Source organism: Priestia sp. JV24 (assembly GCF_025910025.1).
Classification (GTDB): domain Bacteria; phylum Bacillota; class Bacilli; order Bacillales; family Bacillaceae_H; genus Priestia; species Priestia megaterium.
Genome location: NZ_JAPCIN010000009.1, coordinates 1 through 57,671, shown reverse-complemented (window position 1 = coordinate 57,671; position 57,671 = coordinate 1). Strand labels below are relative to the sequence as shown.

Sequence of the window (57,671 nt, the reverse complement as noted above, 5' to 3'; positions counted from 1 at the left end):
GGATTTAAGTGTGCCCCACTCATATTACCAACCGCATATGCTGCCATTGCTACTGCCATTCCCCATCCCATTGTGATAACGATCCATCCTGAATTAGCAGCAAACGATTTTTTTAAATTGACGCCCGCACATACACCAGCGCCAAGAATAATTAAAATCATTGTTCCAATTATTTCTCCTAAGAATGCTTGCATATTAATAACCTCCCCTTTGTATGAAAACGATTAAAATGACAAGAAAATAAGAAAATCCACAATACATCCCCCTAATAAAATCATTAAAAGGCTATACCGTGGATCTCCTATTCTCCCTCACGTCTATTAACTTATCTAGAAGTTTACTAGATGATGAAAGCGTTGTCAAACAGTTTTTTTAAGTTGAAATACTCCACAGTTCTCTATTTGATGTTGTAACAGCAGAAGCCCCGGCTCCTAAAGCATTACGAACTTCTTCTTCGGTTCGTATCAAACCTCCAGCTAACACTGGAATGCCTGTTTCAGCTTTGACTTCTTGAATTAAAGTGGGCACAATTCCAGGAAGAAGCTCAATATAATCGGGTTTTACTTTCTTCATTAACTCGTAGCTTTTCTTCAAAGCCGTGCTGTCTAATAAAAAGACCCGTTGAATGGCATAGATCCCTCTTTGTTTAGCTTTTAAAATGACGTTTGTTCTTGTCGAAATAATTCCTGCAGGCTTAAACTCCTGACACAAAAAATCAACCGCATACTCATCGTGCTTTAAGCCATGAATTAAATCTAAATGAATAATTAGCTTCTTTTCATGCTTATGGACCTCTTTCATAATTCCTTTTAGCATGCCTACTTGATTGTCTAAAAGAACTCCGTACTCATAATTACTTACTAAAAACTTTTCCAATTGCTTCATATCTCGAACAGCGGGTAATACCGATTGTCCATGAAAACTCATGTTTTCCCCTCTTTTCCATGGTTAGTCCACAAAATTCATTATAATAGTTTTTATTATGGCAAAAGTTGAAATAAAAAACACCATGCATTTGCATGATGTTTTTAGAAAATACGTTATTTTTTATATTTAATATTGTAAACGTCATGGCGTCGGTCTTTTAATTGACGAACCGTTCCTGATTGACGCTGGCGGCGAAGAATTTCTAAATCTACGTCTCCAATAACTACCATTTCAATATTAGGATTACATTCTCCTACAATGCCGTCTCGTGCAAATTCAAAGTCAGAAGGTGCAAAAATAGCAGACTGAGCATACTGAATGTCCATGTTTTCTGTTTCAGGCAGGTTTCCAACTGTACCTGCGATAACCGTATAAATTTGGTTTTCGATTGCGCGCGCCTGAGAGCAGTATCTTACGCGGAGATAGCCTTGACGGTCTTCCGTACAGAATGGTGTAAAAATGATATTTGCACCTTTATCTGTAGCAATACGAGCAAGCTCCGGAAATTCAATATCATAGCAAATTTGGATCGCAATTTTACCGCAATCTGTATCAAACACTTCAACTTTATCTCCTGGACTAATTCCCCACCATTTTCTTTCATTAGGTGTAATATGCACTTTATACTGTTTTTCAATTGTTCCATCTCGGCGGAATAGGTACGCAATATTAAAAATATCTCCATTATCTTCTTCGACGAAGTGGGATCCTCCAATAATATTTACGTTATATTTAACCGCTAAGTTAGTGAATAGCTCAATGTACTCTTCCGTATATTCTGCTACGCGCTGAACCGCTTTGCTTGGAATCTTTTCATTCAAGAAAGACATTAGCTGAGTGGTGAAAATTTCTGGGAAGACGCAGAAATCCGCTTTTGCGTCATAAGCAACATCTGTATAATATTCTACCTGTGTTGCAAACTCTTCAAATGAATTGATCTGTTTCATCATATACTGAACAACACAAATACGCACTGGGAATGATGTTTTAAAATGGCGTTTTGAGCGGCGAACGTAATCTACGTTGTTCCATTCCATCAAAGTTGCATACTTATTAGAAGCTAAGTCATCAGGAAGATAACCAGGGTTTATACGCATAAGCGTAAATCCGTTCATTAGCTGAAAAGATAGCACTGGATCATAAATTTTATGATGAATAACTTGCTCTACATATTCTCTAGGCGACATTTCAGCTGAATGCTTATGGTAATTAGGAATTCTTCCTCCGATGATGATACTTTTCAGGTTCAATTCACGTGCTAAATCTTTACGCGCTTCATATAAGCGGCGTCCTATTTTCATGCCGCGATACTTTGGATGAACCATTACTTCAATTCCATACAGATTGTAGCCTTCCGGGTTATGATTTGTAATGTATCCTTCGTCTGTAATATCGTCCCACGTATGCTGATCATCGTACTCATCAAAGTTCACAATCAAGCTTGAACAAGATCCGATAATTTCCCCGTCGTACTCTGCACATATTTGTCCTTCTGGAAAAATGGCCAGATGACTTTCAAGCTGTTCTTTTTTCCACGGATCCATTCCGGGGAATGATAGCTTTTGAAGTGCTAAAATTTCATCTATATCGTCCGATTTGATGTTACGAATAATCATTTTTTTCTCAAATTTTGATAAATCTATTGTAGACATACGCTAACACAACCCTTTCTCTCTCTTCATTAGGCAATTAGTTTCCCTATTTTTTATTATAATAAACATTATTAAAAATTCAAAAAATGAGGTTGAGACATAAAGAAATAAATACAATCTAAAGACGAACAAATGGATGCATTAGCTCGTATGAATAGCTTGTGACACCGCTGTTGATTTCCGTGCAACTGCTAGAAGGAACAAAACGGATGAAATCTACGTTCACCATAATAAAAAAACGAACCATGAATCAAACATGTTGATCAATGGTTCGTTTTTCACTTAGGCTAAAATACTTTTGTCTCAGCCTCATTTTCTATTTGCAAATATCTAATTTTATGGATGTTTTTTTATTGGGATAATTTTCAATAAATCCTGGCCCTAAAGAGACTTTAATGCCATTTATTTTATATACATTATAGCGTTCCCCGCGATTTAACGTACGAATCTTTATCCATTTTCCTTTTTCTTCTTTTAACAAAACCATCGGTGATTGAATCGTTACAAAACCAATTTGGCCTTTTGAGAGCTTTTTCGTTTTACAAAGATTCTGGGCCACTGGAGCACTGCTTACTTTGTATTTGTTTTTAACAGCGATTGAATCAAAACTTTGAGAATGAAATTGACCAATAACCACTTTTGTACCGGTTTGAACGCGGTCAAACAGCCAGCGTACCTCTTCATCATACATACGAATGCACCCTGAACTTGCGTAAGTCCCGATAGAACTTGGATTATTATTTCCATGAATAGCATACGTCGTTCCATATGTTCCGCGCGCATTTAATCCTAGCCAGCGATCACCTAGCGGATTCCTAGGATCTCCTCCCCGAATGTTGTCTTTATAATAAGGCCGGTTTTTAATTTTATTCACAATGCTAAAGGTACCCTCTGGTGTATAACTCATCTGCCTCCCTGTCGCAACTTTGAACGTCCTGACTAATTTTCCTCCATCATAAAAAGCAAGGGTGTTAGTAGATTTGTTAATAATAATAAGTTGATTTGACGCCGCAGACGCATTGCCTGTCAGACCCATCCCCGCGAGTAAAAAAACAAGCCCAACAAAAAAAACAGCCACCTTTTTCATTTATCGACTCCCCCAATTTCTCTTGTATCTATATAAGAAGAGTATAGGATGAAAGGCAAACCATCAGAACACTTTTTATCTTATAAGTCAAAATACAATAAAATCTTTCACGCACCCCTTTTTACTGACAAGAAGCAATAAATGTACATAACAAAAAAACGGCCCTTTAAAGGGCCGTTTCATTTGTATTTAAAGCTTCACTTCAACTTTTGCATTTTTCTTAAGTTCTTCAACTTTTTTCTCCAATGCTTCTTGTTTCTTTTGTTGTTCAAGCTGCTGCTTAATTTGTGGCTTTACGTCTTCAAGCTTTGGCATTTGAGATTGTTCTTTACCGCCGCTTGCTTGACTTTGGCTTTGTTTTGCAAATTGATCGTAATAATCTTGAATTTCTTTATCTGTTACTTCTGGTGTTTGAATGTCTTTATCTACGTACTGCTGATATTTAATGCTGTCAGCCAGCTCAGACTTTAATTGTGATTGAGTTAGTCCTGCATCTTTTAAAGCCGCTTTAAACTGTTTATCTGTTTTGAACTGCTTTTTCGTTTCTTTTAACTTTTTATTTACTTCTTCATCAGTTGCTTTATAGCCTTTGTTTTCAGCTTCTTGCAATAGCAGCGTTTGCCCTACTAAATTGTCAATTGTTTGCTGCTTTACTTGTTTAGCTGCTTCTTTAGATGTTGGGTCTTGTCCCATTTGTTGATATTGGGCTTGTGATGAAGATAATGCCGCATTATATTCTTCACCAGAAACTTTTTTACCGTTTACAACCGCTACGGTTTTCTTCTCATCTACTTTTTGTTTATCTAATTTCTTCTGCATTTCTTTTGCTTGCTTTTCCTGCTTTTCCTGAGCCTCTTTTTGCTTCTCAGTTTGTGCAGTTTTCTGATCATCACTTTTTGATTGCTTTGCATCATCGTTTGAACCGCATGCTGTTAAAGCTGCAGCAATTACCCCAATGAGCAATGTATACATCAGTTTTTTCATGATTAATCTCCTTTCATAATCCCAAACGATTATTAGCTATTCGAAAAAATCATCTAGGGGGCATTGTATATGATATAGGCGTAAAAAGAAACCATTTAGGCTAATTTTAAACATATGTAATAAGATTGAAACGTTCTGTAATCTTATGAAAGGTAAATGCTCTTCTTTATACGGCCTGTCTAATCATAACATTATTTAGTATGATTTACATAATTTACAGTACGTTATACATCTGTATTATTTCAATTTATTTGTTATATGAAAAGCAATAGTATTTGATTTCATGTTTCTCTAAGAACTTTATACGAATTTAACGATATCACAAGTTCTTTTTTTATCCAATTGAAAGCCAAAATTCATTAAAAAAAGAAAAAAGCATGGGATAATCATGCTTTTTTCTTTTCAATTTATGTATGAATTATAAAACGATTCATACGAATACGTAATCAAATTGTTTTCTTTTGCAAAACACTCAATGGAAACAGGAAATAAGAACCCGTATTTTTTTAAAATTGCAATATTTTTTTCGAATTGCTCGCAGTCGCTTTCTTCAATCGGCCGATGCTGGATCGCTTCAATCACGGCAATTATTGTCTGAAGGCTACTAATGACTTGCAATGCTTCATCGAGTAAGCCATTATATAAATGGTCTGTACAATAATCTGGGTTCAATAATTCATCAGGATTAAGCTTATCTACAGATACATACCGAGGTAACAAGTCATAGCGAAGCTGTTCAGTCAACTCTTCTATGTAATTCTCCATTTCTGGCGGAGCTGCTTGGGCAATTTTCATGGTTACCCCCCCTTTTTTCTCTTAACTTATGTCTCTTTATTTAGCATAACATAAACATAAAACGAGAACTTCAGGTAGTTATTTCCTCCTAATTATTTACAAGTTCTTTTAAAAGATTAAAGGATATTTACTAGTATGTAAGGAAGGGATTAAATATGAGTATACACGGCCAATGGCTAGAAGATAAAATCGCAAAAAATGATGCAGGGCAAACAATTGAAGATTATTTAAAAACGAAATGGCGTATTCCTAAAAAAACGCTGCATCAGTTTCGGATGAAGAAAAATGTGCTTATAAACGGCGAGCCTTTACCATGGAGAAACACTCTTAAGGAACATGATAAAATGTCACTTCCTTTTTTTGAAGCAGAGCCTAATGAAATAACACCTTACAATGTTGATATAGAGATTTTGTTTGAAGATGAGCACGTACTAATCGTAAACAAACCAATCAACCTAGATACTCACCCTTCATCAGAACAAGACCAAAAAACTCTTTTAAATGCTGTAGCTGCTTATTTTCAAAAAATAGGCCTCAAAACAAAGCCTAGACACGTTCACCGTTTGGACAGCGATACATCAGGTGCTATCTTATTCACGAAGCATTTTGTAGCAAGCTCTGTGTTTGATCAGCTGCTGGCTGAACGTAAAATTAATCGGACTTATATTGCCATCGTCCAAGGAATCATAAAAAAAGAGGACGGAATCATCAATGAACCCATTGGACGCGATCGTCATCACGCTACAAGAAGAAGAGTATCTAGAACGGGACAAGCTGCCAAAACACGTTATCGGGTGTTAAAACGCAATACGGCGAAAAACGAAACGCTTATTGAACTTTCGCTCGAAACCGGACGCACTCACCAAATTCGTGTTCATATGAGTCACATCGGCTATCCATTACTTGGTGATACTCTTTATGGAGGAAAGAGATTAAAAGAACAGCAGCAAGCTTTACATGCCACTAAGCTTTCTTTTATACACCCGTTTACACGTCAGCGCGTATCAGCTGTTGCACCTCTAACTCAGCAAGTCTTTTCGCCTTACAGCAAGTTGTTTTCTTATTAAATATAAAAGAGAGGTTAAGACACAACCAGCTAAGGGCAAACAAATAGAAGAAGTGCGCTGAACCGCTTGAGATACCTACATGAAACCTGCGTTCACCATATCAATAAAAAAATCCGAACGAGTTGAATTCTTTATCAAGAATCTCAATTCATCGTTCGGATTTTCCTTTAACTAAAATACTTTTGTCCTAGCCTCTTTTTTTCTATTGAATTTTAAATTGACGAATCAAGTTCGCCAATTCTTCACTAATCTCTTGCAGATGTTCCGCTGATTGAGAAACAGTAGAAATAGCTCTAATTTGTTCTTCTGTGGAAGCGGTAATCTCTTCAGTTCCTGCTGCTGATTGCTGTGCAATGGCTGCTATGCTTTGAATTGCCGCTACCACGTCTTCCTTATGCTCATCGATACTGTCCATGCTGCTTGTCACATGTTCGACAGCCGCCGCCACTTGTTCAATCGTAGTTGCAATTTCGTGAAAAGCTCGTTCTGTATCTCCTACCACAAAGTCTTGAGACTTTGAAAGCTCTTCTGTACGGTTGCATTCTTCACGCGCAGCAGCGACTTCACCTTGAATCGCTGCAATCGTATGACGAACTTGTTCAGTGGCCTGAGAGGACTGTTCAGCAAGTTTTCGCACTTCTTCAGCTACTACCGCAAATCCTTTGCCATGTTCTCCTGCACGAGCTGCTTCAATACTAGCATTTAATGCAAGTAAATTTGTCTGATCTGAAATACTATTAATCGTGAAAATAATAGATTCAATTTTTTTCATCTTATTTGTTAACTCTTCCATTACAGCTTGAACAGCGTGAATCGTTTGAGACGATTCAGTGGTTTGGCTGCGAAGGAGCTGCATCTGTTTTAAACCTTTTTCATTGATGCTTACAGCTTCAATCGTCATTTTATTAATCTGTGCATTTTGTTCAATGACTTCTTCAATTTGCGAAGATAAACTCATCGTTTTATGATTAGTAGAGTCAGCGTCAGAAGCTTGCTGCGTGGCACCGCTGGCAATCTCATGGATAGCCCGGCCGATTTCCTCACTGGATGCAGTTGCTTCTTCAGATACGGCACTCAAGTCTTCAACAGACGTTTTTACTGTCTCAACAGATGTCTGAACCGTGCCAATCAATGTTTTCATTTTGGCTACCATATCATTAAATAAATGAGTAAGCTCACCAATTTCATCTTTTGACTTCGTCTTCACCTGAACCGTTAAATCGCCAGCTGTTACTTTGGCTACTTCATTTTTCAAGCGGCGAATCGGATTAGTAATAATTCTTGAGAAAAAGATGGTTAACACCACTGATAATAAGATGCCAATTAACGCAATCCAGACAATAACAGTCAGTAAATGATGAGCGCTTGAGAGCATTTCATTATAAATAAAGGCATTTCCTATCTTCCAATTCGTCCCTTCGAGAGTATCATATGCCATCACTCTCTCTTCACCTTGAAAGGTATACTTCATGAAATCTCTATTCCGGTCTGCTTCGTACATTTTTTTCATAAATGGCTGATTCATCATATTTTTCCCAGCTTCTGTTGGATGAACGAGCGCTGTGCCATTTTGATCAAATAAAAATGCATACCCACCGTGATTTACTTCTGCTTTACCTACAATGTTTTTTAATGCATCTAAGTCTAAATCAGTAGCTATAACGCCCAGCACATTTTTAGTATCTGGATCTAAAATAGCCTTTGCAATTGTCACGACCGTCTTTTTTGTTGCTGCATCTTCATATGGATCCGTATAAATAACCTCATTAGGTGATTCTACTGCTTGTTTGTACCATACCCTTGAAGTCGGATCATAGTTTGAACCAAACTCTTGTTTAGGAACAGAATACATTCCTTTATTTTTAGTGCCTATGTATTCAAGTGCTAGGTTTGGATACTTTTCTTTAAACTGCGTAAACTCTTTTTGAACTGTGTTCCATGTAAAATACGGATTTTTCTCTTGGTTTGTTTGATCTCCTTCCTGCTTAACAAAATTAACAATTACATCGTTTTCACTATACGTTAGCAAAGAACGACTATACATGTCTAAGTACGTATGAATGGTTTCTTTTAACTCTTTCACTTGACTTTGAGACTGAATTTCTACATCTTTTTCTATTTGCGTTTTGGTAAATTGATAAACAGCCCCTGAAACAACTAATAATAAAATAGCTATAAAAATACTAAAAAATACTACGAGCTTTGCACTTAACCTCTTCATTCCCTCACCCTTCTACAAAAATCTTTATATTACTAATAACGGCTTTTCATTTTCATTTTTGAAGAAGTTTTTGTGATTTATTTCAAATTCCCGCAAAATAAAACCAGCGCATCCTTTCATAACGAAAGAACGTGCTGGTCTTATTTTTGTTTTTCGTATGCATCAGGTTCAATATGAACAAGCGTATCTTTAATTTGATGCTCATCGTTCATCATATGTTCAATTTGATCAGCAATTTCATGGCTTTTGATAACATTTAAATGGGGATCTACTTTAACAGTTACATCAATCACGACTTGATTACCAAGCTTGCGCGCTTTCACATCTTCTACTTCTTTTACACCTTCTACAAGCTCGATGCTTTCTTTGTAGTGCCCTAACTTTTCTTCATCAAATCCGTCCGTTAAAGAATGAGCCGCTTCTTTAAAAATCTCAATGGCTGTTTTACAAATAATAATTCCCACAGCAAAAGCAGCTACCACGTCCAGCCAGGGCAGGCCGAATTGTGAGCCGAAAATTCCCACGACAGCCCCTATACTCACAAGTGCATCAGACAAATTATCTTTAGCAACCGCATATAAAGACTGGCTATCAAGTTTTTTAGCAAGCTTAATATTATATCGGTAGACACCACCCATAACAGCAGCCGCTCCAAGACCTACCCAAGCAGCCAGTAAATTAGGCGCTTCAGATTTGTCCATAAATAATGACTGACCCGCATCGACCAATACTTCTAGTCCGATTACCATCATGATAAAAGAAGCAATAAGTGAAGAGATATGTTCCGCTCTGGAATGTCCATAGGGATGATCATTATCGCGAGGTTTTTTAGAGATTTTTAAGCCGACTAAGACGGCAATTGATGCAATAATATCTGTAACATTATTAAGACCGTCGGCTTTTAATGCAGAGGAAGCGGTGACACCCGCAATGATAAGTTTACATGTCGATAAAAAGATATATGATAAGATACTAACCCAAGCGCCTTTTTGGGCTTGCTCATAGTAGTTCTCCATCCCTTCCACTCCTTTATTCAAAATAAGCAAACTTAGTGTAACAAATGGATTTCGTGTGGGTCTATAGAAACATTATTGGCTGCTAACATACAAATAGAGAATGTTAAACTCTTTAGCTTTCTGCAAAACAAGTTGCCTTTACTCAACACTTTAAACGTTTAAGATCTTTCTAAATGTGGCACTTCATGTAGAAGGACATTTTTTTAAATCGCCCTGTAAAATTGTTTACTATTTTTTAAAGGGTGTGATTTTTATCACAGCTGAAGCAATTTATTCTTGTTACACTAACATTGTGAAAAACATCACAAAATAAAATTCAAAGGATGATACAAATGAAAACACAATTTACACCAAAAACACGAAAAGTTGCCGTTATCGGAACTGGTTTTGTGGGCTCAAGCTACGCTTTTTCAATGGTGAATCAAGGTATTGCCAATGAATTAGTGTTAATCGATATGAACAAAGAAAAAGCAGAAGGTGAAGCACGTGATATCAATCATGGAATGCCATTTGCCACACCGATGAAAATCTGGGCTGGAGATTATAAAGACTGTGCTGACGCTGATTTAGTAGTTATTACAGCGGGCGCTAATCAAGCTCCAGGGGAAACACGCTTAGATCTAGTTGAAAAAAACGTTAAAATTTTTGAATGCATTGTAAAAGATATTATGAACAGCGGATTTGACGGCATCATTTTAGTGGCAACAAATCCAGTTGATATTCTCGCACACGTTACACAAAAAGTATCAGGATTACCAAACGAACGGGTAATTGGTTCAGGAACGATTCTTGACACAGCTCGCTTCCGCTACTTGTTAAGCGACTATTTCGAAGTAGATTCTCGCAACGTCCACGCTTATATTATGGGGGAACATGGAGATACGGAATTTCCTGTTTGGAGCCACGCGCAAATTGGCGGTGTGAAGCTCGAACATTTTATCAATACTGCCGCTATTGAAAAAGAACCCGATATGCAGCATCTATTCGAACAAACCCGCGATGCGGCTTACCATATTATTAATCGAAAAGGAGCGACTTATTACGGAATTGCAATGGGGCTTGTACGCATTACCAAGGCTATTTTAGATGATGAAAATTCTATTTTAACAGTATCTGCTTTATTAGAAGGACAATACGGTATTTCTGATGTGTATATCGGCGTACCAGCTATCATTAATAAAAACGGCGTGCGTCAAATTATTGAATTGAATTTAACCCCTCACGAACAGCAGCAGCTCGAGCACTCTGCTAGCATTCTTAAGCAAACTCGCGACAGAGCTTTTGTGTAACATCTAAAGATTTTTGCGGGGGACTCCCCCGCTCCCTTGTTTTAAATATGTAGTAGAGGTGTATGAATATGACGTGGACTCAGGTATATAATCCGTTAGATAATATTTGGCTTTCTGCACTAATTGCACTCATCCCCATTATCTTTTTCTTTATTGCTTTAACTCTTTTGAAATTAAAAGGACATATTGCTGCTGGTATTACAGTGCTTCTTGCTATGATTATTGCTATTTATTTTTATGATATGCCTGCCTCAATGATCTTAGGAGCCACAGGCTATGGGTTTCTGTATGCACTTTGGCCCATCAGCTATATTATTATCGGAGCGGTGTTCTTATACAAGCTAACTGTCAAAAGCGGACAGTTTACTACCATCAGACAATCTATTATTTCAATAACCGACGACCCCCGCTTGCAAATGCTGCTTGTTGCTTTTTCCTTTAATGCTTTTTTAGAAGGGGCAGCGGGATTTGGAGCTCCAATTGCCATTACAGCAGCGCTTCTAGTTGGACTTGGGTTCAAACCGTTAAAAGCAGCGGCGCTATGTTTAATTGCTAATACAGCTTCAGGAGCGTTTGGCGCCATGGGGATTCCTGTTATTGTCGCAGGACAAGTATCTGGCATAGATCCAAAAGAAATTGCTCATTTTCTTGGCACGCAGCTTCCGATTATTTCTTTTCTTATCCCTTTTTTACTTGTCTTTATTATGGATGGGATAAAAGGATTAAAAGACGTATGGAAAGCAACGAGCATCACAGCCGTTTCCTATGCACTGACACAGTATTTAACTGTTACATACATCGGCCCTGAACTTCCAAATATCACATCTTCTATTGTGAGTTTACTTGCTCTTGCTTTTTATATTAAACGAACAAGCCCGGCAGCGGCTAAAAGCTTCAGCCTGTCACCAAAACAGATTTTAAAGGCTTGGTCTCCTTTTATTCTATTAACGATACTCGTTACGGCTTGGAGCATTTCTTTTGTCAAAACAATGCTTGAACATATGAACCTGCTTATTAACGTCCCATTTTTACACAATCACGTAATTAAAGCAGCGCCTTTAGTAAAAGATCCTACGCCTTACGCTGCTATCTTAAAAATAGACGTATTTGCAGCAACAGGTACAGCAATTCTTATTGCTTGTATCCTTTCAGTTTTCTTGCTTAACATATCGCCAAAAGTGGCATGGACCACTCTTTTAGAAACCGTAAAAGAATTATCAAGGCCTATTATTACTATTATGATGGTCATTGCTTTTGCTTTTATTTCAAATTACTCAGGACAGTCTTCTACACTTGGATTGGCGCTCGCTACATCAGCTGCTTATTTTCCATTTTTATCCCCATTTCTTGGCTGGATCGGCGTATTTCTAACGGGGTCTGTCGTATCAAATAATGCGCTGTTCGGCAACTTGCAGCTAACTACAGCTCAGCAAATTAATGTCTTGCCGGTTATTCTCGTAGCGGCCAATACTGCCGGCGGCGTGATGGCTAAAATGCTTTCTCCTCAATCAATTGCTGTCGCTGCCGGAGCAGTGGGACTGGCTGGAAAAGAAGGTGAACTGTTTAAATACACGCTCAAATACAGCATGGGATTTTTGATAATAGGAGGATTTGTTACCTTTTTATTGGCGTGGTGGTTATGATAAAAAAGCGCTAAAAAACTGTTATTACCGTGTTTCTTTCATTTAAACAAACGTTTGATTATATAAAAAAGTCCCCAGTTAGCACTGGGGGTTTTTTTATTCTGAAATAAGTAAACCTATATTGCCGAATTGTTTTCCTTTATCTAATCGTTCGCAAGCTGCAACTGCCTCTGACAGCGGATAGAATCGATCGACGATTGGTTTAATTTGATGTTTCTCTATAAAATCCATCATGTCCACGAATTCTTCCTGACTTCCCATAGACGTACCAAGTATGTTGAATTGAGGATAAAAAATGGTTCTTAGAGGTAATTCAACTTCATTTCCAGAACTTGCACCAAAATTAACAATTCTTCCATTTGGCTTTAATATTTCAAAATAAGTAGGAAATAAAGCTGCCCCCACACTATCAAGTATGATATCTACTTTTCTATTGTTGGTTTCTTCTTTTAAGTTGCTTCCGCTATCTAATGCATAATTCGCTCCATGCTTTAGAGCTTGCTTTCTTTTTTCACCACTTCTAGAAGTGACTGTTACGTTAGCTCCGATAGCTTTTGCGAATAACAATCCATAGGTCGCGACTCCGCTTCCTATACCGGGAATAAGGAGGTGCTCTCCTTTTTTTAATTGGCCTTTTGTAAATAGAGCTCTATAAGCAGTTAAAGCGGATAGTGAAAGAACCCCCGCCTGTTTCCAAGATAGATAAGATGGCTTTTGTACAACGTTATTTGCTTGTATGATTACATACTCTGCAAATGTTCCATGTGATGGACCGCCTAAAATTTTAGGTGTAAGTGGAACGTGTTCTACACAATCCCACTCTAGACTCGGATTAACAATTACTTCCATTCCTTTTTTTAAACCTTTTATGCCTTCTCCCAATTCTTCTATAATGCCTGCACCGTCTGAACCGGGAATAATCGGCTTATCTCCTTTACCTCGATTTTTCATAACGAACAAGTCTCTCCGGTTTAAACCTGCTGTTTTTAACCTTATTTTTATTTCTCCCCTTTGAGGGTGCATCTCCTGAAGGTCTCTGTACTTCATGCCTGCTATTCCACTTTTTTCACTATGTATAATGCCTTTCATCCTTTCGCCTCCTCTTAATCTACCCTACTAAAAAGCTGTAAATGGCAAAAGAAATATGCCTAAAAAAAGGAAAAAAACAGTTTTCACATTCACTTTTTCACCGTTTTATCTTTATTTTTCTGTATCGTAAAGGTATTAAGCTTCTTTTATTACATTTTCGTTACAAACAATATTTTTGTAATAAAAAGATTAAAAAGTAGAAAGAAACGCCTGAAAATGTTAATAAATCAACCTTTAACTGGTAATTATCTTACTATACCTAGTTTAGAAACTAGTAAAAAACTAAAAAAAATTAAGAAAAAAAGCCAAAACACTTTCTTTTGTTACAGATTTATTGTAATATAAATGTAACAAAAGAAATATAAAACACATAATTGTTACATAAATAAGGTTAATTAATTAGGAGTGAGTTAGAAATGAAAAAAATTGGACTAGTTTTATCATCAATCGCTATTTTCTTTACACTAAGCACTGGAGTTACAGCACAAACAACATCTACAACATTAACGGATGCAAATGCTGTCAAAACTGCAGCTAGTGCCAGCAATCATTTCTGGAGTGCTCTGCACGGTTATAAAAACAAACCATGTACAGAACGTACATTTGAATATAAAGGAACTGAGTACGTGTATCTTTGCCCTGAATTTGATACAAAAGCTGAGCTATCAAGCTACTTATCTGAGACATTTACAAATAGTGCAGTAGAAAAAGGATTAACAAATTACGGCTATATCACATATAACGGCAAACTTGCACACCCAATCGGCGACGGATTCAGCATGTTAGAGTGGTCAAAAGCAAAAACAAAGCTTGTGTATCAAACAGCAACAGTTCGCTCTTATGAATTCACAGTTCCAACTGTAGATGGCGGCAGCGTAAAACGAACTGTCACATTCTATAAATCTAATTCTCAGTGGAAAGTAAATAAATTTGACGCTGTTCAATAATAAAAAAAGCAGGCCTGCTTGAGCAGACCTGCTTTTTTCTTTTTGATCGATAACATAAATAAAACTTCTACTTACAGCGCTCTAATAGCTGTAAATAGAAGTTGAGATCACAAGTTTAAGTAAATCAAATTTTGTCGAATCCTGTAGAAACAGTGATAAGTTACGTTTTATATTACAGGCTAAATTGCTTATTGTCAACATAATTCAGCAAAAAGATAGGGCAATATATTCAGAGCATAATAAAGACATTAACTTGGATTTTGTTCATGTTCCTCTGGGTTATCATGTACAGGATGAGCGCCTGGAAATAATCTCTGCGCTTTTTCATGAAGATTTTTGTTTTCATAATTAAATGCGCTATACGTTCGCTGCCCTTCTTCCCATGAAGTAGATTTCCCCAGTTTTTGATTAACAGGAGAGCCGAAAGGCCCGTCTGGAAATTCTTCAGCGGTTATATACTCATGGCTTTTTTCTACTGTAGAGAAATCATCATACGATGGTTGTTTGTCTTCTTTCAATGATTTCACCCCTTCTTTCTAGAAGATTTTCTACTAGTATGCACACTTCTTTGTAAAAAACCCTCTTAAATTAGTCTAAATCAGGGTATGATAACTATACATTTATTTTTAAAAGGAGTTGAACAGCTTGGAACCTAGACCTCAGAAAGGAACTTTTTTCCGAGAAAAAATCTTAAATAATAAATTTGTTGTATATACAATTATTATTTTTATTCTCAGCATGACTATTTTTTCGTTATCAAAAATCGGATTTATTTTAATTCCTATCTCTATTTTTATTAAAACAATCGCATTGCCAATTATCCTAGCAGGAATTTGCTTTTATTTATTTAATCCGCTTGTTGACTTTTTAGAACGAAAAGGTGTAAAACGAATTATTTCCATTCTTGTTTTATATATAGTGATTATCGGCGCATTAGCCATTATTATTTCATCGGTTATCCCGCCTCTAAAAAATCAAGTTGACCGTCTTATTGATAATATCCCAGAGCTGACGCATGACGTTCAGCATGCGGTGACTAATCTTTCGAATAACCGATATGTCGAACAGGGTCTTCAGTCGGCTAACACGGACCTAGATAAGATTTCAAAAGATGCATCAAAACACTTGAGTAAATATGTTTCTGGATTTTCAAGCGGTATTGTGAACTTTGTCGGCACCATTACAGAAATTATATTATCGGTTGCCGTTTTACCCTTTATTCTTTTCTACTTATTAAAAGATGGGAAAAACTTGCCTAATTACATTGTAAAACTGCTTCCAAACCGCTCTCGTTCTGAAGCTAAATTCATTTTAGCCGACATGAACCACGCATTAAGCGCATATATTCGCGGGCAAATTTTTGTTGCGATTTGTATAGGTGTACTGCTTTTCATTGGCTATCTGATTATTGGGTTAGATTATGCATTACTTCTAGCGATTATCGCCATGGTAACCAATGTTGTCCCATACCTTGGTCCTATTATCGCCATTATTCCAGCCATTATTATTGCATTTATTACGTCTCCTTTCATGCTTGTAAAACTAGCCATTGTCTGGGCAGTTGTTCAATTGCTTGAAGGTAAAGTAATATCTCCGCAAATTATGGGAAGAAGCCTAGACATTCACCCGATTACGGTCATTTTTGTCATTCTAACCGCCGGAAACTTATTCGGAATCATCGGTATTATTTTAGCCGTTCCTGGATATGCCGTTTTAAAAGTTATTATTACGCATATTTATCAATTCATCCGTTTGAATTCTACTATGTATCCAGATAAAAAAGCATAATAAAAAGCCCATCGATTTTCAATGGGCTTAACTTTTTACTTTTGTTCTTCTTCGTCTTCACGATCAAACCAAAGGAGCTCTTGATCATCTTCATCTCCATTATAGTTGATGAGAATTTCTTCCCCTGCTTGGATATCCGTATATGCATAAAAATCAAAGGTATGATTGTCAAAATTAATTTCATACGTAGCATTTGGTGTATACGAGTGATTAAACAGCATACCGTATCCCAAAAGAATAGCCGTATGATTCACTCCATATTCAAAAGCATAATCCGCTAGTGTTGTTTTCTCAATAAAATCATGCTCTTTATTAGGATAAGCGATTACGGGAGCTTCGTGAATAAGCGTTCCTTTTTTAATATCTTGCTTAGCAAATACACCTCTATTAAATTCTCCGTCGCTTATCGTAGACTTTTTTATTTCGATCATATTCGTCACCTATATATTCTTTCCTCTAAGATTTTCTTCTTCCCTAAGCTTGACAGTTTCTAATGGGGAAATCAACTGTTTTTCATAACCACTTGAATATAAACTGAAGGAACGCATATCATGCGCGCTTGTGTAAGCACTTACCTTAGTAGGAACATGCGATGTGGTTTTATTTTAGACATGGAGTCGCAATGATTTGGTTAGCTCTTGTTATTTATACGTTTTCATCTATTACTAAATGGGGGAACAAAAAAACAAATAAGAAATAAAGTGGAGGTCTAACAGAAGCATACGTTTTCTTACCTATTATTTTTAAACAAAATGGGCTGGGAGGAGCAGTATTTATGAAACGAATCATTGACTCGCATATTCACCTCGATCAATATGAACCGAAAAGATGGAAAGACATAATAGAGAAGGATCGTTCGTTACAAGCGCTTATTTCTGTATCTTCTACATTACACTCTTGCCAACTTAATCAAAAAATCAGCAAGTTATATTCCTGCGTGAAACCCGCCTACGGATTTCACCCTGAACAAATGCTGCCTTCTCCAAATGAATTAGCGGAGCTGTTTGCTTGGATCGATCAAAACAATGAAGAAATGATCGCTGTTGGTGAGGTTGGTCTACCTTATTACTTAAGGCAGACATACCCTCTTTCTCTAGAGCCCTATTTGGAGCTGCTTGAAGCTTTTATTATTCATTCAAAAAAGTGGAGAAAGCCGTTAATTCTGCATGCTGTATATGAAGATGCTGAAATTGTGTGTGACTTACTAGAAAAACATTCCGTGTCTAAAGCTCACTTCCACTGGTTCAAAGGAGCTAAACAAACCGTTGAACGAATGAAAAACAACGGTTACTATATTTCAGTTACACCCGATATTGTATATAAGCCTAAAATCCAAGCGCTTGCCATGGAATACCCTCTTGACTACTTGATGGTCGAAACAGATGGTCCGTGGCCATTTGAAGGACCTTTTCAAAACCAGACAACGGTTCCATCAATGATACATCAGTCCGTTGAGGAAATAGCACGTCTCAAAGGAGTTTCTGGAACGGAAGCATATGATTTTTTATATCAAAATACGTCTTGTTTTTATAATCTCTCCACATAAAAGGCCTTTCCCTAAGGAAAGGCCTTTTATATCTAAATTCGTTTCACAAGTTTTACGATCAGCACAATCACTGCAATGACAAGAAGAATGTGAATGATGCCGCCGCCAATATGAAAAACTAATCCTAATAACCAAAAAATAAATAAAAGTCCAATAATCGTCCACAACATAATTTTTTCTCCTTTTTTTATATGTAGTATTTGTTATAATTTTATATTTCCCTAAATGTGCATAAATAAACGCATTTCATATACATCTTTTCACTAAAGAAGGTTCACATAATGTACAAAAAGTACTCATGTTCTCTGTGGTAAAATAAGTATGTAATCTTATTTCATTTAAACTATAGCGGAGATGATTAACTATGACGTGGATTGTACTACTTTCCATTATTCTTGTAAGTGCGCTCAAAATATTAGTAACGTGTCTTCCAACTCCAGTGGTCAAATGGCTTATGACTAAATTTCAATTACATCCAACACTTGATGACCAAAGCGTTACTGTCACAGTTGATGGGAAACATTTAGAAGGCAAAAATAAAATGCAAGTGATTGATTATTTTAATAAAGCAACATTTTTAAAACAATATTATGTCCATGAAGGAAATAAGGACTATTATAAGCACCTAGAAGACAGTGAAACTCCACTGGTTATCGATACGAAAAAAGGAAAAAAAGATGTTCGATTATGCGTATACAGTTATGATGATCATGTCGATGTCGTAAAACAGTATAAAAACAAAATTATTGCTTACAGCCTGCTGTCTGATCACCTTCAAAAGCAGTCCATAACAGCTGACCTAGCTTAAACCAGTCGCCTATAAGGCGGCTTTTTTAGTTTTAGTTTTAGTTTGAAGCTATCTTATTTAAAAATACCAAACTTTAACATTAAATCTAGTGCTATAATATAAATTAATATAATTTTCTAACTTTTTAAGAGGTGATGGATAATGCTTTCTTTGTTAGGGTTTGGAATGATTGCGACTTTTCTATTTCTTGTCATTAGTAAACGCTTGTCCGTGGTTGTTGCTTTTATTTTTGTCGCTATCCTCTTTGGTATAATTGGAGGTTTTAGTGCCGATATGGGCGATATGATGATGAAGGGTATTTTAAAAGTAGCTCCTACGGCCATTATGATCGTTTTTGCTATTTTATATTTTGGACTAATGATTGACGTCGGTTTATTTGATCCTATGATTTCTCGTATCCTAAACATTGTGAAAGGCGATCCTTTAAAAGTCGTAATGGCAACTGCCGTTATTACAATGCTTGTTGGCTTGGACGGAGACGGCTCTTCTACATTTTTAATTACAGTTTCCGCCTTGCTTCCTTTGTACACAAAACTGGGAATGAACCGACTAATACTGGCTTGTGTTATTAGTTTAAGCGCAGGTGTTATGAATATGATTCCTTGGGGAGGTCCTCTCGTAAGAGCCGCAGCAAGTTTGCAATTAGAAGTATCAGATCTATTTAACCCTCTTATTCCAGCTATGGCAGCGGGATTGATGTGGACTTTATTTTCAGCATACTTACTCGGAAAGAGAGAGAAAGCGCGCTTAGGCACCATTCATTTAAAAGGTTCATCAATGGCTTTTGCTGAACAGCTTTCAGTTCATGAAACCCCTGGGAAGCCACCTAGACTCTTTTGGTTTAATGCCTTATTGACACTGTGCTTAATGACTCTCTTGGTCGTAGACATACTCCCTATTCCTATTTTATTTGCTATTGCTTTTGCCATTGCTTTATTTGTTAATTTTCCTCACCCAAAAGAACAGCAGGAAAGAATCTTAAGTCATGCAAACAGCTTTGTAATGGTTAGTACGTTGGTTTTTGCAGCCGGAATCTTTACAGGCGTTTTTACAGAAACAAAAATGATGGATGCCATGGCTAATACCATTGTCAGCCTCACTCCTGAATGGCTGGGATCTCACCTTCCCTTAGTTGTAGCAATAACGAGCCTTCCTCTCAGCTTTGTATTTTCACCTGATGCTTATTACTTTGGCATTTTACCTGTTATTAGCCATACAGCAGCTAATTTTGGTGTAGACCCTGTAGAAATAGGACGAGCAGCTTTATTGGGACATTCCACAACTGGGTTTCCCCTATCTCCTTTAGTACCCGCTACTTTCATTCTGATTGGGCTGGTTGAAGTAGATTTCGGGGAGCATCAAAAGTTTCTTTTCAAGTGGGCCTTTGGGACAACTATTGTGATGACAATTACAGCCATTTTAACGAATGCTATTTCCCTTTAGACTCTATCATAAAAAAGGAAGCCGACTACCATAAGGCAATCGGCTCACACATGTAGGATATTGATTTAACACTAACAAAGTACAACACAACACTAGTAATTATATAATATATTTCATTATTTTGAAAGCGATTTCATAGATATTTTTAAAAATATTTTGTTATTTGTTTTTCATAGAAAAAAACCACGTTTCAGCCAATTCGAAACGTGGTTTTTTTCTGTAAGGACTTGCCCTACAGGCTATAAATGTAAGTACGCTCATTATAGCATGAGCTCTTATCTAGATTCTATGGTAATTACTGTATAATATCGTTACATTACGACCGGTTGTATTTTTCTGTCCATGTGCAGCGTATTCCATGGCTCATCCTGTTCAGCAAGCCTTTCGATAAAATCTTGTGAAGTCCAGAATGGAATAGCCCCCGGTAAAAAAGGATGAGTATGCAGATACAACGTGTCATAAAAATGACTTTGAGCAAATTGTTCCACTGCTTTTAACAGCTGCTGTCCAATGCCTAGACGCCGGTATGCTGGATCGACATAGCATTTTACAATCTCGGCTGCAGTTTTATGTTCATATCGCTTTTTTAATGCATGAAACCTTCCATCGTAAGCGTATAAACCCATTGTTCCAATTACTTGTTGATTTTCCGTGACAGCTGCAAAAAAAGCAGCGCCTTTCGCTTGAACATAATATTCATTAAAATGAAGCAAATCCACAGGAAGCTGATTTTTTTCCATCATAGGAAATAGCTCATTCCGCATATTCATGACAAACTGACTCACTTCAGCATCCTTTTCTGTTACTTCTTTAATTTGATACATTTGTACTTCTTGCACGTTTACTGTCACATCCTTTTATCTATCATTGTATACTTTCTCTTTTTCCTATAGGAACAACACAATATTGACTATAGCGTTACGTCTAAATGCTGAGTCAGCATATAATACTCGCTTGGATTTGTGGTCCAGTTTTTCACTTTTTGATTATAAGCAACAACAATGTTTGGATGTACAATCGATGATGTCAGCATTTCCTCATTAATCAAAGCGGTTGCTTGCTTAGCTAACTGATCTCGCTTTGCGTCATCTATGGTTAAATTTAACTGATGAATCATTTTTGTTAGCTTATCATTATCAATCCGGCTGGCATTTAAACCACCGCCCGGCAAATAGTTCGTACTTAAATAATAGCTTGCATCTCCTCTAGGTGCAGTGATAAGACTGTACAGTGCTAAATCCCAATCGTCTTTTGCCATTACATATTCATCGCTGTCCTCAACGAGATGAATCTTAATAGTAATTCCTAACTCTTTCGCATTAGACTGTATAAGCTGAGCAATCAAAGGAAGTTCCGGCAGAGAGCTGTATGTGACAAGAGAGAGCGATAATGGCTTTCCATTTTTGATTGTTTTGCCATTTTTAATTTGATAGCCTGCTTTCTCTAAATATTTTTTAGCAGATGGCATACCTCTTTGCTCATTAGCATTATTATCAGCAAAAGGAAATTGGGGTAAAAATGGACCTCGAGCTGCTGCCGCTTGATTGTTCATGATGCTGCTGACAATTTCTTTTCGGTTCAGTAAGGTATCGATAGCTTTTCTTACATTTTCGTCTTTTAATGCGTCATTGGTTTGATTATAAAGTAATAAATGTGTACGCACACTAGGTACTCCACTTACCTTAAAAGACGGATCTGTTTGTAAAGTGCCCAAACTTTCTAAAGGCGGGCGATAAATAATATCGGCTGTTCCGGACTGAAGAGCCGCAACTCGCGCATTAGCATCTTCGTTAAATGCAAAGATCGCATTTTTCAATTTTACTTTCCCATTCCAATAATGTTCATATCTTTCTAACTTCACTTGATTTCCTTGATCGAAAGTCAAAACTTGAAATGGACCTGTGCCAATAGGCTTCTTAGCTATATTAGAAACATCAATATCTATAATAGCTGTGTTTGGATGCACTAACTCAGAAGGAAATTTAGGCATTGGTTCTTTTAATGTAATTGTCAGCGCATGACCGTTCGCTTTCATTTCTTTAATATTTAAAGCGTTTTTCATCGCATAACTTTGATCTATCGTTCTTTGAAGAGAAGACTTAACGGCACTTGCATCTAGCGCTTTACCATTTTGAAACGTAATATTCTTTCTTATCGTAAATGTCCACGTAAGACCGTTATCTTCCGTTTTCCACTTTTCAGCAAGCCAGGGCTTTATTTTTAAATCATTGCTGATTTTAACAAGCGTCTCCCCTACTCCCGCACGAACTGCTGTATAATTATCATCCGTATGAGGATCAAGCGTTGCAGATGTAAAATTAAATAAAAACGTCACACTTTTATCCGTTTTCTTTCTTTCTTTTATACTTATGCTCTCTTCATTAGGAGCGCAAGCAGTGAGGCAAAGTAACACAAGAAATATCATAGATACGAGTTTTTTATTATTTATCATTGCTTTTTCCACCTTCTATTTTAATACACAAAAAAGCACTTCTAAAAAGAAGTGCTTGTCTTCACAACAAATTCAGATAAACGTATTCCTTGTTTATCCTATTTTTGGTTCTGCCAAAACACCTCCCTATCCTCGTAGGTTATTGTGTGCTGCGATTTATGGCAGGTCTCCTGGCTTCAAGTCATTGCCTTATACCGCCTTCCCGTCTCTAAATAGACAGTGGCTTTTTGGCATAAGGCTCCTTGTTACAGTGGCGGGACCGCTCCGGATTTGCACCGGATTCCCTTTTAAGGCAATTGAAAAACAATTGCCACCATAAAAGCTGGTTATTTAATTTAGTAGCGTGCTCTTGAAACTCTAGAAGTAGAAGCTGATGGTGAAACATCTTCATCATCAAATCCAGTGGCAATAACGGTTACCATCATTTCGTCCTTTAAATCTTCATTAATCACGGATCCAAAAATCATATTTAAGTCCTGATCAGAAGCCGACGTGACAATATCTGCTGCTTCCTGTACTTCGTAAAGACTCAGGCTGCTGCCGCTTGTAATGTTCAACAGCACGCCTCTTGCTCCATCAATCGATGCGTCTAGCAGCGGACTAGAAATCGCTTTTTTCGCTGCTTCAATTGCCCGGTCTGATCCGGAAGCTCGTCCGATACCCATAAGCGCAAATCCTTGATTAGACATGATTGTTTTTACATCAGCAAAATCAAGGTTAATCAGCCCCGGAACAGCGATTAAATCTGAAATACCTTGAATACCTTGGCGAAGAACATTATCTGCTTCACGGAATGCTTCAAGCATAGGCGTCTTTTTATCGACAATTTCAAGCAAGCGGTCGTTTGGAATCACAATAAGGGTATCTACCGATTCATTCATCGCAGTAATACCACCTACTGCTTGCTTCGTACGTTTATTTCCTTCAAACTTGAACGGGCGAGTGACTACTCCAATTGTTAAAGCATTTAGTTCACGGGCAATTTGGGCAATAACCGGAGCTGCTCCAGTACCGGTTCCTCCGCCCATGCCAGCTGTTACGAATACCATATCTGCGCCTTGCAGTACTTCTTGAATTTGTTCTCTGCTTTCTTCGGCTGCTTCTCTTCCCACTTCTGGATTAGCTCCTGCACCTAATCCTCGCGTTAAGGCCGCACCAATCTGCATTTTCACATCTGCTTTAGATAAGTTAAGCGCCTGAGCATCTGTATTAACGGCGATAAATTCTACCCCTTGTACACCATGTTCAATCATACGGTTAACGGTGTTATTTCCTCCACCGCCGACTCCAATTACTTTAATTCGCACTAATGGCGATACATCTGCATCAAATCCAAACATTCTAAGTTCCTCCTCAATGATCAAAATTACTTTCTCTTATTATCCGAAAAAACACGTGAAGAACCTTTTACTACTATATTTAAGGCGTAACTGTTCTTTTGTTTTACAGATTTTATACATTTCTCTTTTAACCTTTAAATCTTTACATCTTTATGTAAAATTATTGTTGTTCTGCAGTTAGTACGCCGAACTCTTTTTTGGTTTTTCTACTCAAAACGGCATATAAGCTTATTGTATCATTCATTTGACAGATGTCTGTATTTAATTTTGAGTAAGATGTGACTAAGAGAATAATATTTTTATAGACAAAATGAGAAAAAGCCCTTAGAAATAAGGGCTTCTCTAGATAATAAACCGTTTTATAATTTCCCAGTTAAGAATTGAGCTTCTCCCATGCCAAAGCTCCAGTCAGCATTACCGTTCTCAACAATTGAAATCATAATGTCGTTTGGCTGAATACCGCAGCTTTCTCCCAGCTCTTTTACAATTAATTTGTAAAGAGCTTGTTTTTGCTCTTCTGTTCGCTGTTTACTCGTTACACTTATAATAACCAAATCCTTGCTTCTCTCAAAGCCAAGACCTGTATCTTCAATAATCATTTCATGAGCAGGATGCTGATGTACAATTTGATAACGGTCGCGTTCTGGGACGCCAAAGGCTTCTAGTATCGCTCGGTGAGTAGCGTCTAGTAATGCTTTTAACTCTTTTTCATCTCTTCCTTCTATTACATCAAATCTAAGTAATGGCATACTAAGTAACCTCCAGCTTTTTGTCTAATATATTATTGCTTTATCATATCACAACTATCATTTGTAAAAAAAGATATGCTATTCCAAATGTGCTCTCTAGTGAAAGAGCGCTCAAACTCTTCAATGAAAGCTGAACCGAATAAAAAGAAATGAGCAGCATAACGGCTCATTTCATTAGTACAAAAATATTTATAATAAGAGCTAAAATACATACAGATACAATGGCAATGAGTACGTTCATCACAAGGTTTTGCGAGGATGTTTTAGCTTGTTTTTTCATATCAGCCCGACTCATCTGTTGCTTTTCATGATCACTTTTAGACATCACGTAGCCTCTCCTATTCATCAAAATGTCAGCAGTGTGTAAATGATTTTTGAGAAACCTTGATCCAGTTTTTTTGTATAAACAGCAGCACATGCAGGTTATCACCAGTTATTTTAGCATGTTTTGTCAAATAAGTGGACTATGTAGCGCTTCAATTTAGTATTCACGGCCAAATATATTTAAATTCGTTGCTTTTCTCTTCTTTTCTCGCTATTGTTTGAGAAGAAGGATAATTAGATACGATAAAGGATGATACGATATTGAATAACCATACGCAGCTGCCTCAGTATATCTACACATACGCATGCAGCGAAGAGGAACTCTCACTATGTCAATTAGAGAGACGCTCTCTTTTTGAAATTGAAACTGAGAAACCTATCATAAAAAGTGCCGTTAAACTTGATCCAAGCAGAAGCCCTTTTATCAAAGAGCGATTAGATATTATGTATGAATCAGATGACCTTGCGGATATTTGCAAACAAGTAGAAGATATTGACCTTGGAGATCAAACATTCAAACTCATTTTTATGAAAATTAATGACTTGGAAAAAGATCAAAAAATAAGTTATAAAGGTCAGCGTGCTGTTGAACGTGATGTGGGTTGGCATTTTGTAGCAGAAGCAGACTTGCATAACCCTGACCATTTGTTTGGCATTGTTCCATTTGAAGGACGCTGGTATTTTGGAAAATATCAAAAAAGTGAAGCTGTATGGCTGCATCATTTGAAGAAACCGCGTGAATACTCTACGGCACTCAGTACCCGCCTTGCAAGAGCTGTAGCTAACATTGCCGTTCCAAATCCTGAAGGAATCAAAGCGATTGATCCATGCTGTGGTATTGGTACAGTTCTGGTAGAAGCTCTTTCAATGGGCATTGATATTGTAGGACGGGATATCAATCCACTTGTGACCGACGGATCTCGTGAAAATATTGCGTATTTCGGCTTAAACGGTGATGTCAAAACGGGACCGATTTCGGATGTTACAACTCACTATGATGTAGCTATCATCGACATGCCTTACAATCTCTACACCCACGCGACGCCTGAAGATCAGCTTTCTATTTTGAAACACGCTCGCCGCTTTGCGGATAAAGTAGTCGTGATTACAGTAGATACGATTGACCATATGATTCATGAAGCTGGCTTTTCTATTTCAGATCGCTGCGTAGCGCGCAAAAGCGTATTTTCTAGACAAGTAGTTGTATGCGAATAAAAAAGACACCAGTCTAACAGGCTGGTGTCTTTTGATTTACCACTCTTTAGGTTCATAGTCTAATTCTTTGAATAGCTGCGTACGCTCTTTTTTCGTTAAATCTCTCCATTGCCCAACAGGTAAGTTATTTAAATGGATATTCATAATACGAGTGCGCTGAAGGCGGTACACTTCATATCCGAGCACTTCACACATACGGCGAATTTGACGATTTAAACCCTGTGTTAAAATAATTTGAAACTCATACTTAGACAGCTGTGTCACTTCACAAGGAAGCGTTTTTGTGCCTAAAATTTTCACTCCCTCAGACATGTTTTTGATAAACTCTGGTGTAATTGGCTTATCTACTGCAACAATATATTCTTTTTCATGCTTGTTTTCTGCACGTAAAATTTCATTAATAATATCGCCGTCATTTGTAAGTAAAATTAAGCCGTCTGAATCCTTATCAAGTCGTCCAACGTGGTGAATACGCAAAGGGTGATTGACTAAATCAATGATGTTTCCCTTTACTTTTTTTTCACTCGTACTTGTAATGCCGACTGGTTTATTAAGCGCAATATATACATTATTTCGAGCAATCCGAAGCTGTTGGCCGCTTACTCGAATATCATCGCCAGGCTTAACTTGATCTCCGACTTTTGCAACCTTTCCATTAACGGTTACTCTTCCTTCACTAATTAACTTATCTGCCCCTCGTCTTGACGCTTTGCCAGATTCGCTAATAAATTTATTCAGTCTCAGGTGAATCACAACCTTACATTTAAAAATTTTAAAATTTGTCTCTTCTATTAGAAACAGATATGTGTCAATTTCTATACCGTCCCTATCGTAACATGCTATACGCTTCTCGTCTTCTTTTAATTTCATTACTGGATCATATTTTTTTAACAGTAATAGAAGTATAGATCCAAAATACTTTGTAATCTTATTCTTAACATTTCAAGCAATGCTTACACCTGTCAAACTAACGTCAATCTCCACTCCTATACAAGACCTAAACGTCTAGATTGACTGATCCGTATAGGGTTGCTACCATTATACTGACCGATCAATTAGTAATTATATCAGGGAGCTGTTTTCATGGAATCAACCAATGGCGTAGGTTTAAACATCGGTCCCGTGATGACGCTTGCTTTAAATCAAGTGCCAAAACCGCTTCATGCTCACGGTTTAGCCATTTCAAATACGATTAACCAAGTTTCAGGCGCGATTGGACCCGCTTTGTATACAAGTATTATGACCATGGCTTCTCAGCACTTTATTCAACAATCAAATGAAACGAATAAAACGCTGTTACAAATAAAAAGTATGACAAGCGGGGTACATACCGTCTATTATGTAGCCATCGCTTTCGCCGTCGTTTCGTTCCTGCTCGCTCTTACGTTAAAGAAAAAAGACCAGCAGCTGGAGACGCAATAAATAAGAAACTAACAAGAGCTGCTCATGATTTGAGCAGCTCTTGTTACATGCAGAATTTATATTATAAATGTAAGAGCAATCATAGATACTATTAAAACAAGGATAACAATACTATTCTTTCTTTTTACCTTCCATGCTTCAATAGCGCCAACAATACCACCCATTGCTAAAATAAAAGTACCTATAACCTGGAGAGGCAGCAGAGATAACAACCTCCCTAAACTCGCTATCACTCCTCCGGTCAATATAAAACCTGTTGTTACAATAGATTTTAAAGATATTAAGTCTCGTATCGCTTTATTTTTTTCAGTTTTACTCAGTTTAAAGTACTCTACTATACTAAAAACAGCGGGTGTTCCCCATAAAATAAAGAAGCTAATCAATCTATCCGTGTCTACACTCACTGTTCATTCACCGCCTTTATCAATCCCTTACGCTCAGTTCCACCATTTAACAAATAGTTATATATTATTCTTGCTTCAAGGATCCTCCAAAAGAAAATTGATGGTAATCATCAAGCTTATTCCAATACCCTATGCACTTTACGTCAGGCTCATCAATACCTAACGCTTCTTTATTAGTTCCTTTGTAAGGAAGAAATGCCGTTAACTTCACCTTTTGTTTTGGCTTGATATTTAATTTATTTCCTTCTGCTAACACCTTAAATTTATTATCAGAATAACCGTTTTTCATTTTTAAAGGATAGGATAAAAATACATTATTTTGTTTGATGGTCAAATCGCTCTTGTTTACTAATTCCATTTCATATGAAATTCCTTGCTTCATTTTTTGTTCTTTGATTACGTTAATACTTATCTTTTCTAGTTCTCTTAAAGGAACGTTGTCTTCTTCTTTTGAACACCCGGCAAATAAGATGGCTAAAGCTAATAAAACAAGAATTCCTAACTTTCTATTCAAAAAAGAATCCTCTCTCTAGTAACAAAGGTTATTTTACAATTATAACCAAAAAGTTATTTAATGGTAAAATATAATTAAAAAAGCAAACCGTCATCGGTCTGCTTTTTTAATTGCTACGCATAGGTAATGTGTTGTTGTGCGAAAAAATTTTCGATAAGGAGTTTGCCAACTATATGTATATCGTAACAAAAGAAAAAAGAATGCGCTGTGAGATTTGTCACTCCTTCTTTCAAAATAATCTAACCGAATACTTCCTATTGCCTTACGCAAAAAGAGCAGATCGCAAACGCGACCTGCTCTTTTCACATGCTAGATATGGGTAATTTGTCCATGCGTGAAAAGCTCTTCAATAATAAGGGGTTTATTTATCACTACACTTATAGAATAACAAAGAAAAAAAGATGGGGCTGTGAGATTTATCACAGCCCCATCTTTTTTATCCAACTAGCTTATTAAATTGTACGCGTTTATTAATTGCAGCCATAATTGGTGCTCCAACAAGCATGACAATGAACTCACCAACAGCCGTTGTTAACCATGTAAAGAAAAATGGTAAATCAAATGCTAAGTGCAGTTCAAACGCAATAATAAACATCGTGAACGTAAATACAAGTGTATTAACAAGCATACGAGCCCACATATTTTTAATGTAGCGCATAGAAAAAATGGTAATGAGTAATGATAGCACGGATTGTCCTACCCCAAACACCAGATCATAAGCGACCATTGGTGAAAAAAACAAATTCGTCAGAAATACTCCTAGCACAATGCCATACACGTACTTTTTATTAAACACAATTAAGTGATTGAACATTTCCGATATACGAAATTGGATATTGGTGAAGCCAAACGGCTGGATTAACATACTGACAGCAATATACATAGCAGCTAAAAGACCGTTAACGCAAAGTGTTCTTATATTCATCTTACTATTCTCTCCTTAGTTTTTTAACGTGGGATGGTTACGAACCACGTAAACACTCAAAGAATCATACAGCAAGCTTAAGCTTTCGTCAATCTAGCTGTTTACAAACTACTGCGGGTTTCTATATCTTACATATTGACGGCTCTTTTTTCTTACTTTTCTTTAGTATAAAATAGAAGACGTATCAGTATACATAGGTGACATCAAGTAGTTAACCCTTTTGATTTGAAATACGAAAGGATTTGTAGCGATGTTAGATAATACAGATAAACGCATACTAGAAGAGCTATCAAAAAATGGACGTATAAAGATGAAAGAATTAGGAGAAAAAGTGCATTTAACCGGACAAGCCGCTTCTGCTAGAGTATTAAAGTTAGAAGATGAAGGCATGATCAAAGGCTATACAATTAACATTGATGAACGAAAACTCGGCTACATCATCCATGCATTTTTAAATATCTATACGCAGAGCATTCATCACCACCCCTACCTTACATTTTTAGAAAGTCAGCAGGAGCACGTTATCAACAACTTTAAAATCAGCGGCGATGGCTGCTACTTATTAGAATGCAAATTTCATTCAAATGAAGAACTAAATGATTTTTTGACAGAGCTAAATCAGCATGTGAATTACAAACTTTCAATCGTCATTAACAAATAAATTTTTTTGAAAAATTAAGGTATATTAATTTATGAAAATGGTAATCCTAATAACGTATTCCCCCTATTCCAATAAATTTGAAAATCCTTTGCACCATCGCAAAGGATTCTTTTTTTTTATGTAGGAAACCGCCTTCTATTTTTTGAAAAGTTGAACATCTCTCACAGCGTTGACATAGCGGTCAGAGGTTTATATAATCGGTGACATCGAAGCATAGAAAAGCCGGATTAAGACCTATACACGTATCGTAATTCTTCGTCTTAGAAGTTGATCAGTTTTATAACTAGACAATTTCTAAGACGTTTTTTATTTTATCATTTATGAAACACTAGTAAAAACAAGATTCCACATGAAAATATCCTAATAATCAAGGAGGTTTGCATATTGAAAACAATCTATAAAGACATTATCTTAATTATTGTTGGCGCACTTTTAGTTGCTGCATCCATTGATTTTTTCGTCATTCCAAATAAATTAGGTGACGGAAGTACGGTTGGTATTGCCCTTGTTTTATATTATTTATTTCATATCCCTACAAGTATCAGCACATTTCTTGTAAACCTTATATTTATTGCCTTAGCCTATAAATTTCTAACCAAAAAAACGATTCTTTATACGATTCTAGGAGCCGTCATGACATCCGTTTTCCTCGGTCTAGTCAGCTATATTCCTTTTCACGTTCATGACATGATTTTAGGAATTGTATTCGGCGCCTTACTAATGGGAACAGGACTGGCTCTCATTTTTATAGCGGATGGATCGACTGGTGGAACAACTCTTTTGGCTTATTTATTAAACTACACAAAAGGCTATAATATCTCTAAAAGCATGTTCTACATGGACAGTGTAATTATTTTAGCATCGGTTTTCGCTATTGGCGTCAATAACATGCTCTATACTTTTATATTCGTCTATCTTTGTGCCAAAATCGTAGATGTCGTTATCGAAGGTTTCCACAACAAAAAAGCAATGACGATTATGTCCGATCAATACAAAGACATAGCGCAAGTCATCACCAGTGAATTTGGAAATGCAGCCACCATCTTTTACGGATACGGCTACTACGCCAACAAAGATAAACGTATTATTTACGTTGTTATTAAAAAGAACGAGCTATTAAAAATTAAAAAGAAAATCCAGCAAATTGACCCGAATTCTTTTATTGTCATCCACGAAGTAAAAGAAGTTGTCGGCGGGAAATTTGGATTTATCGGCAATTCGCCTCATGAAACAAAAGCCGCTGCTAAATAAAAAATCCACCTCTTGGTGGATTTTTTTATGAAAAAACCGTTAAGAAAAATGAAAAGATACCTGCTAAAAAGTAAACCGACCCTAACGCAATTGCTCCTGTAACGACCGTAAATACACTTAATCCGATAACCACCTTCATTTTCATCCACATCCCTTTTTAGATTAGTAGTATAAGTATGTCCAAGAATAGAAGATTTATAACTATGCCATCCTATTTATTTCATATATCGATGCAACAATTGTCTATTCAATGTGTTCTAAAACCACCCCTGGCGACATAATGTATAGGAAGGATTTCATATACACATCTTTGTATCACACATATCATATGAAATTAGGTGAGATAAAATGGTGGCTGTCCACTTTTTTGAAAACAGAAAGCTTCTATTAAGCCAGCTGAGGGAAAACATTCCTTCTAAAGGTGATGATTTAAAGATTAAAGGACGAAAAGGAACTGTCGTGCTTGTGAATGACATCGATGAAAAAAATGTTCACGTGGAAGTTGCTTTAGAAAAAGTAGTGAAAAAGAACTTAGCATTAGATAACGCTAAAAAGAAAAGGAGATAAGCGGCTTACGCTTATCTCCTTTTCTTTTTAATTTATATACGAATCGTCTGTATCTTTTGCTTCAGTTTCCCCAAAAAAAGAGACTCCTAAAAAGGAATCTGCAGCAAAGAGCGATATCATCGCCTGAATATTAATACAAACTATATTTTAACATATAAAAACATATTTTACAAAAATAAACTATTATTTTACGCATAATTATTTTTCATTCGAGGTTTTTCAACATCAGCAACCCATTTCGTATAGAGATCTTTATTTATTTTTCAGGCCAAATTTTTGCATCTGGCTCTAATAACCACTTATGCTCTTCTTCCATAATACGGTCTGTCCACGGATTATTGTCGAGATGGCGAATCATCCAGCAGAAGTACATCGCATAGCCGGGAGCCGTTGCTTGAGGATGATCCAATTCACCAGGAATTGTAATAAAACTATTATCAACTACACGATACGCATCTTCTCCAACCATTGCGCAGCCAAATCCTTGTGGCTTGTCAAAACGATAGTAATACACTTCGGGCTGGTCATGATGATGAGGCGGATAACTCGACCATCTTCCTGGATAAGAAATAACTTCTCCAATAACAAGGTTAGAGTAAGGAGCGCTATTGTAGTCAAAAATTGTTCGGATTACACGCTGAGCAGTACCTTCCCATACTCCTTCACCAGCCACTGTGTTTTGACAATCTTCGGGGGTATATAATTTTGATGAAAACTTTTTTTCATTATCCGTTTTTTGAACTAGTACTTCACTATCGGCAAGCCCGGTAATTTTGACCTCCACATTTTTTGAAACGTGCAAACACCAAGGCTCTTCTTCAAATAGGGACTGGCGCTGAATTTCTTTCGAATGGCCTTCCCACTCTAGCTTTACCTTTCCTTCTAGTAAAAGAATAGCCGTTTCACTACTGCTGTCTAGTAAAGTTTCCTCTTTTCCTTGAAACATTTTATAAATCCCAATATCCATCAGCATATCTTTGTGCTGACCGGTCATTTCTGTAAGTACGTTGTATCCTTTATTTAATTCACCTAATTTACCTAACATGCTTGAATTCCTCCTTTATGTAGTAGCGCAATAAGAATTTACTAATTGCTCATTTTTTCTTCATAGACTCTCTAAATTCTTTTGAATATGTGACTATGAGGATTTTTTATTAACGGCAATATTCTTGATTGTGTTCAATTATTTGTAGATGCTGTGGCGCCCCTTTTTAACGGAGCCGTTGATTTACGAATAATCAATTTTGGCTCAAGAAGCAAATGTTCTTTATGAATCGCTGGATATTTCATTTCTCTAACCAGCAAATCCACTACGTTTACAGCCATTTCTTTTGTCGGCTGTGCTACCGTTGTCAACATGGGCGTGATGGTAGTAGAAAGAACCGTATTATCAAAGCCAATCACTGATAAGTCTCGCGGCACATCAATTTTGAATTCTTTTGCAGCTTGCATAACGCCGATAGCCAATAAATCGTTACAAGCAAAAATAGCCGTCACTTTTTCCTTCATTGAAAAAATTTGCTTAGCACTTTCATATCCTTTTTGAATACTTGCTTCGGTCGTAATAACGTGCTGAGGCGGCACGATGATTCCATTTTCTTGCATAGCGTCTTGAAAAGCATCTAAACGGGCGTGATTACTTTTTGCATTTTCTGTAATAATCGCAATTTTTTTATGATGCAAAGACAATAAATAATCAGCCGCTAAATAGCTCCCTTTGTAATCATCCACTGTCACTGTATTAACGGATATGTGAGGAATTTCTGAAGCAATAACGCTAATCGGTATATCTTGCTTAAGCATATTTTTTAAAAGATTAGCATTGCGAAAAGCAGATGCTACAATTAAACCGTCGATTCTCTGACGTATTAACAGCGACAGATACTTTTTCTCTTTTTCCGCATCGTTATCGGTATTGCACATTACAACATGGAAACCTCGCTCATGACTTCGGTCTTCTATGCTTCTTGCCAAATCGGCAAAAAAAGGGTTGGAGATGTCAGGTACGAGAAGCCCAATCGTTTTAGTGGGTTTTCCTGTTAAAGCAGATGCTACGACGCTTGGATGGTAATTCAACTGCGCCATAACCTCAATTACTTTTTGTCTTGTTCTTTCACTAATATGACCGGTTTGATTGATGACTTTTGATACGGTAGAAATTGATACACCTGCTTCTTCAGCCACACTATAAATGGTTGGCTTCATTTCCTCTCCTCCTTTCCTTTCATAAATACATAAAAGGCGTAAAATCTTTTACAATGGAAATTAAAGACCGCTTTTTTCTTTAATAAAGTTTCTTGCTTTTAACGCATATTCAAAAGGATTAGCAAGGGCTGGATCCTGTTCTGCTTCTACGACAAACCATCCGTTATAATCCGAAGTGGCAAGCGTAGTAAATACTTCATCAAATTCAATAGCTCCGTCACCTGGAACAGTAAAGGCTCCTTCTTTTACCGCTTGCAAGAAGCTTAAGTCCTGTTCTTTGACTTGATCAACTACTTCTTGACGAATATCCTTTAAATGAACATGCTTAATACGGTGCAGATATTTTTTTAGGATATAAAGAGGTTCTTCTCCTGAAAAGACAAGATGACCGGTATCAAATAGCAGCGAAACAAGCTCCGGATTGGTAAGCTCCATTAGCTGCTCAATTTCTTCTGTTGTTTGTACACCTGTTCCCATATGGTGATGATAGACAATATGCATATCTTTTTCTTGTGCCAGTTTCCCAAGATGGTGCAGGCCTTCTGCAAGTCTGCTCCACTCTGTTGGCGTGAACACAGGCTTTTCTTTAAATAAAGGAACATCCATCAGCCCTTGAATGCTGTGCCCTTGTTCAGACACAACAATTACTTTTGCTCCCATTTCGTATAAAAAATCGCGATGTTCAATAAATGGCGTTACCGTTTCTTCCAGCGGCTTTGTTGTTAAAAATGTACTAAACCAGGCGCTTGCAATTTCCAAATTCCGAAGCGATAATGCCTTTTTTAAGATTGAAACATTTCGCGGATATTTGTTTCCAACCTCACTTCCTCTAAAACCGGTTAAAGCCATCTCACTGATACACTGTTCGAATGTATTTTCAGCTCCCAGTTCAGGCATATCATCATTTGTCCAAGCAATTGGAGCAATCCCCAGTTTGACCGTATTTTCCTTGAACATCTCTTCCTCTCCCTTATATGAAATTAAAACCTCTTTTATATTTATCGAATGTTTCTCTTCAACAACCTCATTTTCTCCTGCTCCTTAATAAACTCTTGCCATTTCAAGGTTTTTCACCTTATCTTCATAAGCTTCCTGTACATGCTGATTTTTAGATACCTCTGCTACTCCTACATGCCACCATGATTCATAACCGTTCGTCATAGTTTTTGGCAGCACTTTAATATCAATTAGCGTAGAAACCTCTTGTTTTTGTGCATCTTCTATCGCCGTTTTTAATTCTTCAAGAGAACTCACGCGATACGTTTTTACACCGTAGCCTGCGGCGCTGGCTGCAAAATCAATTTTCATCACGTTTCCGTTTAGTTTTCCTGTTTCATCGTTTCGATAACGAAACTCTGTTCCAAAGCTCCCCATACCATTTGACATTTGCAGGTTATTAATGCACCCGAAGCCCGAGTTATCAAACAGTAAAATGTTTATTTTTTTTCTTTCTTGAAGGCTTGTAATAAGCTCTGAATGAAGCATTTGATAGCTTCCATCTCCAACCATCGCATACACTTCTTTAGCTGGTTCTGCCAGCTTAACTCCAAGTGCGCCTGATACTTCATATCCCATACATGAATATCCATATTCCATATGATAGGTATTAGGTTTAGTAGACTTCCACATTCTCTGTAAGTCGCCTGGAAGACTTCCTGCTGCACCAATAATGACGGAGTTGTCATCAAGGAGCTTATTTACCTCTCCAATTACTTCGGTTTGCGTTAATTGAGTACCAAGTGATTCTACATATTCAGCTAAGCTTTCATCTAAATGACCTTGTATTTCTGGAACAAAATCTGCACCAGTAAAACGTATGCTATGCAGACGCTCTAATTCTGTTTCCCATGCGTCTTTAGCATTTGCAATTTCTGTGGTATAACCAGACTGATAGCCAATTGATTTTAGCTCTTTCATAAGAGCAAGCAACCCTTCTTTTGCATCAGCTACAAGTTTCACAGCATCAAGTTTATTTGCATGAAATTCAGACGTGTTAATGGTAAGAAATTGCACGTTGGGATGTTGAAAAAGCTGTTTAGATGCTGTTGTAAAATCAGTAAATCGTGTGCCTACTCCAATTACTAAATCTGCTTCTTTAGCGATTGTATTAGCAGCTGAGTTCCCTGTTACACCTATTCCGCCCAGATTATAGCGATAGTCACTTTCAACGGCACTTTTCCCTGCTTGAGTTTCTCCAAATGGAATATGGAACTCACTAGCAAATTGTTTTAACTCTTTTGCAGCTTCTGAATACCGAACGCCTCCTCCACAAATGATGATTGGCTTTTTCTTTGTTTTCATTAATTGAATTGCATCTGCTAGACTGTCCCTAGTCGGAAGGCGGCGCTCAATGCGGTGAACGCGCTTTTGGAAGAAATAAGCTGGAAAATCCCATGCTTCTCCCTGCACATCTTGAGGCAAACAAATAGTTACAGCTCCCGTATCTGCTGGATTCGTTAATACACGTATCGCATTAATCATAGCTGTCATCAATTGTTCAGGGCGGCTTACGCGATCCCAGTACTTACTCACTGGTCGAAAAGCATCGTTTGTAGAAATAGATAAATCATATGACTGTTCAATTTGCTGCAAAACGGGATCTGGCTGTCTAGTTGCAAATACATCACCAGGAAGCAGCAAAACTGGAATATTATTAGCTGAAGCAGTGGCTGCCGTTGTAACCATATTTGCTGAACCTGGCCCCACTGAAGATGTGCAAGCCATAATCTGCTTTCGATGTTTTTGTTTTGCAAAAGCCATCGCTGCATTGGCCATTCCTTGTTCATTACGTCCTTGATATACATCTAGATGTCCTGGGTCTTCTTCCAAAGCTTGCCCAAGACCTACCACATTTCCGTGCCCGAAAATTGTAAAAATCCCTTTGATAAACTGATGCTGCTTTCCATCAAATTCAACATACTGCTGATTTAAAAACTTCACTAATGCTTGTGCCGTCGTCATTCTAACTGTTTCCATGCTTCTTTCTCCCTTCTAGTACTAGATTGCAATTTTAAAAAAGGAAGCATAAGGAATATCTTTAATTCCTGATACTTCCTTTTTAAATGAGATGCGATTTTTAATGAATCACTTACCAGCGCGTTGTTACCATTTTCTTTCTTGTATAAAACTCCACGCCGTCCGTGCCATTTGCATGAAGATCACCATAAAAAGAGTCTTTCCAGCCAGAGAATGGGAAGAATGCCATAGGTGCCGGCACCCCTACATTTACTCCTAACATACCAGATTCAATATTTTCACGGAACTCACGTACACTTGCGCCGCTATCTGTATAAATACAAGCACCGTTTGCAAATCGAGAGTTATTAGCTACTTCAATAGCTTCTTCTAATGTTTTCACACGTACAATGGACAGCACAGGTGCAAAAATTTCATCTTGCCAAATTTTCATTTCTTGCGTAACATGATCAAAAATCGTTGGTCCTACAAAGTAGCCATTGCCATTTACTGCTGCATCAGTACGACCGTCACGAATTAGCTCTGCTCCTTCTTGCACGCCTGATTCAATATAGCTGAGCGTACGCTCTTTATGATTTTCACGAATAACTGGTCCTAAGAAGACGTTTTCTTCTAAGCCGTCGCCAATTACAATATCATTTGCTTCCTCTACTAATCTTTCAATTAGCTGATCCGCAATTTCTTCTTGTACAGTAACAACAGATGCTGCCATACAACGTTCACCTGCTGAACCAAAAGCGGCTCCGATAATTTGTTTTGTTGCTACGTTCAAATCTGCATCCTTTAATACAATTGAATGGTTTTTAGCACCGGCTAAAGCTTGAACACGCTTTAAGTTTTCCGTACCTTTTTTGTACACGTACTCAGCTACAGGCTGGGAACCTACAAACGAAATAGCTTTCACTAACTTATGTTCAAGAAGACCGTTTACCACATCATGCGCGCCGTTTACAATATTTAGCACGCCTTTTGGCAAACCAGCTTCTTCAAACAGCTCAGCTAACCTTGCAGCTAAAAGCGGTGTACGCTCGGACGGCTTTAACACAAATGTATTGCCGCAAGCAATCGCAAGCGGGAACATCCAGCAAGGAACCATCATTGGAAAATTGAACGGTGTAATTCCCCCAATTACACCAATTGGATAGCGGTACATGCCAGACTCAATGTCTGTTGCGATGTCAGGAAGCTGTTTACCCATCATTAACGTAGGAGCACCCGCCGCAAACTCTACGCATTCAATTCCACGCTGCACTTCACCTCGCGCTTCGCTAAAGCTTTTTCCGTTTTCAACTGTCACTAACTTTGCTAATTCATCCCAGTTATCTACCAATAGCTGCTGATACTTGAATAAAATCCGTGCACGTTTAGGCACAGCTGTTTTTGCCCACCCTTTGAACGCTTCATTTGCTGCTTGCACCGCTTGATCTACGTCTTCTTTTGTAGAAAGAGGTACCTGGGCGATTAATTCACCTGTCGCTGGGTTATACACAGGTTCCGTTTTTGATGTAGCTGATTCACTCCATTGTCCACCAATATAGTTTTTTACTGTTTTTACTGCTGTCTGTGTCATAGAATATCTCTCCCTTTACCTCATTTTAATAAGCTGCTATTTCTTTAATCTCTCAAGATTTTCCCTTTTTTTATTAAGCTTCCTGCAAAACTTCTGTTGCTGTCTCCATAAAGTTGAAGAGCTCAACCCTTGTCGGCATAGCATCTGAACAGCTGTGTTTTGAAATTACAATCGAAGCGGAGGCACCCCCCAATCGCATTGCCTGTGGAATTTCCAGCCCTTGCATCAATCCGTAAATAAAGGCTGAAGCATATGAATCACCAGCGCCAAACGTTTTCAGAACTTTTGTTTTAAATATTCCCCCGCGGTGAGACTTACCATCTCTTGTATAGGAAATAGACCCTTCTCCACCGTGCTTAATCACGACGATTTGAGCATGGTGAGAAAACCAGCGCTCTGCTGTTACTTGATCATTAGATTCTTTATAATTTAAAAGTTTTTCCATCATGTCAAACTCTTCTCGCGTACCAATAATTACATCTGATTTTTCAGCGGCTAAATTAAAATAGACTGCCGTTTCAGCTTCCGATTCCCATGTATATGGCCGATAGTCGATATCAAAAAACACTACAACTTCATGCTTGCGTGCGTGTTCTAGTGCTAAAAACACTGCTTCACGAGAAGGACTTTGCGCAAGAGCCGTTCCAGATATTAAAAGTGCCTTTGACTGTTTGATATATTCTTCGGATACTTCTGTAGGACTTAGCTTTAAATCCGCTACGTTATCACGATACATTAAGATGCTGCAATCTGTAGGGCTCTTGATTTCCGTAAAAGCAAGCCCCGTTACCGCCCCCGTTTTATCAACAACAATGCTATCTGTATTAATCTTATTTTTTTGCAGATAATCCGTAATGAAGCGTCCCATTTGATCATCTGATACTTTTCCGATAAAACCGGTTTTTAAGCCTAGCCTTGCTGCTCCAATCGCAATATTAGCCGGAGAGCCTCCTACATATTTAGTAAATGTTTTAGTCTCTTCCATTGGACGCTGTGTTTCATTTGCATTTAAATCAATACACAAACGGCCAACAGCGATGAAATCTAACCCACGGTTTTCTTTAAAAACAAGCGGATTCATCTTTATTCCTCCTTAGTTAAGCGCTTTCCTAAAAAGGCGAAAAGAGCAAATATTCTCTTTCAGCCCACATTTCTATCATTAATTCACTGCGTATTTTTTATGTTCAATCTTCACTGGCTGCCCGGATAGTAAAGATTCTTTTGCTGCTTTAGCAATTCGTTCTGCTTGTAACCCATCGTTCCCTGTACAAATAACGCTTTGTTTTTCCATAATTGCTCTTGCAAATTGTGTCACTTCCGCTATGTAAGCTTGTGTATAGCGCTCAAGAAAGAAATACAGCGGCTTCTCTTTAACTACACTGTCGCCTGTTGATATTTCTACTGTAGTAGGACGGCAATTGTCAGCAGCAGCTGCACCTTTTTCACCAAAAACTTCAAGGCGCTGATCGTAACCGTAGACAGCTTGACGACTGTTATCGATTACACCTAAAGCTCCATTTGCAAATTTTAATGAGACAATTGCCGTATCTATATCCCCTGCTTCTTCAATAGCAGGATCGATGAGCGTCGTGCCGTAAGCCAATACTTCGATTACTTCACTGTCCATTACATAACGAGCCATATCAAAATCATGAATCATCATATCCATGAACAATCCTCCTGAAGCGCGGACGTATTCAGGACTCGGAGGCTGAGGATCTCTGGAGGTGATTTTTAAAATGTGCGGCTGTCCTACTTCTCCTTGCTGTACAAGATCATGCACTTTTTTAAAGTTGGGATCAAAGCGTCGGTTAAAGCCAACTTGAAGCTGCACGCCATGTTCTTTTACTACTTCTAACGCTTGGATTGTTTCTTCTACTGAAAAACTAACGGGCTTTTCACAGAAAATATGCTTTTTCGCTCGAGCTGCTTCTTTAATAATCGATGCGTGCGTATTCGTTGGCGAACAAATGAAAACGGCATCAATTTCTGGATCAGCTAATAAATCTTGATAATTTGTTGTTAACGTCGAAATTTCTTTACTTGTAGCCCATTCATGTAAATGGTCTACTACCACATCTGAAACCGCTTTAATTTTTATTTGCGGCATTAATTTTAAATTATCAACGTGTAATTTCCCTATGCGTCCAGCACCAATTATTCCAATTGTAAGAATCCCCATCTTATTTTCCCCTTTAATTAAAAGTTAAGAAAACATTCGCTCAAACCTCTATATAGGTTAAGCGCTTTCCTGATTCCAATTATACATAACGTTTTCTGAAATGCAAACAGTTTTTATAGATTATTTAGAATATTTATTTTTTAGCAATCTAAATTCATACTATAAAAAACTATTTTTATTTTTTATCTATTCATCGATGAAACTAAATAAATTCTCAATATTTAAGTATTTTTATCATGAATTCAGTAATTATTGCCTTACATACTAATATTTTTATGATTAAAATAATTTAATTGAAAATTATATATATTTAAAATTTTAATTGACGTTCAAAAAATGTAAGCGTATACTTTTTATCAAATAGATTAAGCGCTTAACCAAATTAGTTTGATGTTTTACACAAAATAATCGATCTGGTGGTGTGGAAAATGAATGAATTTATTTCCAGAAAAACGGCTTTAGACAGGATTGGCATCCCTTCTCATTTAACGTGGGGATACATAGGTATTATTGTTTTTATGATTGGCGATGGTTTAGAACAAGGATGGTTATCTCCTTATCTTGTAGAACGAGGTTTAACCATTGAACATGCTGCTTTACTGTTTACTGTTTACGGCATTACGGTCTCCGTTTCTTCCTGGTTCTCCGGCGTATTGGTTCAACTGTGGGGTCCTAGAAAAGCAATGGCATTCGGCTTGATCTCCTTTATTATTGGTTCAATTGGATTTATAGGTTTAGGACTTCATATTATGAATTACACAATTATACTAATTTGTTATGCTCTTAGAGGGTTTGGTTACCCTTTATTTGCTTACTCATTCTTGGTCTGGGTGTCTTACCGCACGCCCCAGGAAATGCTTTCAAAAGCAGTAGGCTGGTTTTGGTTTGTTTTCCAGCTCGGATTAAGCGTAATCGGAGCCTTTTACTCAAGTTATATGGTTCCAAAAATTGGAGAAATCGCTACCTTATGGAGTGGTTTACTTTTTGTTTTGATCGGTGGAATCTTTTCAATTATTATGAATAAAGACAAGTTTACCGTACAAAAAGTAAACGATAATAAAACAAAAGAATTAATGAAAGGGATTACAATTGCATTTGAGAACCCTAAAGTAGGAATCGGCGGCATCGTAAAGATTATTAACTCTGCTGCTCAATTTGGATTTGTTGTTTTCTTGCCAACATATATGATGAAACATGATTTTACGATGAGTGAATGGTTGCAAATCTGGGGTACATTGTTTTTTGTGAATATGGCTTTTAATATTATTTTTGGTATTGTTGGAGATAAGTTTGGCTGGGTAAATACAATCAAATGGTTTGGCGGAGTTGGATGCGGAATTGTAACACTTGCTCTCTACTATGTACCGCAATTCGTCGGACATAATTATTGGGTAATGATGATTGTCGCATGCTGTTACGGGGCAACACTAGCAGGTTATGTCCCTCTTACAGCGTTAGTGCCTTCTTTAGCTCCGGAGAATAAAGGAGCTGCAATGTCTGTGTTGAACTTAGGATCTGGACTTTCTGCTTTTGTAGGTCCTTTAATTGTGACCGTTTTTATTGGTCTTTTGGGCACGAGCGGCGTAATTTGGATCTTTGCTTGCCTATACTTCTTTGGTGCTTTTCTAACTGGTTTCCTTACGATTCCAACAGAGACAACTATTAAAGGCGAAACAATAAACGAAGTCAAAAGTCCGGTCTCTCTATAAATATGCTTAAGAAGAAAAAGCTGCAGGTGTCTCAACACCTGCAGCTTTTTTACCTTCTCTATTTTATAACTTTTTTACCGACGCACGTTCTACTAGTTCGGGAATAATCGTTACTCGCTGTTTCGCATGCTCTTCTTTTTTCATAGACTTTAACAGCTGTTCAAACGTACTAGTAGCCATCTGAGAAATGGGTTGTTCAATCGTTGTCAAACCGGGCTCAGCAATATCGGCATAAATCGTATTATCAAATCCAATTACCGATAGATCTCCGGGGATCGAAAGCCCCTGCTTTCTTGCCTCGTTTATGAGCGATACCCCAATCAGATCTGTACATGCAAAGACTGCTGTTGGCCTATTAGGCAAGGAAAGCAGCTGTTTACTTGCTCTCCTGCTATCTTCTACTGTTGAATAACAGCTGATAATGGATTGATTTTCTAGTGATAAATTTGCTTCTGTGAGCGCTTGTTTAAATCCCTCTAATCGTCCCTCACTGCTTTTTCTATCTTTTTCAGTCATAATCGTTACCGATTGATGACCTTTTTCTATTAAATACGTACCTGCGATATATCCTCCGCGAACGTTATCAATTGTCACTACATGCGTTGAGATAGAAGGATGGTCAACTGAAAACAATACAAGCGGTACATCATGCTTCACGATCTTCTTTACGAGCTTCGTATCATTTAGTTCGGTTGCGATAATGATTCCATCTACTTGTTTTTTAAATAAAAGATCTATATATTCATGCTCGCGCGCAGTTTGATGATCTGTACTGCATAAAAAAAGCGTGTATCCCGCTGCTCTAGCACTATTTTCAAAAGCTCTTGCTACCTCTGCAAAAAAAGGATTCGAGATATCAGGAACTAGAACACCGATTGTGTACGTCTTTTTTCCTGTTAACGCCGCTGCCACACTGCTAGGCTGATAATCTAATTCCATCATTACTTCATTCACTTTTTTTATCGTTTTTTCACTAATACGGCCTGTTTGATTGATTACTTTGGATACAGTGGCTATTGATACCCCTGCTTTTTTCGCAACATCGTAAATGGTTGGTTTCACTTTCACTGTTCCTTTCTTCTTGATCTCTTTCCTTATTTTATCACGAAAGTATTCAATCGTTTATTTTAGATACAATCTTTCGTTTTAAAAGAGAAATAAAAAAGCTGTTCAATGTGCAACAGCTTTTTTTTAAAATGATTAATTTTTCAACGATTGTTTGCTTATCCATTCCATTATGCTTGTTGTGCTTCCGTTTATTTTAGCGTTGGGTTCATTATTATACAGATATATCCAAGATGAATGCCCGTTATACTGATAGGGCGAACCATCATTATTTTTATACAAACCTGTGGTGTCATGGACATCCTCAAATAGTGATAAATAAACATTATTTGAATGGCTTTTCACCAAACGTTCATAAGTTGGAAGAGTGTTAATTGTTGGCGGAAGGACCGTATCATTCTTGGCGGCTACGAACCAAATAGGTGTTTGTTTCATCTTTTCAATATCTTGATTCGTAATTAATCTATCATTTAGTCCTTCACATACTGGAAATGCTGCTGCAAAGTATTTTGGATAATCACGAATCATAAGCATAGTCATATATCCGCCGTTAGATGCTCCTCCGATATAGATTCTATTGGGATCAATATCAGGGTTTTTAGAAACATATTCTTCAATTAAGGCCATCAGTGATTCTTTATAAATAGAAGTTCCATCCGCTTTACCCGTATAACCATCCATCCATTTTGTTGGCGCTTGCGGTACTAAAACGTAGGCACCTTCAAAATAAGCCTGAGTTTCTTTTGTGATAAAACTAACAGCTTTATTGGCAGATAAGGGAATTGTTGCATCTGTTCCTCCCTCTCCTCCACCATGTAGCCAAATGATTAATGGGTTCTTTTTCTTATCCTTTGCCGGCGCATGACTTGCGTATGCTAATTCTATATTTTGATATATACCTTTTTTAATTGTAAAATCATCTACGAGTTCTTTTTTCTCTCCTGCAAACTGTTTCACTACAAGCCCTGACAACTTTCCTTTATTTGTTATTATGTCTTTTTGCTGAGTAATGGTATATTGACTGTCTATCCATGCATTTAACTCTGTACCATATTCATCGTAATTTAGTGGTGCTCCTAATGAAACAGCTGGTCCAACTTCCATTTCTAAAACTGCATATTTTCCAGTATGTACGGCTGGTTGTCCATCTTTATCAGATACATAGGCTTTTTTTACTGTACGATCTCCTTGTTCCAATAACGACGGTTCTAATCGACTATCACTTCGAGCCACATGCACCTTAAACGTTTCTTTTGTAAGTGAATTGGTTGGAACAGGTTCACCTAAGTCAATAATAATTTTTGTGATCGCCGCTCCCCAGTCATAAATCTCTGTCACTGTACGATAGGATGTAGCTTTTTCGTGCGTCTGCTTCGCCAGCGCTGCTTTCTCATAAGAGAGTACAATGCCAATTGCTAAACTCAATGTAATAGCCAATAGTACAGACTTTTTTAACCTTTGATACATAGCAAATCTCCTCCTTTTAAATAGAATAGGAATATTAACATTCTCCTTCTATCTTAATCGTTTTGTAACCGCTTACTTTCTTGTGTTCTATTTTACTTGCCCCCTCTCTCTTTCTACACATAATTATTTTCCGTTACCTAGCGGAAACTTTTGGTTCTTTATTCCAATAAGCATATTCTATAAGTCCTTGAAAAAATTTTTTTATTTTATGTATAAAAACTATCTATTAATCAAATCATAATCTTAACCTTATAAAAGGAGTTGATTATGATGGCAAACAGCAGAAATAAGAGCAGCAACGAATTAGCAGTACACGGTGCTCAACAAGCAATCGATCAAATGAAATATGAGATCGCTAGCGAATTTGGCGTAACTCTTGGTCCTGACACAACTGCACGCGCAAACGGCTCAGTAGGCGGCGAAATCACAAAACGTCTTGTGCAAATGGCTGAACAGCAACTTGGCGGCGGACGTTTCTAAATCACTGTCATAAGCAATACGGCTGGAGGAAGAGCGAATGACCGTTCTTCCTTTTCCCATTTTTACATAATCTCTTATCGCGTTTCTTCTTCTCTATATGTATCTAAAACAAAACCTCTCCATAACGTTTACGTTCCGTTATATAAGGTTCTCTTTCTCTCACAATAGATTGTTTATGATAAAACATAAAAAGAAGTCCCTTTTATAGGAACTTCTTTCATCTCACTCTATAAATGTGCAAGCTCTTTAGATATCTTTTCGGTCTTTGCTTTTAGCTGCTCTTGCTGACCTTCTAAGTCAGCAAGAACAGCTAACACTTCCGTATTCTCTGGTTCTTCTTCATACTGTTTTAACGTAGCAACAAGAGACTGTGAAACTTTGATGAGCTCTTGATTAACTTCTTGCTGCTGTTTTAAATAGTCAAGTTCATATTCCGTTTTTTCTAGATTTCTCATCGGTCCCCTTCCTTTCGTTAACTAGCTTTTATTTAAGAACGCAGTCTTTTATTATCGCATTTGGTTACTTCAACATTACCTTATTTTATTTTCGTGATTGCCGTATAACATTTTTTCATTCATTGGGTCAGCTGATTTTTCAGCAGGTGTCACTGTTTTTCCTAGAGCTGAATTGTGTTTATCATGCTCAACTGCGTCTATCATCAGCAAAACTTTTCCTTTTTTAAGATCAGATACATATGAGGAAGCTTCTGCAGCAGGTACACCATATTCGGTTAATTGATTTTCGATTCGATTAACATCTTGATCCATTTTTTCTTCAGACGGCGTAAAAGCATTTTTTATTTTCTCCATAAAGGATTGATGGTGCTTTGAGTGTTCATCTGTATCAACTGTTTGCACATCAATTCCTGCAGAATGCTCAATCGCTTCTGTATTTTCATGACGCAGACCACTGTTTGTCAAGACAGAAAGTGCACTGTCCGGATATCCCTGTGTTTTTAAATTTCGAATCGCTGTAATAACCGCTGCCTCTGAATCATACGTACCTACTACATTTTTTGTCATTTTCTATTCCTCCTAGGTATTATCATTTTTTAGCTTGTTATAGTATTAATACCCTTGGATTTTTTGGTAAAACTTTTTAATTTTATCTCTCGCTCTCCTTACAAGGAGAAACCAATAAAATAACAGACCTGAATCTAAAAATTCAAGTCTGCTTCATGATATCAATGATTTGTATTATAAAATTGGTGACAGTAAGCGAGATACCGCTTCTTTAAATTTTATAAGAAGAGAGCGCTCTTTATATCGTTCGAGCGTTAATTTTGAACTGTATTGCACATCTTCAAGAAACAGGTTCTGCAACTTTTTGGCAATAGGCTGGTCATATACAACTGCATTCACTTCAAAATTAAGACTGAAACTTCGTGGATCAATATTCGTCGTGCCTACAGAAGACACTTCATTATCTACTACAATCGTCTTAGCATGCAAAAAGCCTTTTTCATAGAGATAAATATGTGCACCATACGTCAGCAGTTCGCCTACGTGAGACCACGTAGCCCAATAAACAAAAGGATGATCGGGTTTGTTTGGAATCATAATATGAATCTCTACTCCAGATAATAAAGCAATTTTACAAGCATCCATAAAGCTTGCGTCTGGAATAAAGTAAGGCGTTTGAAGGTACACACTTTCTTTGGCCGACATAATCAATGAGATATACATGTTTTTTAGATGCTGAGTAGTCGAGTTTGGCCCGCTTGCTACAATTTGTACAGGAACCGTTCCAGAATGAGTTTCTGTACGATGCAAAAATTGTTCCAGTTCAATTGGTTGTTTTGTTGCTTGATGCCAATCTAAAATGAACCTCCCTTGAATATCGTTCACTGACTCTCCTTTAATGCGAAAATGAGTGTCTCTCCAATAACCCATTTTTGGATCTAACCCTAAATATTCATCTCCTACGTTAAATCCTCCTATGTATGCTACTTCACCATCAATAATACAAAGCTTTCGATGATTTCGATTGTTAATCCGAAAATTAATTAAGCGAAGAATTGAAGGGAAAAATGCCTGTGCTTCGCCGCCATATGAAATAAGCTCCTTAAAAAATGATGGCGTCATTTTTCTAGATCCTACTTCATCATAAAGAACACGAACTTTTATGCCTTCTTTTGCTTTTTTTGTTAGCTCATCTCTTAATTTTTTCCCAAGATTATCTCGTTGAATAATATAATATTGAATATTAATTTCTTTTTTAGCATTTCGAATGTCCTCAAACAATGCATCAAATTTCTGATTACCATCACTAAAGATATCAATTTCATTGTCAGTGCGCACGAGTGACTTAGAAGAATTTAAATTGGTGAACAGCAGTTTATTATGTTGAATCAATAAATCATTTCGATATTCATGGGTAGCTTTAAGTTCTTTTAATTGTTCATCTACTGAAGATCTTAAATATTCCCGCTCATCAGATGATAACTTATAAAAGTTCTTCTGTTTTAGCTGTCTTCCAAAGAATAGATATACAATAAAGCCGACAATCGGTATAAAAAATAAAATAAGAAGCCACGCCCATGTAGATCCTATATCTCTTCGTTCGATGAAAATAAGAATACCGGCTAATAAAACATTAATAGCTGTTACAACAGATACACTTAGTGTAAAGATATGGGCAAATTCCATTCGTTTACTCCTTTCTTTCTACTGCATTGCTTTATTAACTCATTTCCGTTTTTAACGCTTTCATTCACTTTACTATACATAACACAGATCGCTTCCTTTTTCATCTTTAGTATCCAAATTTTATTGTTTTTTTTATTTTTTGCTATACTAAAAATGTAAAATATTTCTTTTTATGGTGTATTTAAAAAAAGGAGGAAATAATTTGTTTTTTCCTTTTATTTTTCTTAGCCTCATCAATGTATTTATCAGTATTAGTCTGGGGTATACGGCTTATCAATTGTTTAGAAAAGCATTTATTGGAGGTATTCTTACGTGTATCCTTGTTTGCAGCGCTCCTATCATGTTTGTATGGCCTTCCCTGTTTCTATCAACGGGCATATCACTTTTTCTCTACTTTCTCATTATTTACTCAAAAAAGCACATATCATCTAATATATAAATAAAAAACACGAAAATCTAAGATTTCCGTGTTTTTTATCTACAAGTTGTATACGTAATAATCTTGCACGTGATATGAATTGAAACCGCATGTTTCGTAGAGTTGCAAAGCGCGTTTGTTTTTCGCTTCAACCTCAAGAAATATATCATATCCTAGCCGAAGCTGCTTTAAAACAACTTGTTTTAAAGCAGCTTTTCCTATTCCCAATTTTTGATAAGAAGGTAAAATACCAAATCCATAAATCCATGCTTCGCTTTTATTATAAGATACCCTTAACTTTCCAACCGCTTGACTATTGTACTCTACAATAAAATGGTTTTGCTGTTCTTTCGTTTTCGTTTGTTCATAATAAGCAGCTGCTTCTGTTAAAGACATACCAAAGCATTCCACATCAACTTGCATTTCCATTTTCATATCGGTATCTGATTGGGAAGAGCGAAGTGTAACAAAGGGATTATCATCTTCCAATTCTTTTTTTGTCCACTTCATTTGATATTCTGAAAAAGTAAATGAACATGGAATTTGCTTTAAGAACTCCCTGCCTGAAACCGAATCGCCAGGAGCATTTAATAAAATCTCTGTATACCCACGCTTCTTACATATATGTAAAGCTTGAGAAAACAGCTTTGAAAAAATCCTTTTTCGGCGATAGCTAGGAGCGACCATTCCGCATATTTCTACTGTATTCCCAAACCCATAAAGACCAATAAACCCAACAAGCTGATTATCTTCATAATGAAAAAAATCGTTAACTTCATTTTGGTTTCGACTTCGTAACATATCAAAATTCAGCTTCAGCTCTATGTGCTCTTCTTGTTCGCAAATAGACTGTAGCTTTTTTATATCTTCTAACACATGTTGTTCTAACATAAAACGCCCCCTGCATTCTTCTTTTTATTATAAGTTCGGCTTTATTTAACTTTTTCCTTTCATCTTTAGCACAATAGTCGAATAATTATAGGGTAAAAGCAAGATCAAAAAGCATATAGAGTAATCAAACTAAATAGGCGGGGTGCTTATGAAAAAGACCATTTTGATAAGTTTTATTGCACTAGTTGCTTTAACCATTATTTATTGCCTGCAGAAAGAATTTATTTTCGCTTTAGCTTTGTGGAGCATTTATGGAACAGTATTATCTGTTTTTGTATATTTTTCTTTTTACAAATCAACGGAAGATCGCGAGGAGGAGTAACAATAAAGCTATTAAAAGGTCGGTGAAATAAACTTTTTTACAGACCTTTTATAAATTTACAACTGGGATATATGTTGGTAACAACTTAGAAACAAGTAACCCTTATTCTTAGTGTTATAGAAAAGTTATTATCTATTTCACTAAGGAGTTGGATATTTGTATGAAGACAATTACAAAATCTATATCGGTTTTAGCATTAGCAGCGGGCTTTACTTTTTCATCTCTATCTGGAACACTGCCATTCACTCACGAGCAAACAGCAAGTGCAGCAGAAAAAATAAACGCACCGTTCAGCGTATATGAAGTGACCGCAAACGTACTCAATATACGTTCAAAACCTAGCACTCAGGGAAAGATTCTTGATACATTAAGAAAAAAAGATCAAATTGAAGTAGTCAAGTTTGTAAATGCAGACTGGGCTGCCATTAAAATAATTGGCGGCACCGGATATATCAGTACTTCCTATTTAATGAAAGTCCCTACTACTGTTCATACAACTGCTAACCTTAATTTACGCACAGGGCCTAGCACAAGCAACAAAGTTGTAACAACTATTCCTAAAGGAAAAAGCCTCAGCTTCTTAGCTTGGGGCTACTCAAAAGATAAAAAGCTTTCATTTGATTGGGCTTTTGTAGAATACAACGGTTTTAAAGGATATGTAAGCACTGCGTACTTACAGTTACCTACTTATAGATAAAAATAGATAACTCCCTTGAATTATTTCAAGGGAGTTTATTTATGGACACCTTATTAATAGTGCCCTGCCCATGAAGCACCGATGATAATTAGTAAAATAAATAGCACAACGATTAGCGCAAAGCTACTTCCGTGACTTGATCCGTATCCGTACCCATAACCATAACCTCCGTAAAAACTCATTTTCTTTCACCTCCCTTTTTTGTAGAATATGTGAAGGGAAATGAAAACGAACATGAATATTCTTTATCACAAAATTCATTATAATTTATAAACGTTAACTCTTTTACTAGTAAGGCATAGGATATATCATCCCGTGCTTCATCTCTACATCTTTCCCTCGTTCCCCCTTTTAAAGTAAGAGTATATTTCAGCAATACAAAAAAAGAAGAGTTTATATAACTCTTCTTTTTTATTGAACCAGATTATCAACTTGCATGTAGTCATTATAATATTCTTCTAACGTAATTCCTTTCTTAGACACCTTAGAGGCGAGTTCTTTTCCGACAAATCGTATATGCCACGGCTCATATTTATAACCTGTAATCTGCTGCTTTCCTTCTGGATAGCGAACAATGTATCCGTATTTATATGAATTTGCTTCAATCCATTTGGCTTCAGGAGTATCTTTAAAACAATCTTGAGCCGCACACTTACCGGTGCTACTTGAGACATCTATACTTAAACCAGTTTGATGTTCACTGCTGCCTGGATGAGCACTGTAATGATTAGCTGCCGCTTCTCCATCTTGTTTTATATACGCTTGATAAAGAGATTCTTGACGGCTTTGAGAACGATAGGCAGAAACACCGGCTAGGTAAATTCCTTCTCGTTCAGCAGCTGAAAACATCCTTTCTAATGCTTTTGCTGCTTCTGTACGCATTTGGCGCTTTTCAATTTTTTCTTTAAATATAAACCGAACGTCTGGGTATACAAGGTCATTGGGTTCATAGTGATCAGGAAGAAGATTTTGCTTGTTTACTAACACACCAATGGATTCTGTGTTCCCTACAATTTCTATACTATTCTGCTTCTGTTTAGAAGAAGATAAAGGATTATGATCAGACGTATTCAAATGATCATCGTGCTGAAATAATCCCTGATGACCTAGATACGAGAATCCTGCGATAACACCCAGCACTATTAGTAAAGGCATTTTTTTATAAAGTTTCATATTTCTATACTCCTGACATCTTTTCAGCTTTTTAGGACACTCAAACATTGTATATAAATCAAGAAATAATTACTAATATAACAAACTAATTCCTATTATAAATTTTAGTATGCCCGGACCTAATTTTTTCAAACGTTCATTTTAAGCATAAAAAAGAGATGTCTCCTAAAAGACATCTCTCTTTACTTCTATTCTATAAGACTAGTATTAGTCGATAACTGTAATTTTAACTGATCTTCTGCCCCAGTCTTGTGCAGCACTATCTGAAGAAACGAATACATCAATTCGATTTCCTTTAATTGCGCCACCTGTATCTGCTGCTACAGCTTGACCATAACCTTCAACGTATACTTTTGAACCTAATGGAATAACGCTAGGATCAACCGCAATTACTCGTTGATTTGGATTTGATTTTAAATTTACTCCAGTAGCTGTTGTACCACTGCATCCAGCACAGTTAGCTGTATAAGCTGTTGCTTCAACAGTCATAGACTTGCCGCTAGCTTGCTGTTGAGACTGCTGTTGTTGCTGTTGAGCTGCTTGTTGCTGTTGCTGTTGCTGAGCTGCTTGTTCTTTTTGTGCTTGCTCTTGTGCTGCCTGTGCTTGTGCTGCTGCTTGAGCTTGCTCTTGTTCTTTTTGTGCTTGCTCTTGCGCTGCCTGTGCTTGTGCTGCTGCTTGAGCTTGCTCTTGTTCTTTTTGTGCTTGCTCTTGTGCTGCCTGTGCTTGTGCTGCTTGAGCTTGCTCTTGTTCTTTTTGTGCTTGCTCTTGTGCTACCTGTGCTTGTGCTGCTTGAGCTTGCTCTTGTTCTTTTTGCGTTTGTTCTTGTGCTGCTTGTTCTTGCTGAGCTTGTGCCGTTTGAGACTGCTGCGCTTGTGCTGCTTGAGCTTGCTCTTGTTCTTTTTGTGCTTGCTCTTGCGCTGCCTGTGCTGCTTGAGCTTGCTCTTGTTCTTTTTGTGCTTGCTCTTGTGCTACCTGTGCTTGTGCTGCTTGAGCTTGCTCTTGTTCTTTTTGCGTTTGTTCTTGTGCTGCTTGTTCTTGCTGAGCTTGTGCCGTTTGAGACTGCTGCGCTTGTGCTGCTTGAGCTTGCTCTTGTTCTTTTTGTGCTTGCTCTTGCGCTGCCTGTGCTGCTTGAGCTTGCTCTTGTTCTTTTTGTGCTTGCTCTTGTGCTACCTGTGCTTGTGCTGCTTGAGCTTGCTCTTGTTCTTTTTGCGTTTGTTCTTGTGCTGCTTGTTCTTGCTGAGCTTGTGCCGTTTGAGACTGCTGCGCTTGTGGAGCTGCCTTTGCTACTGGCGCACTAGCTGTTTGAGATTGAGCTGCTTGTGCCGTTTTAATTTTAAATTGTTCTCCAGGGAAAACTAAGTCTGATGTTAAATCGTTCCATTCTTTAATTTCTTCTACTGTTACGCCATAATGTTGACCGATTGACCACAAAGTGTCACCACGTTTTACAGTATGTACGATTTCTTTTATGCTAGATAAGTTTAGTGTCTGATTTGGATAAATTAGTGTTGATGTTAAGTTATTAGCATCTTTTAGCTCGTCTACGCTCACATTATGATTTTGAGCGATTTTCCATAAAGTGTCACCTTTTTGTACTTCATACGTTCCGCTTGTAGAGGCAGATGCTGCACCTACAAATCCTGCTGAAAGAATTGCCGTTGTCCCTAGAGTAAATACAAATTTCTTCATTTTCCGAATACCTCCTTATTTACTCAATGACTGAATGATACCACCTGTTCATTTCACTTCCATTACAGGAATATTTTACTTTTATTACGGATTTAATTAATTTTAAACATTTTCTTGTAATATTTCTGACAATTCATTTTTGAATAATGATTAAATTTCATCAAAATCATGTTAAAATTTGAAGAAAACTCTATAAAAAGTTGGAGTTGTATTCGGTGATAAAAGTAACTTATCAGCAAAAAAACCTTCTAAAAGCTAACTGCTTTTAGAAGGTTTTTTTACTTATATGAAACAGTTAAAGTTGGAGCACATGCAGGATTGTCGCCCCCATAAATTTCAACTACATCACTTAAAAGGTCCGCTGGACCTGAGCTTGACAAGCGAAATTGAGTTTTGCCGGTCCTATTCATATATCCCCAAAGTGAGGAAGGAAGTTGAATAGTTGTATATCCATTATTGAGGGGAGGCACTGACATTTGGAAGCCCGCTGAAATAGATGGTGAAGCCTGATAATCTATTTGTTCTAAAGCACTGCTAGTTCCAAATACACCGCTTTTAATATCGCCTTTCAAAGATGAAATATTACCAGTTGAAGATTTGCGATAAATTTTTAAAGATACATCCGTAATGATTGCATCATCAGGTAAAGAACCCGTGTCAAAAGATAAAATGGTTCGGTATGTGTCGGTATTGTACATTCCTTTATCCCCAATTTTATGAATAGAACTACTCATACCGTCAGCTGATAAGTTTCCGATAAATCCATCTTCAGCAGCAAGTGAAGAAAATACTGAAGATTTCTCTGAAGTTCCAGAAATTTGATAAACTTCCGTCTTTACTTCCTCTTGGTTACCCGCTGCGTCTACACTAAAAAACTTTACTGTTTTGTTAGAGTTGATGGTAATAGGCTCAGAGTACTTTAGAGAATTAACAGTTGGTATGCTTCCATCTAATGTATAGTAAGTGGTGGCAGGTTCATTGGTTGATAATGTAACAGAAACAGAACTTCCATACGTTCCTCCCGCTGGTGAAGCAGCTGTAACCGGTGGGGATATATCTCCTGGATTAGGAGCATCGCCATTTTTCGGATGGCTTTTAAAAAAGTTCCAGCTTAATTTAGTTGCATTTGGTCCTTTAGGATCTGTATAAGAACCGGATGTACTTCCCCCTGACCAAGCATGTCCCATTCCTTCTATCATATACTTTTCCATTACTGTTTTTCCTGCTGTATCTTTGTAAATATATTGCGTATAGCTTCTTCCACCAGATACTGTACCTGTTGCAGTTTGATCTGCCGTATCATCAATATTGTTATTATCCAGCCCATCAGACGCTCTATCATTTGTTTGAGCCCATTGCGATAATATTTGATGCGCATTTATAGGCGCAACAGTGTAGTCAGCTGTCCCATGAAACAAAATAACTGGAACCACTCGTTTATGATCTCCCATGGCTGAATAGGCTAAATCTCCTTGTTGGATAGGATTAGGACCTCCACTGCTCATTGCTGTATAAGCACCTGTCACATTAGTCGCTGCTTTATATTCTAAGCCAGCCCCAACGCTGATAGCCGCAAATATGTCTGGATAAGTAGCTCCCATAATAACACTCATAGCTGCACCAGCAGATAGCCCTCCAACAAAGACTTGGTTGGCATCTATTGAATAACTGCTTTTTATTTGATTGACCATTTCAGCAATTAACGCTGGTTCACCGCTTCCCCTTGATTGATGAGCAGTATCAAACCAGTTCCAACACTTATTTGAATTAGCAGAAGAGGGTTGTTCTGGATAAAGAACAAGAAACTTCTCTGTCTCCGCCAGTTCATTCATTTGTGTTCCTGCTGCAAATTGATCAGGGTCTTGAGTACAGCCATGTAGCATAACTACTAGAGGTAAGGCAGCACCTCCCTGATAACTGCTAGGTACATACAGTTTGTATGTCCTTCCGTTATATGTTTTAGAGGTAAAACTTCCTGCGGCTGAAGAAGATACAGCACCTAAAGATAAAAAAAGTATAAAAGTGATCCCTGCTATAAATAATCGTTTCATCTTCCTGCTTCCTCCTTATATTGATATGGTTATACTTAGCAGCAAACGTACATATCGGTATGGTATGGAAATGAATAAGAGTTATTAGTAAGATGATAGCAAGGTTTTATGTAATAAAATTTATATTAACTGCACGATTTGCCTACGGTTATGAGGACGAATAAAATCATTCATCTCCTAAAAAAGAGAACGCTTACATAAAATTGTAAACGATTGTGCCGATAAATACTATAAAAAAGACATACCTTTTAAAAATAGGCCGGTATGTCTTCTATGGATTGCTTACTTAAGTATTCATATTGTGACTCGCTGCAATTTACCATAGCAATGGATTGAGGATAACGTTGTAAATGAGAAGGGAGCTCCTTAAACCCAAACTGATGATAATATTCAGGAAGAATATCGCTATACAGCATAAAAATAGCGCTGCGCTTCTCTATCTTCATCTTTTTAAAAAAGTCTTCAAGCATATCACGGCCATACCCCATTCGTTGATAAAGCTGGTGTACAACAACGGATCCAATACCATGCAAAGCAAACTTTAATCGAGGAGTTTGTAAAAGAAGCAAAATAAATGAACCAATAATTTGATCCTCTTCATTTACGTATACATATCGAATTCCATATGTTTCTTCTTTTTGATTATCTCTCACATACTCTTTATACGTTCTGCCTTTAGGCCATGCGGCATATCCCATTTGATAGACTTCTGCCAATTCTTCAGACTTTATTTTTCTTAATAACATGAACATCCCCTCTTTATTTATAATCCCATACGTCAGCAGACATTTTTTATAAAGTTAAAAATAGTTCCTGTATGTATATATTATACTTCATCCTACGGAAGCTTTCTTGCTCTGAGTGCTATTAACAGCTAATATGTGAGCTACTTTCTCAAAAAACTAGAAAGATTCCTGATAGTTGTTCCTTACTTATAGCAGTCATATAGGTAAAGATACTCTTTATCATTCCATAAAAACATAGAGATGTAAATGTATTTCCAGCTTCATTTAGCATTCATTACGTATTACTCATCAAAAAAAGCATAGAAACTACGTTCTATGCTTTACAGTGAAAGTAATCATCATTTCTTAAGTTTTTTCGTTCTCTACATACTCCACTAGATGAAAGAAAAAACGATATGTAAGAACAAGAACTTCACCTATCGACATTTTTTCATTAAACTCTTTTATAGCATCTAATTCAATATTCACATCCCATAATCCATCTTTATCATTAAATAAAAGCTGGACGCTTGTCGGACTTTCATTAAATTCTTTAGCAAAAAATTGTTTTAGTAAAGAACCGAATTTTTTTTGCATATGTAGCCCCGTTAATACTTTATATGTGCCAAACACATCATCCACTTCAAAAGAACATCCCTCAAGCTTAATAAATTCGAACCATTTTGATTCTACATATAGAAATTCACTTCTGTGTTCTTTCAAGTAAGAAATGGGCGTATCTAAAAACGAAAGAGGAAATTCTTCTGCGATCAGCTCGTCCGTTTCTTTATCTACTCTTTCGATATAAGAATCTTTAAAACGTAAAGATTCCTCTTTTTCTTCTATCATCAGGTTTTGCGGTACCAACTTTTTTTGCAACGCATATTCCTTTTCTTCCTGGTATAGAGATAAAGATTGACCTTGAACGTTCATTTCTTTTTCAATATAAGTTTGAATATTACTTTGTAACATGAAAAAACCTCCTGATTAATCTGCATCACTATCTTATATCATAACCTAAACAAGTGTTTATAAATATAGCCAAACAAAAAATCCTTAGGCTATGCCTAAGGATAATAATGATATATTCAAGTATGTATAAAAGATAATTTGGTTGCGGGGACAGGATTTGAACCTGCGACCTTCGGGTTATGAGCCCGACGAGCTACCGAACTGCTCCACCCCGCGATAATAAAAATGCCTGGCAACGTCCTACTCTCACAGGGACAAAGTCCCAACTACCATTGGCGTTAAAGAGCTTAACTTCCGTGTTCGGT

General features: G+C 37.1%; 57 protein-coding genes, 1 tRNA gene and 2 riboswitches (1 of these 60 running past the window's edge). Of the genes, 17 read left to right on the top strand and 41 right to left on the bottom strand.

The genetic code is table 11. From position 1 onward, the window contains the following. The 6 genes from OK414_RS02520 to OK414_RS02495 form a co-directional block, all read right to left on the bottom strand. A protein-coding gene (locus OK414_RS02520) for an MIP/aquaporin family protein (protein WP_013055262.1) crosses the window boundary here: on the bottom strand, positions 1-194 show its 5' portion. It extends 634 nt beyond the left edge of the window; the window shows 194 of its 828 coding nt (coding positions 1-194); the start codon lies at positions 192-194; its stop codon lies off the left edge, out of view. Positions 195-372: 178 nt separating this feature from the next. Then, on the bottom strand, positions 373-927 hold the full coding sequence (locus OK414_RS02515) for a glycerol-3-phosphate responsive antiterminator (RefSeq protein WP_016762942.1): 555 nt from the start codon (positions 925-927) through the stop codon (positions 373-375). Between the two features lie 113 nt (positions 928-1,040). After that, a complete protein-coding gene (locus tag OK414_RS02510; protein WP_016762941.1) occupies positions 1,041-2,579 on the bottom strand; it encodes a carbon-nitrogen hydrolase family protein in 1,539 nt (512 codons plus the stop codon). A gap of 316 nt (positions 2,580-2,895) precedes the next feature. Continuing rightward, the gene (locus OK414_RS02505; RefSeq protein WP_128821301.1) at positions 2,896-3,666 is read right to left on the bottom strand and encodes a L,D-transpeptidase; all 771 of its coding nucleotides are present in this window, start codon (positions 3,664-3,666) and stop codon (positions 2,896-2,898) included. A gap of 189 nt (positions 3,667-3,855) precedes the next feature. Continuing rightward, complete coding sequence (locus OK414_RS02500; RefSeq protein ID WP_034654560.1) at positions 3,856-4,650, bottom strand: SurA N-terminal domain-containing protein; 795 nt, start codon at positions 4,648-4,650, stop codon at positions 3,856-3,858. 402 nt (positions 4,651-5,052) lie between these two features. After that, the gene (locus tag OK414_RS02495; protein ID WP_013081630.1) at positions 5,053-5,445 is read right to left on the bottom strand and encodes a YhcU family protein; all 393 of its coding nucleotides are present in this window, start codon (positions 5,443-5,445) and stop codon (positions 5,053-5,055) included. A gap of 155 nt (positions 5,446-5,600) precedes the next feature. Here OK414_RS02495 and OK414_RS02490 point away from each other — a divergent pair, with 155 nt between their 5' ends. After that, positions 5,601-6,512: an RluA family pseudouridine synthase gene (locus OK414_RS02490; protein ID WP_034654563.1), complete on the top strand. Its 912-nt coding sequence runs from the start codon at positions 5,601-5,603 to the stop codon at positions 6,510-6,512. Between the two features lie 202 nt (positions 6,513-6,714). Here the strand turns inward: OK414_RS02490 and OK414_RS02485 are convergent, their stop codons facing one another. Together OK414_RS02485 and OK414_RS02480 are read right to left on the bottom strand one after the other, a co-directional pair. After that, a complete protein-coding gene (locus OK414_RS02485) occupies positions 6,715-8,733 on the bottom strand; it encodes a methyl-accepting chemotaxis protein (protein WP_263045979.1) in 2,019 nt (672 codons plus the stop codon). Positions 8,734-8,873: 140 nt separating this feature from the next. Continuing rightward, positions 8,874-9,749: a cation diffusion facilitator family transporter gene (locus OK414_RS02480; RefSeq protein ID WP_016762935.1), complete on the bottom strand. Its 876-nt coding sequence runs from the start codon at positions 9,747-9,749 to the stop codon at positions 8,874-8,876. Positions 9,750-10,081: 332 nt separating this feature from the next. On the opposite strand from OK414_RS02480, the gene OK414_RS02475 reads away from it, so the two are divergent. Together OK414_RS02475 and OK414_RS02470 are read left to right on the top strand one after the other, a co-directional pair. Beyond that, positions 10,082-11,038 (top strand): L-lactate dehydrogenase, encoded by a 957-nt coding sequence (locus OK414_RS02475; protein ID WP_013081626.1) that lies wholly within the window; start codon positions 10,082-10,084, stop codon positions 11,036-11,038. A 62-nt stretch (positions 11,039-11,100) separates the two neighbouring features. After that, complete coding sequence (locus OK414_RS02470) at positions 11,101-12,681, top strand: lactate permease LctP family transporter (protein WP_034654572.1); 1,581 nt, start codon at positions 11,101-11,103, stop codon at positions 12,679-12,681. Between the two features lie 96 nt (positions 12,682-12,777). Here OK414_RS02470 and OK414_RS02465 read toward each other — a convergent pair whose 3' ends face one another. Then, positions 12,778-13,770 carry a zinc-binding dehydrogenase gene (locus tag OK414_RS02465; RefSeq protein ID WP_034654575.1) on the bottom strand — a complete coding sequence of 331 codons (993 nt, stop codon included), beginning with the start codon at positions 13,768-13,770 and terminating at the stop codon, positions 12,778-12,780. A gap of 416 nt (positions 13,771-14,186) precedes the next feature. Here OK414_RS02465 and OK414_RS02460 point away from each other — a divergent pair, with 416 nt between their 5' ends. Beyond that, complete coding sequence (locus OK414_RS02460) at positions 14,187-14,717, top strand: IseA DL-endopeptidase inhibitor family protein (protein ID WP_263045980.1); 531 nt, start codon at positions 14,187-14,189, stop codon at positions 14,715-14,717. Between the two features lie 248 nt (positions 14,718-14,965). Here OK414_RS02460 and OK414_RS02455 read toward each other — a convergent pair whose 3' ends face one another. Then, positions 14,966-15,235: a hypothetical protein gene (locus OK414_RS02455; RefSeq protein ID WP_014461729.1), complete on the bottom strand. Its 270-nt coding sequence runs from the start codon at positions 15,233-15,235 to the stop codon at positions 14,966-14,968. A gap of 127 nt (positions 15,236-15,362) precedes the next feature. Here OK414_RS02455 and OK414_RS02450 point away from each other — a divergent pair, with 127 nt between their 5' ends. Further along, positions 15,363-16,505: an AI-2E family transporter gene (locus OK414_RS02450; protein WP_013081622.1), complete on the top strand. Its 1,143-nt coding sequence runs from the start codon at positions 15,363-15,365 to the stop codon at positions 16,503-16,505. Positions 16,506-16,540: 35 nt separating this feature from the next. On the opposite strand, the gene OK414_RS02445 is transcribed toward OK414_RS02450, so the two are convergent. Continuing rightward, a complete protein-coding gene (locus OK414_RS02445) occupies positions 16,541-16,936 on the bottom strand; it encodes an SET domain-containing protein (RefSeq protein ID WP_016762930.1) in 396 nt (131 codons plus the stop codon). Between the two features lie 344 nt (positions 16,937-17,280). Here OK414_RS02445 and OK414_RS02440 point away from each other — a divergent pair, with 344 nt between their 5' ends. Beyond that, positions 17,281-18,051: a TatD family hydrolase gene (locus tag OK414_RS02440; RefSeq protein ID WP_034654579.1), complete on the top strand. Its 771-nt coding sequence runs from the start codon at positions 17,281-17,283 to the stop codon at positions 18,049-18,051. A gap of 32 nt (positions 18,052-18,083) precedes the next feature. Here the strand turns inward: OK414_RS02440 and OK414_RS02435 are convergent, their stop codons facing one another. After that, the gene (locus OK414_RS02435; protein WP_013055244.1) at positions 18,084-18,221 is read right to left on the bottom strand and encodes a lmo0937 family membrane protein; all 138 of its coding nucleotides are present in this window, start codon (positions 18,219-18,221) and stop codon (positions 18,084-18,086) included. Positions 18,222-18,415: 194 nt separating this feature from the next. Between OK414_RS02435 and OK414_RS02430 the strand changes: the two genes are divergently transcribed. Both OK414_RS02430 and OK414_RS02425 read left to right on the top strand, forming a co-directional pair. Beyond that, a complete protein-coding gene (locus OK414_RS02430; protein WP_095380392.1) occupies positions 18,416-18,859 on the top strand; it encodes a YfmQ family protein in 444 nt (147 codons plus the stop codon). A 141-nt stretch (positions 18,860-19,000) separates the two neighbouring features. Further along, the gene (locus OK414_RS02425; protein ID WP_047931533.1) at positions 19,001-20,302 is read left to right on the top strand and encodes a CitMHS family transporter; all 1,302 of its coding nucleotides are present in this window, start codon (positions 19,001-19,003) and stop codon (positions 20,300-20,302) included. A gap of 311 nt (positions 20,303-20,613) precedes the next feature. Here the strand turns inward: OK414_RS02425 and OK414_RS02420 are convergent, their stop codons facing one another. The 5 genes from OK414_RS02420 to OK414_RS02400 all read right to left on the bottom strand — a co-directional run bounded on the left by OK414_RS02420 (position 20,614) and on the right by OK414_RS02400 (position 25,168). Then, positions 20,614-21,141, bottom strand: coding sequence for a GNAT family N-acetyltransferase (locus OK414_RS02420; protein WP_034654587.1), 528 nt, complete (start codon positions 21,139-21,141; stop codon positions 20,614-20,616). Between the two features lie 71 nt (positions 21,142-21,212). After that, positions 21,213-22,754, bottom strand: coding sequence for a nickel ABC transporter substrate-binding protein (gene nikA / locus OK414_RS02415; protein WP_263045981.1), 1,542 nt, complete (start codon positions 22,752-22,754; stop codon positions 21,213-21,215). 142 nt (positions 22,755-22,896) lie between these two features. Further along, a riboswitch (cobalamin riboswitch) is annotated at positions 22,897-23,087 on the bottom strand. 2 nt (positions 23,088-23,089) lie between these two features. Beyond that, on the bottom strand, positions 23,090-24,094 hold the full coding sequence (ftsZ, locus tag OK414_RS02410; RefSeq protein ID WP_013055240.1) for a cell division protein FtsZ: 1,005 nt from the start codon (positions 24,092-24,094) through the stop codon (positions 23,090-23,092). Positions 24,095-24,453: 359 nt separating this feature from the next. Next, positions 24,454-24,843, bottom strand: coding sequence for a tautomerase family protein (locus OK414_RS02405; RefSeq protein WP_016762924.1), 390 nt, complete (start codon positions 24,841-24,843; stop codon positions 24,454-24,456). A gap of 166 nt (positions 24,844-25,009) precedes the next feature. Further along, the gene (locus OK414_RS02400; RefSeq protein ID WP_013081614.1) at positions 25,010-25,168 is read right to left on the bottom strand and encodes a hypothetical protein; all 159 of its coding nucleotides are present in this window, start codon (positions 25,166-25,168) and stop codon (positions 25,010-25,012) included. 260 nt (positions 25,169-25,428) lie between these two features. On the opposite strand from OK414_RS02400, the gene OK414_RS02395 reads away from it, so the two are divergent. Beyond that, complete coding sequence (locus tag OK414_RS02395; protein ID WP_034654592.1) at positions 25,429-26,382, top strand: TRM11 family SAM-dependent methyltransferase; 954 nt, start codon at positions 25,429-25,431, stop codon at positions 26,380-26,382. 36 nt (positions 26,383-26,418) lie between these two features. On the opposite strand, the gene rluF is transcribed toward OK414_RS02395, so the two are convergent. Then, the gene (gene rluF, locus OK414_RS02390) at positions 26,419-27,126 is read right to left on the bottom strand and encodes a 23S rRNA pseudouridine(2604) synthase RluF (protein ID WP_025601719.1); all 708 of its coding nucleotides are present in this window, start codon (positions 27,124-27,126) and stop codon (positions 26,419-26,421) included. A gap of 339 nt (positions 27,127-27,465) precedes the next feature. Here rluF and OK414_RS02385 point away from each other — a divergent pair, with 339 nt between their 5' ends. Further along, positions 27,466-27,804, top strand: a complete 339-nt coding sequence (locus OK414_RS02385; protein ID WP_263045982.1) for a hypothetical protein — start codon at positions 27,466-27,468, stop codon at positions 27,802-27,804. 56 nt (positions 27,805-27,860) lie between these two features. Here the strand turns inward: OK414_RS02385 and OK414_RS02380 are convergent, their stop codons facing one another. The 3 genes from OK414_RS02380 to OK414_RS02370 form a co-directional block, all read right to left on the bottom strand. Then, positions 27,861-28,208: a hypothetical protein gene (locus OK414_RS02380; RefSeq protein WP_034654594.1), complete on the bottom strand. Its 348-nt coding sequence runs from the start codon at positions 28,206-28,208 to the stop codon at positions 27,861-27,863. 64 nt (positions 28,209-28,272) lie between these two features. Then, a complete protein-coding gene (locus OK414_RS02375) occupies positions 28,273-28,722 on the bottom strand; it encodes a hypothetical protein (RefSeq protein WP_034654597.1) in 450 nt (149 codons plus the stop codon). Positions 28,723-29,158: 436 nt separating this feature from the next. After that, positions 29,159-29,647, bottom strand: coding sequence for a QueT transporter family protein (locus OK414_RS02370; protein WP_013081607.1), 489 nt, complete (start codon positions 29,645-29,647; stop codon positions 29,159-29,161). Between the two features lie 9 nt (positions 29,648-29,656). Beyond that, positions 29,657-29,701, bottom strand: a riboswitch (PreQ1 riboswitch). Positions 29,702-29,897: 196 nt separating this feature from the next. Here OK414_RS02370 and OK414_RS02365 point away from each other — a divergent pair. The 3 genes from OK414_RS02365 (at position 29,898) to OK414_RS02355 (ending at position 32,126) form a co-directional block, all read left to right on the top strand. Next, the gene (locus OK414_RS02365; RefSeq protein ID WP_205662241.1) at positions 29,898-30,308 is read left to right on the top strand and encodes an Lrp/AsnC family transcriptional regulator; all 411 of its coding nucleotides are present in this window, start codon (positions 29,898-29,900) and stop codon (positions 30,306-30,308) included. Positions 30,309-30,692: 384 nt separating this feature from the next. Then, positions 30,693-31,559 carry a YitT family protein gene (locus tag OK414_RS02360; protein WP_013081605.1) on the top strand — a complete coding sequence of 289 codons (867 nt, stop codon included), beginning with the start codon at positions 30,693-30,695 and terminating at the stop codon, positions 31,557-31,559. Between the two features lie 348 nt (positions 31,560-31,907). Then, complete coding sequence (locus OK414_RS02355; RefSeq protein WP_016762918.1) at positions 31,908-32,126, top strand: hypothetical protein; 219 nt, start codon at positions 31,908-31,910, stop codon at positions 32,124-32,126. A 256-nt stretch (positions 32,127-32,382) separates the two neighbouring features. Here OK414_RS02355 and OK414_RS02350 read toward each other — a convergent pair whose 3' ends face one another. The 7 genes from OK414_RS02350 to iolG form a co-directional block, all read right to left on the bottom strand. Then, on the bottom strand, positions 32,383-33,171 hold the full coding sequence (locus tag OK414_RS02350; protein WP_016762917.1) for a 5-deoxy-glucuronate isomerase: 789 nt from the start codon (positions 33,169-33,171) through the stop codon (positions 32,383-32,385). 134 nt (positions 33,172-33,305) lie between these two features. Next, positions 33,306-34,331, bottom strand: a complete 1,026-nt coding sequence (locus OK414_RS02345; RefSeq protein WP_034654603.1) for a LacI family DNA-binding transcriptional regulator — start codon at positions 34,329-34,331, stop codon at positions 33,306-33,308. 60 nt (positions 34,332-34,391) lie between these two features. After that, positions 34,392-35,288: a myo-inosose-2 dehydratase gene (gene iolE, locus OK414_RS02340; protein WP_263045983.1), complete on the bottom strand. Its 897-nt coding sequence runs from the start codon at positions 35,286-35,288 to the stop codon at positions 34,392-34,394. An 84-nt stretch (positions 35,289-35,372) separates the two neighbouring features. After that, the gene (iolD, locus tag OK414_RS02335) at positions 35,373-37,307 is read right to left on the bottom strand and encodes a 3D-(3,5/4)-trihydroxycyclohexane-1,2-dione acylhydrolase (decyclizing) (RefSeq protein WP_205662239.1); all 1,935 of its coding nucleotides are present in this window, start codon (positions 37,305-37,307) and stop codon (positions 35,373-35,375) included. A 112-nt stretch (positions 37,308-37,419) separates the two neighbouring features. Next, complete coding sequence (locus tag OK414_RS02330; RefSeq protein ID WP_263045984.1) at positions 37,420-38,877, bottom strand: CoA-acylating methylmalonate-semialdehyde dehydrogenase; 1,458 nt, start codon at positions 38,875-38,877, stop codon at positions 37,420-37,422. Positions 38,878-38,950: 73 nt separating this feature from the next. Further along, positions 38,951-39,958 (bottom strand): 5-dehydro-2-deoxygluconokinase, encoded by a 1,008-nt coding sequence (iolC, locus tag OK414_RS02325; RefSeq protein WP_034654613.1) that lies wholly within the window; start codon positions 39,956-39,958, stop codon positions 38,951-38,953. Between the two features lie 78 nt (positions 39,959-40,036). Further along, positions 40,037-41,059, bottom strand: a complete 1,023-nt coding sequence (iolG, locus tag OK414_RS02320) for an inositol 2-dehydrogenase (RefSeq protein ID WP_034654616.1) — start codon at positions 41,057-41,059, stop codon at positions 40,037-40,039. Positions 41,060-41,487: 428 nt separating this feature from the next. Between iolG and OK414_RS02315 the strand changes: the two genes are divergently transcribed. Beyond that, positions 41,488-42,768, top strand: coding sequence for an MFS transporter (locus tag OK414_RS02315; RefSeq protein WP_016762910.1), 1,281 nt, complete (start codon positions 41,488-41,490; stop codon positions 42,766-42,768). Positions 42,769-42,831: 63 nt separating this feature from the next. Here the strand turns inward: OK414_RS02315 and OK414_RS02310 are convergent, their stop codons facing one another. Further along, on the bottom strand, positions 42,832-43,830 hold the full coding sequence (locus OK414_RS02310) for a LacI family DNA-binding transcriptional regulator (RefSeq protein WP_034655319.1): 999 nt from the start codon (positions 43,828-43,830) through the stop codon (positions 42,832-42,834). A gap of 138 nt (positions 43,831-43,968) precedes the next feature. Continuing rightward, positions 43,969-45,300 (bottom strand): prolyl oligopeptidase family serine peptidase, encoded by a 1,332-nt coding sequence (locus OK414_RS02305; RefSeq protein ID WP_034654619.1) that lies wholly within the window; start codon positions 45,298-45,300, stop codon positions 43,969-43,971. 270 nt (positions 45,301-45,570) lie between these two features. Between OK414_RS02305 and OK414_RS02300 the strand changes: the two genes are divergently transcribed. Next, a complete protein-coding gene (locus OK414_RS02300) occupies positions 45,571-45,780 on the top strand; it encodes an alpha/beta-type small acid-soluble spore protein (protein ID WP_016762907.1) in 210 nt (69 codons plus the stop codon). 227 nt (positions 45,781-46,007) lie between these two features. Here the strand turns inward: OK414_RS02300 and OK414_RS02295 are convergent, their stop codons facing one another. From OK414_RS02295 to OK414_RS02280, 4 genes are all read right to left on the bottom strand, one after another. Continuing rightward, positions 46,008-46,235 carry a hypothetical protein gene (locus tag OK414_RS02295; protein WP_013055216.1) on the bottom strand — a complete coding sequence of 76 codons (228 nt, stop codon included), beginning with the start codon at positions 46,233-46,235 and terminating at the stop codon, positions 46,008-46,010. Between the two features lie 75 nt (positions 46,236-46,310). Next, positions 46,311-46,802, bottom strand: a complete 492-nt coding sequence (locus OK414_RS02290; RefSeq protein WP_263045985.1) for a general stress protein — start codon at positions 46,800-46,802, stop codon at positions 46,311-46,313. A gap of 174 nt (positions 46,803-46,976) precedes the next feature. After that, positions 46,977-48,428 (bottom strand): cardiolipin synthase, encoded by a 1,452-nt coding sequence (gene cls / locus OK414_RS02285; RefSeq protein ID WP_034654626.1) that lies wholly within the window; start codon positions 48,426-48,428, stop codon positions 46,977-46,979. Positions 48,429-48,906: 478 nt separating this feature from the next. After that, positions 48,907-49,737: a GNAT family N-acetyltransferase gene (locus OK414_RS02280; RefSeq protein ID WP_263045986.1), complete on the bottom strand. Its 831-nt coding sequence runs from the start codon at positions 49,735-49,737 to the stop codon at positions 48,907-48,909. A 148-nt stretch (positions 49,738-49,885) separates the two neighbouring features. Here OK414_RS02280 and OK414_RS02275 point away from each other — a divergent pair, with 148 nt between their 5' ends. Both OK414_RS02275 and OK414_RS02270 read left to right on the top strand, forming a co-directional pair. Then, positions 49,886-50,059 (top strand): hypothetical protein, encoded by a 174-nt coding sequence (locus OK414_RS02275; RefSeq protein ID WP_013081589.1) that lies wholly within the window; start codon positions 49,886-49,888, stop codon positions 50,057-50,059. Between the two features lie 160 nt (positions 50,060-50,219). After that, entirely contained in the window at positions 50,220-50,756 is a 537-nt protein-coding gene (locus tag OK414_RS02270) for an SH3 domain-containing protein (RefSeq protein WP_013081588.1), read from the top strand. Positions 50,757-50,809: 53 nt separating this feature from the next. Here the strand turns inward: OK414_RS02270 and OK414_RS02265 are convergent, their stop codons facing one another. The 7 genes from OK414_RS02265 to OK414_RS02230 all read right to left on the bottom strand — a co-directional run bounded on the left by OK414_RS02265 (position 50,810) and on the right by OK414_RS02230 (position 57,582). After that, the gene (locus OK414_RS02265) at positions 50,810-50,938 is read right to left on the bottom strand and encodes a YjcZ family sporulation protein (RefSeq protein WP_013081587.1); all 129 of its coding nucleotides are present in this window, start codon (positions 50,936-50,938) and stop codon (positions 50,810-50,812) included. Between the two features lie 229 nt (positions 50,939-51,167). Continuing rightward, on the bottom strand, positions 51,168-51,929 hold the full coding sequence (locus OK414_RS02260; protein WP_263045987.1) for a D-alanyl-D-alanine carboxypeptidase family protein: 762 nt from the start codon (positions 51,927-51,929) through the stop codon (positions 51,168-51,170). Between the two features lie 207 nt (positions 51,930-52,136). Then, positions 52,137-53,618, bottom strand: coding sequence for a LysM peptidoglycan-binding and 3D domain-containing protein (locus tag OK414_RS29885; protein WP_319638199.1), 1,482 nt, complete (start codon positions 53,616-53,618; stop codon positions 52,137-52,139). A gap of 278 nt (positions 53,619-53,896) precedes the next feature. After that, positions 53,897-55,669, bottom strand: a complete 1,773-nt coding sequence (locus OK414_RS02245) for a PHB depolymerase family esterase (RefSeq protein ID WP_034654641.1) — start codon at positions 55,667-55,669, stop codon at positions 53,897-53,899. A gap of 248 nt (positions 55,670-55,917) precedes the next feature. Further along, positions 55,918-56,415, bottom strand: a complete 498-nt coding sequence (locus OK414_RS02240; protein WP_013081583.1) for a GNAT family N-acetyltransferase — start codon at positions 56,413-56,415, stop codon at positions 55,918-55,920. Positions 56,416-56,760: 345 nt separating this feature from the next. After that, entirely contained in the window at positions 56,761-57,366 is a 606-nt protein-coding gene (locus OK414_RS02235; RefSeq protein WP_263045988.1) for a hypothetical protein, read from the bottom strand. Between the two features lie 139 nt (positions 57,367-57,505). After that, positions 57,506-57,582 (bottom strand) — tRNA-Met (locus OK414_RS02230). Between the last annotated feature and the right edge of the window lie 89 nt (positions 57,583-57,671).

Excerpts from the sequence above, each read along its gene's own strand:
- OK414_RS02240 (WP_013081583.1), bottom strand. The coding sequence starts at position 56,415 with ATGTTATTAAGAAAAATAAAGTCTGAAGAATTGGCAGAAGTCTATCAA.
- OK414_RS02280 (WP_263045986.1), bottom strand. The coding sequence starts at position 49,737 with ATGTTAGAACAACATGTGTTAGAAGATATAAAAAAGCTACAGTCTATT.
- OK414_RS02315 (WP_016762910.1), top strand. The coding sequence starts at position 41,488 with ATGAATGAATTTATTTCCAGAAAAACGGCTTTAGACAGGATTGGCATC.
- iolD (WP_205662239.1), bottom strand. The coding sequence starts at position 37,307 with ATGGAAACAGTTAGAATGACGACGGCACAAGCATTAGTGAAGTTTTTA.
- OK414_RS02290 (WP_263045985.1), bottom strand. The coding sequence starts at position 46,802 with ATGACAAAAAATGTAGTAGGTACGTATGATTCAGAGGCAGCGGTTATT.
- OK414_RS02345 (WP_034654603.1), bottom strand. The coding sequence starts at position 34,331 with ATGAAGCCAACCATTTATAGTGTGGCTGAAGAAGCAGGTGTATCAATT.
- OK414_RS02480 (WP_016762935.1), bottom strand. The coding sequence starts at position 9,749 with ATGGAGAACTACTATGAGCAAGCCCAAAAAGGCGCTTGGGTTAGTATC.
- OK414_RS02355 (WP_016762918.1), top strand. The coding sequence starts at position 31,908 with ATGGTGGCTGTCCACTTTTTTGAAAACAGAAAGCTTCTATTAAGCCAG.
- OK414_RS02265 (WP_013081587.1), bottom strand. The coding sequence starts at position 50,938 with ATGAGTTTTTACGGAGGTTATGGTTATGGGTACGGATACGGATCAAGT.
- OK414_RS02365 (WP_205662241.1), top strand. The coding sequence starts at position 29,898 with ATGTTAGATAATACAGATAAACGCATACTAGAAGAGCTATCAAAAAAT.
- OK414_RS02270 (WP_013081588.1), top strand. The coding sequence starts at position 50,220 with ATGAAGACAATTACAAAATCTATATCGGTTTTAGCATTAGCAGCGGGC.
- iolG (WP_034654616.1), bottom strand. The coding sequence starts at position 41,059 with ATGGGGATTCTTACAATTGGAATAATTGGTGCTGGACGCATAGGGAAA.
- OK414_RS02430 (WP_095380392.1), top strand. The coding sequence starts at position 18,416 with ATGACGTGGATTGTACTACTTTCCATTATTCTTGTAAGTGCGCTCAAA.
- OK414_RS02260 (WP_263045987.1), bottom strand. The coding sequence starts at position 51,929 with ATGAAACTTTATAAAAAAATGCCTTTACTAATAGTGCTGGGTGTTATC.
- OK414_RS02405 (WP_016762924.1), bottom strand. The coding sequence starts at position 24,843 with ATGCCATTACTTAGATTTGATGTAATAGAAGGAAGAGATGAAAAAGAG.
- OK414_RS02495 (WP_013081630.1), bottom strand. The coding sequence starts at position 5,445 with ATGAAAATTGCCCAAGCAGCTCCGCCAGAAATGGAGAATTACATAGAA.
- cls (WP_034654626.1), bottom strand. The coding sequence starts at position 48,428 with ATGGAATTTGCCCATATCTTTACACTAAGTGTATCTGTTGTAACAGCT.
- OK414_RS02485 (WP_263045979.1), bottom strand. The coding sequence starts at position 8,733 with ATGAAGAGGTTAAGTGCAAAGCTCGTAGTATTTTTTAGTATTTTTATA.
- OK414_RS02370 (WP_013081607.1), bottom strand. The coding sequence starts at position 29,647 with ATGAATATAAGAACACTTTGCGTTAACGGTCTTTTAGCTGCTATGTAT.
- OK414_RS02245 (WP_034654641.1), bottom strand. The coding sequence starts at position 55,669 with ATGAAACGATTATTTATAGCAGGGATCACTTTTATACTTTTTTTATCT.
- OK414_RS02460 (WP_263045980.1), top strand. The coding sequence starts at position 14,187 with ATGAAAAAAATTGGACTAGTTTTATCATCAATCGCTATTTTCTTTACA.
- OK414_RS02300 (WP_016762907.1), top strand. The coding sequence starts at position 45,571 with ATGGCAAACAGCAGAAATAAGAGCAGCAACGAATTAGCAGTACACGGT.
- OK414_RS02440 (WP_034654579.1), top strand. The coding sequence starts at position 17,281 with ATGAAACGAATCATTGACTCGCATATTCACCTCGATCAATATGAACCG.
- OK414_RS02510 (WP_016762941.1), bottom strand. The coding sequence starts at position 2,579 with ATGTCTACAATAGATTTATCAAAATTTGAGAAAAAAATGATTATTCGT.
- OK414_RS02330 (WP_263045984.1), bottom strand. The coding sequence starts at position 38,877 with ATGACACAGACAGCAGTAAAAACAGTAAAAAACTATATTGGTGGACAA.
- OK414_RS02445 (WP_016762930.1), bottom strand. The coding sequence starts at position 16,936 with ATGATCGAAATAAAAAAGTCTACGATAAGCGACGGAGAATTTAATAGA.
- ftsZ (WP_013055240.1), bottom strand. The coding sequence starts at position 24,094 with ATGTTTGGATTTGATGCAGATGTATCGCCATTAGTGCGAATTAAAGTA.
- OK414_RS02425 (WP_047931533.1), top strand. The coding sequence starts at position 19,001 with ATGCTTTCTTTGTTAGGGTTTGGAATGATTGCGACTTTTCTATTTCTT.
- OK414_RS02400 (WP_013081614.1), bottom strand. The coding sequence starts at position 25,168 with ATGTCTAAAAGTGATCATGAAAAGCAACAGATGAGTCGGGCTGATATG.
- OK414_RS02515 (WP_016762942.1), bottom strand. The coding sequence starts at position 927 with ATGAGTTTTCATGGACAATCGGTATTACCCGCTGTTCGAGATATGAAG.
- iolC (WP_034654613.1), bottom strand. The coding sequence starts at position 39,958 with ATGAATCCGCTTGTTTTTAAAGAAAACCGTGGGTTAGATTTCATCGCT.
- OK414_RS02235 (WP_263045988.1), bottom strand. The coding sequence starts at position 57,366 with ATGTTACAAAGTAATATTCAAACTTATATTGAAAAAGAAATGAACGTT.
- OK414_RS02505 (WP_128821301.1), bottom strand. The coding sequence starts at position 3,666 with ATGAAAAAGGTGGCTGTTTTTTTTGTTGGGCTTGTTTTTTTACTCGCG.
- OK414_RS02470 (WP_034654572.1), top strand. The coding sequence starts at position 11,101 with ATGAATATGACGTGGACTCAGGTATATAATCCGTTAGATAATATTTGG.
- nikA (WP_263045981.1), bottom strand. The coding sequence starts at position 22,754 with ATGATAAATAATAAAAAACTCGTATCTATGATATTTCTTGTGTTACTT.
- iolE (WP_263045983.1), bottom strand. The coding sequence starts at position 35,288 with ATGTTCAAGGAAAATACGGTCAAACTGGGGATTGCTCCAATTGCTTGG.
- OK414_RS02385 (WP_263045982.1), top strand. The coding sequence starts at position 27,466 with ATGGAATCAACCAATGGCGTAGGTTTAAACATCGGTCCCGTGATGACG.
- OK414_RS02305 (WP_034654619.1), bottom strand. The coding sequence starts at position 45,300 with ATGTATCAAAGGTTAAAAAAGTCTGTACTATTGGCTATTACATTGAGT.
- OK414_RS02295 (WP_013055216.1), bottom strand. The coding sequence starts at position 46,235 with ATGAGAAATCTAGAAAAAACGGAATATGAACTTGACTATTTAAAACAG.
- OK414_RS29885 (WP_319638199.1), bottom strand. The coding sequence starts at position 53,618 with ATGAAGAAATTTGTATTTACTCTAGGGACAACGGCAATTCTTTCAGCA.
- OK414_RS02435 (WP_013055244.1), bottom strand. The coding sequence starts at position 18,221 with ATGTTGTGGACGATTATTGGACTTTTATTTATTTTTTGGTTATTAGGA.
- OK414_RS02475 (WP_013081626.1), top strand. The coding sequence starts at position 10,082 with ATGAAAACACAATTTACACCAAAAACACGAAAAGTTGCCGTTATCGGA.
- OK414_RS02350 (WP_016762917.1), bottom strand. The coding sequence starts at position 33,171 with ATGTTAGGTAAATTAGGTGAATTAAATAAAGGATACAACGTACTTACA.
- OK414_RS02500 (WP_034654560.1), bottom strand. The coding sequence starts at position 4,650 with ATGAAAAAACTGATGTATACATTGCTCATTGGGGTAATTGCTGCAGCT.
- OK414_RS02490 (WP_034654563.1), top strand. The coding sequence starts at position 5,601 with ATGAGTATACACGGCCAATGGCTAGAAGATAAAATCGCAAAAAATGAT.
- OK414_RS02275 (WP_013081589.1), top strand. The coding sequence starts at position 49,886 with ATGAAAAAGACCATTTTGATAAGTTTTATTGCACTAGTTGCTTTAACC.
- OK414_RS02465 (WP_034654575.1), bottom strand. The coding sequence starts at position 13,770 with ATGAAAGGCATTATACATAGTGAAAAAAGTGGAATAGCAGGCATGAAG.